Source organism: Phytohabitans sp. LZ39 (assembly GCF_059359075.1).
In genome coordinates this window covers 169,936-227,606 of sequence record NZ_JCADBM010000017.1, presented here as the reverse complement: position 1 = coordinate 227,606, position 57,671 = coordinate 169,936, and the positions used below count along the sequence as shown (strand labels likewise).

Annotated in this window: 50 protein-coding genes (2 of these 50 only partly in view); 30 read left to right on the top strand and 20 right to left on the bottom strand. The window is 71.8% G+C overall.

Going from position 1 to position 57,671, the window contains the following annotated elements; translation table 11 throughout:
- Positions 1-8, top strand: the 3' portion of a protein-coding gene (locus AC5L36_RS29910) for an anti-sigma factor RsbA family regulatory protein (protein WP_441214966.1). Its footprint begins 913 nt before the window's first position; only the last 8 of its 921 coding nucleotides appear in the window; its start codon lies off the left edge, out of view; its stop codon occupies positions 6-8.
- On the opposite strand, the gene AC5L36_RS29905 is transcribed toward AC5L36_RS29910, so the two are convergent.
- On the bottom strand, positions 1-1,311 hold the full coding sequence (locus tag AC5L36_RS29905) for a glycosyltransferase (protein ID WP_441214967.1): 1,311 nt from the start codon (positions 1,309-1,311) through the stop codon (positions 1-3). The genes AC5L36_RS29910 and AC5L36_RS29905 overlap by 8 nt on opposite strands.
- Before the next feature lie 234 nt (positions 1,312-1,545).
- Here AC5L36_RS29905 and AC5L36_RS29900 point away from each other — a divergent pair, with 234 nt between their 5' ends.
- Together AC5L36_RS29900 and AC5L36_RS29895 are read left to right on the top strand one after the other, a co-directional pair.
- Positions 1,546-2,256, top strand: coding sequence for a lytic polysaccharide monooxygenase (locus AC5L36_RS29900; protein ID WP_441214968.1), 711 nt, complete (start codon positions 1,546-1,548; stop codon positions 2,254-2,256).
- 66 nt (positions 2,257-2,322) lie between these two features.
- Positions 2,323-2,913 (top strand): DUF305 domain-containing protein, encoded by a 591-nt coding sequence (locus AC5L36_RS29895; protein ID WP_441214969.1) that lies wholly within the window; start codon positions 2,323-2,325, stop codon positions 2,911-2,913.
- A gap of 3 nt (positions 2,914-2,916) precedes the next feature.
- Here AC5L36_RS29895 and AC5L36_RS29890 read toward each other — a convergent pair whose 3' ends face one another.
- From AC5L36_RS29890 to AC5L36_RS29875, 4 genes are all read right to left on the bottom strand, one after another.
- A complete protein-coding gene (locus AC5L36_RS29890; protein ID WP_441214970.1) occupies positions 2,917-4,104 on the bottom strand; it encodes a hypothetical protein in 1,188 nt (395 codons plus the stop codon).
- A 1-nt stretch (position 4,105) separates the two neighbouring features.
- Complete coding sequence (locus AC5L36_RS29885) at positions 4,106-5,632, bottom strand: alkaline phosphatase D family protein (RefSeq protein WP_441214971.1); 1,527 nt, start codon at positions 5,630-5,632, stop codon at positions 4,106-4,108.
- A gap of 71 nt (positions 5,633-5,703) precedes the next feature.
- Positions 5,704-6,174 carry a GNAT family N-acetyltransferase gene (locus AC5L36_RS29880; protein ID WP_441214972.1) on the bottom strand — a complete coding sequence of 157 codons (471 nt, stop codon included), beginning with the start codon at positions 6,172-6,174 and terminating at the stop codon, positions 5,704-5,706.
- Between the two features lie 855 nt (positions 6,175-7,029).
- Entirely contained in the window at positions 7,030-8,679 is a 1,650-nt protein-coding gene (locus AC5L36_RS29875; protein WP_441214973.1) for a peptide ABC transporter substrate-binding protein, read from the bottom strand.
- Between the two features lie 177 nt (positions 8,680-8,856).
- Between AC5L36_RS29875 and AC5L36_RS29870 the strand changes: the two genes are divergently transcribed.
- Both AC5L36_RS29870 and AC5L36_RS29865 read left to right on the top strand, forming a co-directional pair.
- Positions 8,857-9,732, top strand: coding sequence for an aminoglycoside phosphotransferase family protein (locus tag AC5L36_RS29870; RefSeq protein WP_441214974.1), 876 nt, complete (start codon positions 8,857-8,859; stop codon positions 9,730-9,732).
- 133 nt (positions 9,733-9,865) lie between these two features.
- Positions 9,866-11,329, top strand: a complete 1,464-nt coding sequence (locus AC5L36_RS29865; RefSeq protein ID WP_441214975.1) for a glycosyl hydrolase family 79 C-terminal domain-containing protein — start codon at positions 9,866-9,868, stop codon at positions 11,327-11,329.
- 222 nt (positions 11,330-11,551) lie between these two features.
- Here the strand turns inward: AC5L36_RS29865 and AC5L36_RS29860 are convergent, their stop codons facing one another.
- From AC5L36_RS29860 to AC5L36_RS29835, 6 genes are all read right to left on the bottom strand, one after another.
- Positions 11,552-12,484, bottom strand: coding sequence for a hypothetical protein (locus tag AC5L36_RS29860; RefSeq protein WP_441214976.1), 933 nt, complete (start codon positions 12,482-12,484; stop codon positions 11,552-11,554).
- On the bottom strand, positions 12,477-12,977 hold the full coding sequence (locus tag AC5L36_RS29855; RefSeq protein WP_441214977.1) for a SigE family RNA polymerase sigma factor: 501 nt from the start codon (positions 12,975-12,977) through the stop codon (positions 12,477-12,479). Before AC5L36_RS29855 ends, AC5L36_RS29860 begins: the two co-directional genes overlap by 8 nt.
- Positions 12,978-13,040: 63 nt before the next feature.
- Positions 13,041-13,817 (bottom strand): DUF3152 domain-containing protein, encoded by a 777-nt coding sequence (locus AC5L36_RS29850; protein WP_441214978.1) that lies wholly within the window; start codon positions 13,815-13,817, stop codon positions 13,041-13,043.
- A 33-nt stretch (positions 13,818-13,850) separates the two neighbouring features.
- The gene (locus AC5L36_RS29845) at positions 13,851-14,513 is read right to left on the bottom strand and encodes an alpha/beta fold hydrolase (protein ID WP_441214979.1); all 663 of its coding nucleotides are present in this window, start codon (positions 14,511-14,513) and stop codon (positions 13,851-13,853) included.
- 15 nt (positions 14,514-14,528) lie between these two features.
- Positions 14,529-15,524, bottom strand: a complete 996-nt coding sequence (locus tag AC5L36_RS29840) for a ribonucleotide-diphosphate reductase subunit beta (RefSeq protein ID WP_441215402.1) — start codon at positions 15,522-15,524, stop codon at positions 14,529-14,531.
- Positions 15,524-17,812 (bottom strand): ribonucleoside-diphosphate reductase subunit alpha, encoded by a 2,289-nt coding sequence (locus tag AC5L36_RS29835; protein ID WP_441215403.1) that lies wholly within the window; start codon positions 17,810-17,812, stop codon positions 15,524-15,526. The genes AC5L36_RS29840 and AC5L36_RS29835 overlap by 1 nt, the downstream gene beginning before the upstream one ends.
- 166 nt (positions 17,813-17,978) lie before the next feature.
- Here AC5L36_RS29835 and AC5L36_RS29830 point away from each other — a divergent pair, with 166 nt between their 5' ends.
- From AC5L36_RS29830 to AC5L36_RS29820, 3 genes are read left to right on the top strand one after another with little or no spacing between them, the layout of a single operon-like run.
- Positions 17,979-19,265 (top strand): carboxylesterase/lipase family protein, encoded by a 1,287-nt coding sequence (locus AC5L36_RS29830; protein ID WP_441214980.1) that lies wholly within the window; start codon positions 17,979-17,981, stop codon positions 19,263-19,265.
- A 9-nt stretch (positions 19,266-19,274) separates the two neighbouring features.
- The gene (locus AC5L36_RS29825) at positions 19,275-19,616 is read left to right on the top strand and encodes an NIPSNAP family protein (protein ID WP_441214981.1); all 342 of its coding nucleotides are present in this window, start codon (positions 19,275-19,277) and stop codon (positions 19,614-19,616) included.
- Positions 19,617-19,619: 3 nt separating this feature from the next.
- Positions 19,620-20,576, top strand: coding sequence for a GlxA family transcriptional regulator (locus tag AC5L36_RS29820; RefSeq protein WP_441214982.1), 957 nt, complete (start codon positions 19,620-19,622; stop codon positions 20,574-20,576).
- Positions 20,577-20,580: 4 nt separating this feature from the next.
- Here the strand turns inward: AC5L36_RS29820 and AC5L36_RS29815 are convergent, their stop codons facing one another.
- Complete coding sequence (locus tag AC5L36_RS29815; protein WP_441214983.1) at positions 20,581-21,207, bottom strand: NIPSNAP family protein; 627 nt, start codon at positions 21,205-21,207, stop codon at positions 20,581-20,583.
- Positions 21,204-21,776 (bottom strand): MBL fold metallo-hydrolase, encoded by a 573-nt coding sequence (locus tag AC5L36_RS29810; RefSeq protein ID WP_441214984.1) that lies wholly within the window; start codon positions 21,774-21,776, stop codon positions 21,204-21,206. Before AC5L36_RS29810 ends, AC5L36_RS29815 begins: the two co-directional genes overlap by 4 nt.
- Before the next feature lie 625 nt (positions 21,777-22,401).
- Between AC5L36_RS29810 and AC5L36_RS29805 the strand changes: the two genes are divergently transcribed.
- The 19 genes from AC5L36_RS29805 to AC5L36_RS29715 all read left to right on the top strand — a co-directional run bounded on the left by AC5L36_RS29805 (position 22,402) and on the right by AC5L36_RS29715 (position 49,328).
- Positions 22,402-22,575, top strand: coding sequence for a hypothetical protein (locus AC5L36_RS29805; RefSeq protein WP_441214985.1), 174 nt, complete (start codon positions 22,402-22,404; stop codon positions 22,573-22,575).
- Positions 22,576-22,912: 337 nt separating this feature from the next.
- Entirely contained in the window at positions 22,913-25,780 is a 2,868-nt protein-coding gene (locus tag AC5L36_RS29800) for a carbohydrate-binding protein (RefSeq protein ID WP_441214986.1), read from the top strand.
- A gap of 8 nt (positions 25,781-25,788) precedes the next feature.
- Entirely contained in the window at positions 25,789-27,894 is a 2,106-nt protein-coding gene (locus AC5L36_RS29795; protein WP_441214987.1) for a ThuA domain-containing protein, read from the top strand.
- A gap of 323 nt (positions 27,895-28,217) precedes the next feature.
- Positions 28,218-29,198, top strand: a complete 981-nt coding sequence (locus AC5L36_RS29790; protein WP_441214988.1) for a glutamate ABC transporter substrate-binding protein — start codon at positions 28,218-28,220, stop codon at positions 29,196-29,198.
- A 19-nt stretch (positions 29,199-29,217) separates the two neighbouring features.
- Positions 29,218-30,309 (top strand): nucleotide disphospho-sugar-binding domain-containing protein, encoded by a 1,092-nt coding sequence (locus tag AC5L36_RS29785; protein ID WP_441214989.1) that lies wholly within the window; start codon positions 29,218-29,220, stop codon positions 30,307-30,309.
- Positions 30,310-30,363: 54 nt separating this feature from the next.
- The gene (locus AC5L36_RS29780) at positions 30,364-31,845 is read left to right on the top strand and encodes a phytoene desaturase family protein (protein ID WP_441214990.1); all 1,482 of its coding nucleotides are present in this window, start codon (positions 30,364-30,366) and stop codon (positions 31,843-31,845) included.
- Complete coding sequence (locus AC5L36_RS29775) at positions 31,842-32,627, top strand: fatty acid desaturase (RefSeq protein WP_441214991.1); 786 nt, start codon at positions 31,842-31,844, stop codon at positions 32,625-32,627. Before AC5L36_RS29780 ends, AC5L36_RS29775 begins: the two co-directional genes overlap by 4 nt.
- An 8-nt stretch (positions 32,628-32,635) precedes the next feature.
- Positions 32,636-33,235 carry a TetR/AcrR family transcriptional regulator gene (locus AC5L36_RS29770; protein WP_441214992.1) on the top strand — a complete coding sequence of 200 codons (600 nt, stop codon included), beginning with the start codon at positions 32,636-32,638 and terminating at the stop codon, positions 33,233-33,235.
- A 189-nt stretch (positions 33,236-33,424) separates the two neighbouring features.
- On the top strand, positions 33,425-34,690 hold the full coding sequence (locus AC5L36_RS29765) for an ABC transporter substrate-binding protein (protein WP_441214993.1): 1,266 nt from the start codon (positions 33,425-33,427) through the stop codon (positions 34,688-34,690).
- The gene (locus tag AC5L36_RS29760) at positions 34,687-35,709 is read left to right on the top strand and encodes a carbohydrate ABC transporter permease (protein ID WP_441214994.1); all 1,023 of its coding nucleotides are present in this window, start codon (positions 34,687-34,689) and stop codon (positions 35,707-35,709) included. Before AC5L36_RS29765 ends, AC5L36_RS29760 begins: the two co-directional genes overlap by 4 nt.
- A complete protein-coding gene (locus AC5L36_RS29755) occupies positions 35,706-36,653 on the top strand; it encodes a carbohydrate ABC transporter permease (RefSeq protein WP_441214995.1) in 948 nt (315 codons plus the stop codon). The genes AC5L36_RS29760 and AC5L36_RS29755 overlap by 4 nt, the downstream gene beginning before the upstream one ends.
- 127 nt (positions 36,654-36,780) lie before the next feature.
- The gene (locus tag AC5L36_RS29750) at positions 36,781-37,947 is read left to right on the top strand and encodes a serine hydrolase domain-containing protein (RefSeq protein ID WP_441214996.1); all 1,167 of its coding nucleotides are present in this window, start codon (positions 36,781-36,783) and stop codon (positions 37,945-37,947) included.
- Positions 37,948-38,186: 239 nt separating this feature from the next.
- The gene (locus tag AC5L36_RS29745) at positions 38,187-44,006 is read left to right on the top strand and encodes a ThuA domain-containing protein (RefSeq protein ID WP_441214997.1); all 5,820 of its coding nucleotides are present in this window, start codon (positions 38,187-38,189) and stop codon (positions 44,004-44,006) included.
- A 58-nt stretch (positions 44,007-44,064) separates the two neighbouring features.
- Positions 44,065-44,724, top strand: a complete 660-nt coding sequence (locus tag AC5L36_RS29740) for a hypothetical protein (RefSeq protein WP_441214998.1) — start codon at positions 44,065-44,067, stop codon at positions 44,722-44,724.
- 1 nt (position 44,725) lies between these two features.
- Positions 44,726-45,262: a hypothetical protein gene (locus AC5L36_RS29735; protein WP_441214999.1), complete on the top strand. Its 537-nt coding sequence runs from the start codon at positions 44,726-44,728 to the stop codon at positions 45,260-45,262.
- A gap of 264 nt (positions 45,263-45,526) precedes the next feature.
- Positions 45,527-46,537: a LacI family DNA-binding transcriptional regulator gene (locus AC5L36_RS29730; protein ID WP_441215000.1), complete on the top strand. Its 1,011-nt coding sequence runs from the start codon at positions 45,527-45,529 to the stop codon at positions 46,535-46,537.
- 49 nt (positions 46,538-46,586) lie between these two features.
- Entirely contained in the window at positions 46,587-47,831 is a 1,245-nt protein-coding gene (locus AC5L36_RS29725) for an enolase C-terminal domain-like protein (RefSeq protein ID WP_441215001.1), read from the top strand.
- A 30-nt stretch (positions 47,832-47,861) separates the two neighbouring features.
- Complete coding sequence (locus tag AC5L36_RS29720) at positions 47,862-48,557, top strand: lysoplasmalogenase family protein (protein WP_441215002.1); 696 nt, start codon at positions 47,862-47,864, stop codon at positions 48,555-48,557.
- A gap of 9 nt (positions 48,558-48,566) precedes the next feature.
- Positions 48,567-49,328 carry a nucleoside/nucleotide kinase family protein gene (locus AC5L36_RS29715; RefSeq protein ID WP_441215003.1) on the top strand — a complete coding sequence of 254 codons (762 nt, stop codon included), beginning with the start codon at positions 48,567-48,569 and terminating at the stop codon, positions 49,326-49,328.
- A 917-nt stretch (positions 49,329-50,245) separates the two neighbouring features.
- Here AC5L36_RS29715 and AC5L36_RS29710 read toward each other — a convergent pair.
- Complete coding sequence (locus tag AC5L36_RS29710; protein ID WP_441215004.1) at positions 50,246-50,824, bottom strand: TetR/AcrR family transcriptional regulator; 579 nt, start codon at positions 50,822-50,824, stop codon at positions 50,246-50,248.
- Positions 50,825-50,913: 89 nt separating this feature from the next.
- On the opposite strand from AC5L36_RS29710, the gene AC5L36_RS29705 reads away from it, so the two are divergent.
- A complete protein-coding gene (locus AC5L36_RS29705) occupies positions 50,914-51,342 on the top strand; it encodes a nuclear transport factor 2 family protein (RefSeq protein WP_441215005.1) in 429 nt (142 codons plus the stop codon).
- Between the two features lie 294 nt (positions 51,343-51,636).
- On the opposite strand, the gene AC5L36_RS29700 is transcribed toward AC5L36_RS29705, so the two are convergent.
- Positions 51,637-52,716 carry an NAD(P)/FAD-dependent oxidoreductase gene (locus AC5L36_RS29700; RefSeq protein ID WP_441215007.1) on the bottom strand — a complete coding sequence of 360 codons (1,080 nt, stop codon included), beginning with the start codon at positions 52,714-52,716 and terminating at the stop codon, positions 51,637-51,639.
- A gap of 88 nt (positions 52,717-52,804) precedes the next feature.
- On the opposite strand from AC5L36_RS29700, the gene AC5L36_RS29695 reads away from it, so the two are divergent.
- On the top strand, positions 52,805-53,164 hold the full coding sequence (locus AC5L36_RS29695) for a winged helix-turn-helix transcriptional regulator (protein WP_441215008.1): 360 nt from the start codon (positions 52,805-52,807) through the stop codon (positions 53,162-53,164).
- Here AC5L36_RS29695 and AC5L36_RS29690 read toward each other — a convergent pair.
- From AC5L36_RS29690 to AC5L36_RS29680, 3 genes are read right to left on the bottom strand one after another with little or no spacing between them, the layout of a single operon-like run.
- Positions 53,097-54,089 (bottom strand): helix-turn-helix transcriptional regulator, encoded by a 993-nt coding sequence (locus tag AC5L36_RS29690; RefSeq protein ID WP_441215010.1) that lies wholly within the window; start codon positions 54,087-54,089, stop codon positions 53,097-53,099. The genes AC5L36_RS29695 and AC5L36_RS29690 overlap by 68 nt on opposite strands.
- A complete protein-coding gene (locus tag AC5L36_RS29685) occupies positions 54,089-54,628 on the bottom strand; it encodes a YdeI/OmpD-associated family protein (protein ID WP_441215011.1) in 540 nt (179 codons plus the stop codon). Before AC5L36_RS29685 ends, AC5L36_RS29690 begins: the two co-directional genes overlap by 1 nt.
- Positions 54,612-55,016 carry a VOC family protein gene (locus AC5L36_RS29680; RefSeq protein WP_441215012.1) on the bottom strand — a complete coding sequence of 135 codons (405 nt, stop codon included), beginning with the start codon at positions 55,014-55,016 and terminating at the stop codon, positions 54,612-54,614. The genes AC5L36_RS29685 and AC5L36_RS29680 overlap by 17 nt, the downstream gene beginning before the upstream one ends.
- Positions 55,017-55,083: 67 nt before the next feature.
- On the opposite strand from AC5L36_RS29680, the gene AC5L36_RS29675 reads away from it, so the two are divergent.
- On the top strand, positions 55,084-55,578 hold the full coding sequence (locus AC5L36_RS29675) for a DsbA family protein (RefSeq protein ID WP_441215014.1): 495 nt from the start codon (positions 55,084-55,086) through the stop codon (positions 55,576-55,578).
- A 615-nt stretch (positions 55,579-56,193) separates the two neighbouring features.
- Here AC5L36_RS29675 and nhaA read toward each other — a convergent pair.
- Positions 56,194-57,513: a Na+/H+ antiporter NhaA gene (gene nhaA / locus AC5L36_RS29670; protein WP_494909298.1), complete on the bottom strand. Its 1,320-nt coding sequence runs from the start codon at positions 57,511-57,513 to the stop codon at positions 56,194-56,196.
- A gap of 74 nt (positions 57,514-57,587) precedes the next feature.
- Positions 57,588-57,671, bottom strand: the end of a protein-coding gene (locus AC5L36_RS29665) for a DUF5709 domain-containing protein (protein WP_441215405.1). 381 nt of this gene lie beyond the right edge of the window; only the last 84 of its 465 coding nucleotides appear in the window; its start codon lies beyond the right edge, outside the window — the gene reads right to left on this strand; the stop codon is at positions 57,588-57,590.

Below are 57,671 nucleotides of genomic sequence, written 5' to 3'. Positions count from 1 at the left end.
TCACCTGATGGTGAGGACGGTCGCCTCCTCGTGCACGGTGGTGGCGACGTCGAAGCGGGCCTCCAGCATCCGCGCGGCGTAGTCGACGTCGTCGACGAACGGCACCGGCAGCAGCGACGCCGCGTCGGGCGCGTCATGGGCGGCGACGAGCACCACCCGGTCGGCCTTGCGCAGCGCCTTGGTCACCATCAGGCTGAGGTCGTCGGGCATCAGGAAGCGCCACAGGTCGATGTGGACGAACTGGCTGAACTGCCCGGTGCGAAAGTCTTGCAGCATCAGGCCGAGCCGGTGCCAGTTGGTGTCGCCGATCGGCGCGTCCTGGTCGAACGTGTGCGAGCCCGGCCCGAGCGGCAGCCCGGACACGCCGTAGCCGGCGATCAGCGTGCGGTCGCCGAGCCCCGCGCGGACCTCGGCGGGCAGCACGGCCGGGCGCCCCAGTCCGGCGCGCCGGCAGGTGTCGACGGCGTCGGAGTAGAGCCGCACCTTGCCCATCACCTGGCCCAGCGTGGCCGGGCTGTGCATGGCCTCGAAGTCGTAGCGCGGGTGCTTGCGGGCGATGTACCGCAGGTTGTCGAGCGTGCCGAGCAGCTCGCCGGTCGGGCGGTAGTGCGGCATGTGGTACGCCATCGCGGCGGGCTCGCGGACGAAGAGGTCGGGCGGGCAGCCGTGGTGGTGGAAGACGCGGTAGAACAGCTCGCTGTCTTCCAGCCCCCACTTGACGATCGCCTCGTCGAAGCCGCCGACCGCGTCGAACGTGGCCTTGTCGACCGACGCGTTGTGGGTGAACCCGAGCAGCCACGGCGCGCGGGCGAAGTCGGCCAGGTGCTGCGGGTGGGCGGTGTGCCCGTCGCGCGGGTCGCCCCGGTAGGCGTCGAGCATCTCGGGCGTGGGTGACTCACCCCGGGTCAGCGCGCCGGCGGCGGCCCAGTCGATGTCGTACCGCTTGCCGAGCAGCACGCCGGGCCGGCCCTCGCGCGCGGCGTGGAACGCGGCGTGCCGCTCGAGCAGCGCCGGGTGGGCCACCGAGTCGGCGTCGACGAACAGCAGCACGTCCGCGCGCGCCCGGGCGGCACCGGCGTTGCGGGCGGCCGAGCGGCCACGGTTGCGCTCCGCCACCACGCACGTGACGTCGAGCCGGTCGGCGTACTTGTCGACGGCGGGCGCGAGCGGCACCGGCGAGCCGTCGTCGCTGACGATCACCTCGAAGTCCGCGGCCGGCATGGTCTGCCGCGCCAGCCCGCCCAGCGTCAGGTCGAGCAGGGGAGCGTTGTTGTACGCCGGGACGACCACACTCAACCGGAACCGACTCACATCGAGGAGGCTAGGTGAGGCGGCTCTAGGATCGGTCGGAATCCGGTGTGATCCAGCTGATCGCCGCGCCGCGTGCTCCCTGCCCCTCCACCGTGGGGTCGCCCTCCGCTCGGGCGAGGGCTCCGCATAGCACACGCATCGAAATATTTGGTTAAGGCTATTTACTGTTAGCTTTGTTTACCGTATGTTGATGCGCATCAACCCGAGCGGATCCCCCTAAACAAGGAGGATTTAATGCGAAGACGCATCACCCTCCCCCTGCTCACGCTCGCCGCCGTCATCGGCTCGCTCCTCGTGGCGGTCACGCCGGCGCAGGCGCACGGCTACGTCTCCTCGCCGCCCAGCCGGCAGGCGATGTGTGCCCAGGGCCGGGTCGCCGACTGCGGCGACATCGTCTACGAGCCGCAGAGCGTGGAGGCGCCCAAGGGCTCGATGCAGTGCAACGGCGGTGGTTCCCGGTTCGCGGTGCTCAACGAAAACCGCAACTGGCCGACCACCTCCGTCGGACAGAACGTGACGTTCAGCTGGGTGCTCACCGCCCGGCACGCCACCAGCACCTGGGAGTACTTCGTCGGCGGTTCGCGGATCGCCGTGTTCGACGACGGTGGACGCCAACCCGCGGCGAACGTCTCGCACAGCGTCAGCCTGGGCGGGCGCAGCGGCCGGATCACCGTGCTGGCCCGGTGGAACATCGCCGACACCGCGATGGCCTTCTACGCCTGCGTCGACCTCCAGGTCGGCGGCGGCGGTGGCAACCCGCCCCCGACGACGCAGCCGCCCGCCCCCGCGTGCGGCACGGCGTGGAGCGCGAGCGCGGTCTACACCGCGGGAGCTGTGGTCTCCCACAACGGTCGCCGCTGGCAGGCCCAGTGGTGGACGCAGGGCGAAACCCCCGGCACGACCGGCCAGTGGGGCGTCTGGCGCGACCAGGGCGCCTGCGGCTGACCTCTATCGAGGGTCCGCGCCGCCCCGGGCGCGGCGCGGACCCGTCACACGGCGGGAGGCGGAAGCATGCGACGAGCGCTCGTCCTGGTGACAGTCTTCGCGGTCGGGGCGTGCGGTGCGGAGCCCCGAAACCAGGCGCCGACACCGCCTCCCGCCACCACGGCGGTGACCCTGCCGGCCACTGTGGACGGTGCCTACAACGGGACCGACCTGATGTTCCTCCAGATGATGCTGGCGCACCACGAGCCGGCGGCCGCGCTGCTCGAGTTGGGGCGAAGCAGGGCGACCCGGGCGGACGTGCGCGGGTTGGCCGGTGACCTGGCCACCGCGCAGGCCGCCGAGACCCGCGCCGTCACCGATTGGCTGGAGGCGTGGGGCAAGCCGCTCACCTCCGACGCCCACCCGGACGCGCACGCCGCGCACGGCGGCCTGCCCGCCCTCGGCGACAAGGAGATCGCCGAGCTGGGGCGCCTGGGCGGCGCCGAGTTCGACACCGCGTTTCTGAACATGCTGATCGGGCACCAGCACGGCGCCGTCGAGCTCGCCCGCATGGAGGCGACCGGTGGGCAGAACCCGCAGGTGAAGGCGCTGGCCGCCCGCACCGACGAGACGGTGCGGGCGCAGATCCAGCAGCTGCTCAGGATGGTGGCGGGGTGAGGTTCACCAGTTCGAGTTCGTCACGCCCGTGCCCAGGATGATCTGGTCGAACTGGTTTCCGTCGTTGTCGTCGGTGTACGCGATGCTCACCTCGGACCACGGCGACACCGCGATCGCGACCTGCTCCTGCCGCCCCGCGGTGGCCTGGCTGAGCATCTGCGCGCCGAGCCGCCCGTCGCCGGTGCCGTCCGGGTTGCGGCCGGCGACCCACACCTGCGGGTCGGCGCCGGCGACCGTCCACGCCAGCGCCACGTTGCCCTGGTCGTCGATGCCGATGCCGGGCGCCACCCCGGCCGACGCCACCGCCAGGTCGGTGTGGCGGGGGCTGCCGGCCGCGGTGAACGACCGCGCCCACACACCACCGGATTCCCACGCGACCGCGAAGTCGCCCGCGTAGCCGGCCGCCACCGCGGGCCGCTGCTGCTGGCCGGCCGTCTGGGCGTTCGCCAGCCGCCGGGACAGGGTGACGGCGCCGTTGGCCCGGGCCAGCCGGACCAGGCCGATGTCGCCGCCGTTGCCCCACACCACGAGCGCCTCGCCCGAGGGGAGCGCCGCCACGTCCGGCCGCCGGTGGTCGCCCGTGGTCTGGCTGGCGACCACCTCGTACGCCTTCGTGGTCGCCGCGGTGTAGCCGGCCGCCCGTACCGTCGCGGGGTTCGTGCCCTGGATGTCCTCCCACGCCACCGTGAACGCGACCGCGCTCGTGCTGCCCGGCACGCCGTCCGGGTCGACCGACACCTTGGGGAAGACCTGCTGGCCGTCGGTGCTGGCGTTGGCGCGGCCGGAGGCGAGCACCGTGCCGGTGGGTGATACCACGCGGTAGGGGACGTTGTAGTAGCCGTTGCCGTCCGGGTCGTCCGCCCACACCACGACCGCGTTGCCCCGGTCGTCGAGGCCGACGTCGGGCGTGACGTGCTTCCACGCGACGCCGCTCGTGCCGCCGGCGGAGAGCTTCAGCTCGTACACCGGAGCGCCGTCCTTGAAGAGCCGCAGGAAAATCTCGGAGTGCGCGTCGTCGGCGGGCGCGGTGGTGTCGCGGTCGTCCTCCCAGACCACGGCCACGTGGCCGTTGCGGTTGGCCGCGATCGCCGGCACGTCCTGGTCGCCGGTGGCGGTGCTGTTGGCGGTCGACCACGTCACGGCTTCCACGCCGAGCATCAGGATGGCCGTCGCCGTCGAAACAAGCGACATGTCACACCGCCTGGAGGCCGGGCTGGCCGTCGAGGATGACGAACGAGCGCAACGTGGACACCGCCGCGCCGTGCTCGGTCACGCTCGCCACCGTGCGGAAGTCGGCCCGCACCTGGGTCTGCGAGATGGTCGTGCGCGTGTACCCGCGGCGGTCCGAGTGGAAGCGCAGGTGCGGGTTGGTCGCCGCGTTGGGGATCGTCGTGGTGCCGCTGCCGTCGCCGCCCGACGTGATCGACGTGCAGACGAGCTCGGTGCCGATCGTCGCCGAGCTGGGGTTGGCGTAGTCGGCCTTGAGGTCGTTGGCCCACGCCCGGTGCACGTCACCGGTCAGCACCAGCGGGTTGCGCACCGCGCGCTGCACCCAGCCCTGCTGGATCCGTGTGCGGGAAGCCCGGTAGCCGTCCCACGCGTCCATGTTGGACGCTCCGGCCGCGTCGTACTGCCGGGCGAAGAACACCTGCTGCCCCAGGACGTCCCAGGTGCCGGAGTGCTGCGCCAGCCCGTCCAGCAGCCAGGTCTCCTGCGCCGAGCCGGTGAGCGAGCGGGAGGCGAGGTCGGCGTCGGCGCACACCTTCCACCCGTCGCCGCACGCCTGGTCCGAGCGGAACTGCCGGGTGTCGAGCATGTGGAACGTCGCCAACCGTCCCCAGTGGACCCGCCGGTAGAGCGCGATGCTGTTGCCGCTGGGCGCGGCCGAGGGGCGCAGCGGCATGTTCTCGTAGTAGGCGCGGTAGGCCGCGGTGCGCCGGGCCGTCCACTGTGCGGCGGTGAGCGCCGGGCTGCTGTCCGCGCGCGTGTTGGTGGCGTAGTTGTTTTCCACCTCGTGGTCGTCGGGCACCACGAGCCACGGCGCGGCCGCGTGCGCCGCCTGGAGGTCGGGGTCCGACTTGTACTGCGCGTACCGCCGCCGGTAGTCGGCCAGCGACACGATCTCGGCGCCCACGTGCTCGCGCACCGAGCCGGCCGTGGTCGCGTCCTCGTAGAGGTAGTCGCCGAGGTGCAGCACGAGGCCGGGGGAGTCCTCGGCCAGCCGCCGGTACGCGGTGTAGTAACCCGACTCGTAGTGCGCGCAGGACGCGAACGCCATCACCAGGTCACGCCCGAACGTGCCGGCCACCGGCGCGGTGCGGGTGCGCCCGACCGGCGAAATGTGCCCCTGCGCGCGGAACCGGTAGAAGTAGTCGGCGTCCGGCGCCAGCCCGCCGGCCACCACGTGCACGGAGTGGGCGTCGGCGTAGCGCGCGGTCACCACGCCTGCCGCGACGAGCGTCGTGAAGCGGTCGGTCGTCGACACCTGCCAGTCGACGACCACGTCGGAGGTGGGCATGCCGCCCTGCCCGTCGGCGTTGAGCGGGGCGGGTGCCAGCCGGGTCCAAAGCACGACGCTGTCAGGTGCCGGCTCACCTGACGCGACGCCCAGCCGAAATGGGTACGGAACGGCCGCGGCCACGGATCGGGTCGGGAGAGCGGCCGCACTGGCGACCGCGATGCCACTGAGGACGAAGGTACGGCGGGAGAGCTTCCTCATCCTCTGACTTTGATCGTCATGGATAAACGAGGCAAGCCCTAGGCGATGAAGATTTCCGCCGCGACCGGTGTCTAAACGGCTTTCACGTAACGCTGGCAGGGCACCGGAATCGGCCCGTCCTCGCCGGCCGCGGGGTAGTCGAAGGCCCCCTCGTCGACCCAGCCGCACCGCTCGTAGAAGCGCCGCGCACGGGCGTTACCGGTGGCGACGGCGAGCCAGGCACGCGCGTGCCCACCCGACGCGACGAGCCGCTCCGCCGCGGCGAGCAGGTCACCGGCGACACCGCTGCCCCGGTGCCGGCGCGAGACGTACACCTGCTCGACCTCGTCGCCGACCACCATCACGAACCCGGCCACCTCGCCGTCGCGCACCGCCACGGTGGTGTCGTCCACCCGCTGCGCCGCCCGCGAGCCGAACGACTCCTCGGTGCGGATCGCGACGAGCGCGTCAGGCACGTGGCCGAGGTGACCGTCCTGCCAACCCTCGTACCAGATCTCGGCCACAGCGGCCGCATCGCCCATCTCCGCCGCTCGAATGATCACCCACCGAGTCTAGAGACCTTTCGGAGTCAGGGGCCCCTCGAGACAGGTTTCCCGGGTTCGCGTCAGCTGCGGACCGCCGCTCCCGCCGGAGACCGCTGCGGCCGGCGGCTCGCCAGGGCTCGCCGAAACCCCCGGCCTCCGCTGCCAGGCCCGCGGTCCACGATCCACCGATGAGGGCGCACCTACCAGGCCCGGGGCCGTGAGGCCCGGCGCAGCCGCCGGGGTGAGCGCGACCAGCGGTTACGCGCGTGGTGGCGCTCCGGCAGATTTTCCCCCGTCCGTGTCAGCTGGAGACCGTATGCTCCCGCGGGGACCGCTCCCGGCCGGCGGCTCGCGGGGCGAGCCGAGATCCCCGGCCGTCCACTGCCGGGTCCGCGGGACAAGCCCCGAAGGGGGCTTCGCGGGGCCTATCTCCGCCGTCCTGACGCGGCGTTACCAGCTCATGGGTCGGGACTTCGAGATCTAGGAGAGTTGGGGTTGAAATAGCGCCTTAACTCTCCGAGATCTGGGATCTCGCGCCGCTCACCTCGCCGCGGCGGTTACCGGCGGCGACGAAACCGCTGTTGCTTTCCCAGAGCGCCGATCCGGGAGCAGGCATTGTGGACAAACAGCGACCGTCGCGCGGCCCGACGGGGTGAGCGCGGCCAGCGGCGGACGGGTGAGGCCGCGGGAGCGGCGGTCTGGACCACGACGGACGTCGCGGTAGCTCAAATCTTTGTCCTAAAGGAAACTTAGCGCCGGCCACCTCGACTCCGATAGATGCAGTTTCCCATTCAGGGCTGCCCCCTTGGGGGCGTGGGCAGGGCCGCGCGGGGAGTCCGCGCGGCCCCATCCCCCCGGTGTGGTTTCAGGTCGCTACTTGAGCTCTACCGACGAGAGGTCGATGACGCCGACCCAGTCGGTCTTGATGGGCTTCAGGCGCTTGGAGATGCCGGACTGCTGGGACACCGTGACGATCGGCATCGACGGCACCTCGGCGTCCACGATCTTGATGGCCTCGGTGAACTTGGCGTGCGCCGCGTCCGGGGTCGAGGCCTTCGTGCCCTCGGCGTAGAGGCGGTCGACGTCCGCGTTTTCGTAGAGGCCGTCGTTGGAGGCTGCGCCCTTGATGTACAAGGGGCCGACCCAGTTTTCGGCGTCCGCGTAGTCGGCCTGCCATGCCGCCCGGTACGGTCCGTCCATCTTGTGGGCGTTGACCTGCTGGCGGAACGCGTCGAACGTGGTGATGCCAAGGGCCACCGCGTCGATGCCGAGGGTGTTCTTGACGCTCTGCGCCACCGCCTCCATCCAACCCTTGTGGCTGGAGTCGGAGTTGTAGCGGAACACCAGCTGGCCCTGGAAGCCGCCGGCCTTCTGGAGCAGCGCCACGGCCTCGTCCTTGTCGTACTCGCACGCGGTGCAGGCGAACCCCTCGGCGCCCGGGGTGCCCGGCGGGGCCCAGCTGGTGGCCGGCTTGCGCGTGTTGAAGAAGACCTTCTCGGAGATCTCCTGCCGGTTGATCGCCAGCGAGATCGCCCGGCGCAGGTCCGGGTTCTTGAACCGCTCGTCGTAGATGGGGAACGCGATCCTCTGCTGCACGGGGACCGCGACCTCGATCGCCCGGTCGCCGAGGTCGCCCTTCCAGGCCTCGTCGGCGAGGTTTTCGACCGGTACCTGCTGGAGGAAGTCGAGGTTTTCGGAGAGCAGGTCGGCGTAGGCGGCGGTGATCTGCTGGTAGAACTTGACCGTCACCTCCTTGACCTTCACCTTGTCGCCCACCGTGTAGTCGTCGAAGCGGGCCAGCTTGAGCTCGACGTCGTCGGTCCAGCTGACGAACTTGACCGGCCCGTTGCCGATCGGCTGGCGCCCGAACGCGTCCGGGCCCTGCTGGAAGAAGGCGTCGGGCATCGGGGAGTACGCGGCGAAGCCCAGCTTGGTCTTGAAGATGGAGAACGGCGCCTGGAGCTTGATGGTGAACGTGTAGTCGTCCACCACCTTCAGGCCGGACATCGTCTGCGCGGTCGGCTTGGGTGCCTCCCGCGGCCCCGCGCCGTCCGGGTCGGGCGGGTTGACCGCGGTGAAGCCCTCGATGTCGCCGAAGAAGCTCGCCTGCTGCTGCCCGTTGGTGGCGAGGGCGGTGAAGTTCCACGCGTCGACGAAGTTCTTCGCCTTCACCTCGGTGCCGTCGTGGAACTTCGTGCCCTTCTTGATCCGCACGGTGTAGTTCTGCGAGTCGGCCGTCTCGATCGACTCCGCCACCGCGTTCTGCGGGTCGCCGCCGCCCGGCGGGTAGGTGACGAGGCCGGTCCACAGGTGGTCGACGATGTTGCCGCCGCCGGTCTCGCTGGTGTTGCCGGGCACGAGGCCGACCTCGGGCTGCGTGCCGTTGATGGTGATGGACGCGTTGGCGGTCGCGCCCGTGTCTCCGGTATCCTCACTGCCACCGCCGCAGCCCGCCGCGACGAGTGAGAGCGTCGCGATGGCAGCGGGCATGACGATGCGCATCGACCGATGCATCTTGTGCATCTTGCCGACTCCCTTCCTGATTTAGCCCGCGTTGTATCGCGCCGCGCGGGGGTATCGGCGCGGCGAGCGGGCGTTATGGGGTCTGTCAAAAGCAGGTGGTCCTGCCGTCTTCCTGAGGAACGCCCGAGCCCGCCCGACTGGTTGTCGCGGGTTTCCGCAGAAGGGAATGATGTGTGCGTGGATACACCGGCGGCTGAGGTCGATATCGACGCAAGTCTCGTCACCCGGCTCGTCCGGGCGCAGCACCCGGACCTCGACGGTCCACTGTGGCTCGTCGCGAACGGGTGGGACAACGCCATCTACCGCCTCGGCGACGACCTCTGCGTGCGGCTGCCGCGCCGGGCCCTCGCCGTCGACCTGATCCGCAACGAGCAGCGCTGGCTGCCGGCCCTCGCCGCGCGGGCCGGCGGGGTCGTCCCCGCCCCGGTGCGCGCCGGCGTGCCCGGCGAGGGCTACCCGTGGCCGTGGTCGATCTGCCCGTGGTTCGAGGGGCGCCCGGCCGCGGACGTGTCACCGGCCGAGCGCGGGCCGGCGGCGACCGACCTGGCCGAGTTCCTGGCCCGGTTGCACGCCCCGGCGCCCGCCGACGCGCCGCACAACCCGTGGCGCGGTGTGCCGCTCACCGCCCGCGACACGGCGGTACGCGAGCGCCTCGCCGGCACGCCCGACCTGCTCGCCCTCTGGGAGCGGCTCGTCTCCGCGCCGGTCTGGGGCGGGCCGCGGTACTGGTTGCACGGCGACCTGCACCCGGGCAACCTCGTGCTGGCGCCCTCCGGGCCGGCGCGGCTGGCCGCGGTCATCGACTTCGGCGACCTCACCGGCGGCGACCCGGCGAGCGACCTGTCCACCGCGTGGCTGACCTTCGACGCCGCCGGCCGGGCCGCCTTCCGGGCCCGATACGACGCGCTCACCGGCACCGACGCGGACACCTGGGTACGCGCGCGCGGCTGGGCGCTCAACCTGGCCACCGCCATCGGTGCGTTTTCGGACGACAGCCCGCGCCTTGCCGCGATCAGCGCCCACGCTCTCGCGGAGGTGCGGCGCGAGCCCTAGCCGCCAGTGCGACCGGCCCGCTCGTCAATTGACCAAGCCCTATCGATGTACATAGCATCGACATCGAACTAAGTCGTGAAGGAAGTGCGCGCGGGGCGGCGCCGGACTCCCGGGACCAAGGGGAGGAGCCTGTATGGGTCCCGTCCGTCGCGCGACGATCACCGCGGTCGCGCTCACCACCGTCATCGCCGGCGCCGCGCCGGCCGCCGCCGAACCACCGGCCGCCACACCGGTGACCGTCACCGTTGACACCGCGCACCCGTCCGGCCGGCTGCCGGCGGACTTCGTCGGGCTCTCGTTCGAGATGCGCGAGCTCGGCATCGGCAACATCGACCCCGCCAAGGGCAACCTGGCCGCGCTGCTGCGCACGCTGGGCCCCAGCAACGTCCGCTTCTCCGGCAACACCCTCGACCGCGACACGCTGTGGCTGCCGCGCGGCCAGCAGCCGCCCGACCCGCTGCCCGAGTGGGTCAAGCACATGGTCACGCCGGCCGACATCGAGCGGCTCGACCGCTTCCTGCGCGCCACCGGCTGGCGGGCCGAGGTCGGCATCAACGTGGGCCGGTGGGATCCGGTCGCGGCCGCCGACCAGGCGCGCGAGATGTTCCGGATCCTGCGCCACCGGCTCGTCGCGGTCGAGTGCGGCAACGAGCCCGACCAGTGGGCGATGCGCGGATACCGGTCGGCCGGCTACGCGTACGCCGACTACAGGGCCGACTGGGAGGCGTGTGCCGCGGCCGCCGGCAACCAGCGGATCGCCGGCCCGGACACCGCCTCGCCGAGCTCGTCGTGGGCCACCACTCTGGCCCGCGAGGAGCGCGGCAACGGGCTGACGATGCTCATGATCCACCAGTACAGCATGGATCCGACCGGCACGATCGCCCGGCTGCTGTCGCCGCAGACCAACGCCGCGCAGCGCTCGGCCGTCTCCACCAACCTCGCCGCCGCCAAGGAAAACGGCCTGCCGATCCGCGTCGACGAGACCAATTCGGCGTGGGGCGGCGGCATCGACGGGGTCAGCAACACGCACGCCTCGGCGCTGTGGGCGCTCGACTACAGCCTCCAGATGGCGCAGCTCGGACTCGACGGCGTCAACTTCCACGGCGGCCTCGGCGTGTGCGGCAAACCCATCTGGAACGGCCGGTGGCAGCTCTACACGCCGATGTGCGCGGCGGACACGGCGGGCGAGGCGGCCCAGCGATACCGGGCGATGCCCATCTTCTACGGGCTGTGGCTGGCCCGGCGGATGGGTCCGGGCCGCTTCCTGCCCGTGGCCCTCGCCACCGACCGCAACGTCAACGCGTACGCCGTCCGCGGCGACGACGGGCGGCTGCGGATCGCGATGATCCAGAAGGAGGACCCGTCGACCGGCCCGGTCCGCCTCGACCTCGCCGTGGGCCGGGGCGGCGGCACCGCGCAGGTGCTCCGCCTCACCGGCAGCGGGCTCGCGGCGGCGGACACCACCGTGCAGGGCGGGGTGGTCGACGACAGCGGCCGGCTGGCGCCGGGCCGGGCCGAACGGGTCCGCGTCCGTGACGGCCGCCTCGGCGTCGACCTGCCGGCGGGCAGCGCGGTGCTGATCACGGTCGACTGCTAGGCCGTGCTGGGTCGCCTCGCCGCCGTGGGAGGCGAGGCGACCCAAGGGGGCGGTCTGCATTGGTTGGCAGAAGATCAGAAGATTGTCCCGGGTCCGCGTCAGCGGAGGACCGCCGCTCCCGCCGGAGACCGCGCAGGCCGGCGGCTCGCGGAGCGAGCCGAAATCCCCGGCCTCCGCTGCCGGCTCCGCGGGACAAGCCCCGAGGATGGCGCACAAACTTCGCTAGCCGCGGCCGACCAGCGCGTCGGGGGTCGGGTGGATCCCGGCCGCGAACGCGACGAGCTCCGCCTCCGCTAGCCCGATCTCGGACTGGACGACGAGTGTGCGGCCGTCACCGAGGTCGACCGAGAGGGCAGACGCGGTGACCCAGCCGGCCCGCGTCCCGACCGCGATCGGGCGGCCGCTCGGCGTCACCTCAGCGGTGTCCGACAGCAAAACGGTGAGGTTGCCGGCGAAGCCGTGGCTCGGCGGGTTGCCCTCCGGGCGGAACGACACGGCGGCGAGGTTTACCACGTCGGGCACGATGCCGGGCGGCACCGTCTCGAACGTGAACGGCCACCGCACCGGCACCGCACCCGGCGCGAGTCCGGCGGCGTAGCCGGTCAGGTCGTCGCGGGACAGGTGCGGGTCGGCCGCCACCCGCAGCCACCGTCCGTCCGCCTCCTGCCAGGTGAGCGTGGAGCCGTCGGGCCCGACCTCCAGCGCCGCCTTCCGCTCGCGCACCGCCGCGCCGTACGACTTCGGCGCGGACGGGGCGGGCCGCTCGCGGGTGACCGAGACGGTGAGCCAGCGTTCCGGGTCGCCGCCGCGGTACCGCAGGCCGGGCTCGCCGGCGGAGAGTTCCGCGATCGGCTCGCCGTAGCTCGGCAGCGGCACCGTCGGCGTGAACGGGAACGGCGGCGCGGCGGCCACCGCCGCCGGGGCGGATGCCGCGACGACGTCCACAGTGGATCCTGACTCGGGCGACCACAGCCGCGTCGCGGCCGGCACCGCCAGCAGCACCGCCGCGGCCGCCACCGCGGCACCCGCCGCCTGCACGCGGAGCCGGGCTTGGCGGGCCCGGCCGCGGACCGCGTGGGCGAGGCCGGCGGGCTCGCCGACCGCGGCGGCCCGGTCGGTGAGCGTCACGCGGACGAGGTGCTCGATGTCATCCACTGCGAGCCTCCGTGGTGAGGTCCTCGGACAGCCGCGCCCGCAGCGCGCCGAGCGCGCGGAAGGCGTGCACGCGCACGGTCGACGGGGCGCAGCCGACGAGGTCCGCGATCTCCGGGTCGGGCAGGTCGAGGTAGTACCGCAGCACCAGCACCGCCCGCTGCACCCGGGGCAACGTGCCGAGCAGCTCCCACATCTCGTCGCGCACCGCCACCTGCTCGGCCATCAGACGCGGGTCGGCGTGCTCCGGCACCTCCGCCACGACCGCCTCGGTGCTGGCGCGGCGGCGGCGCCACGACAGGTACTGGTGCAGGATCGCCCGGCGCACGTACGCCTCCGGCGGCTCGGTGCGCGCGATCCGGCCCCACCGGCGGTACATCTTGGCCAGCACCTCCTGGAGGATGTCCTCCGCCAGGTGCCGGTCGCCGCACATGAGGTAGCCGAACCGCAGCAGCGCCGGGCCGCGTGCGGTCACGAATTCGTCGAACGAGATCATCGCCCTCCCCACGTGTACACGTGTTCGGGCGCCCGATCCGTTTCAATCCGCAGGTCAGCGTGATCATGGCGACTCCGGGATGGGGTCGTCGTACGAGCCGGCCGGCCCCTGGTAGAGCCGCCCGTCGCGCAGCGGCCACCCCCACGCGACGCAGCCGTGCAGGCCGAGCGTCTGCTGCTGCATCACCGGCGCGGGCCGGCCTCGGCCGGGGCACTTCTCGTGGCCGTGGCCGAGCCGGTGGCCCACCTCGTGGTTGACCAGGTACTCGCGGTAGTCGTCGAGGGGAGCGCCATACCGCGGTACGCCGTGCACCCACCGCGCCACGTTGATGATCACGCGCTCGCCGTTGCGGCACGAGGTGTACCCGTCGTCACCGGGGCAGTACTCGTCGCGGGTACGCGGGGTGGTGAGGTAGACGGTGAAGTCGTACGGCGAGCCGTTGCCGACCCGCTGGAGCCGCCAACGCCCGTCGCCGGTCCAGCTTCGCGGGTCGGCGAGCGTGCGGGTCACCTCGGCCGCGAAGGCGTCCGGCGTGATGTTCTCGATGCCCCGCTCGACCGCCACGCGATACCGCATCAGCTGGCCGGACCGCCCCGCCACACCTCCACCGCCCGCGGCGAAGCGGTAGGTACCCTCGCCCCGGTCCGGGTAGGCGATCTCGGGTGGTGGCGGCTTCTCCGTCGGGCTGGGCGTCGGGGACGGCGTGGCCGACGTCGGGGGCGGTGTGGCCGGTGCCGCGGAGGGGATCGCCCGCTCCGGCATCCCGGCGCGCAAGACCAGCGCCCCCGCCAGTACCGCCCCGCACGCCGCCACGACCACCGCGATCCGTACACCCCGCATACCTTGATCACGACGCGGGAGCGGCGGCGCGTTTCAGTCTTCGAAGAATCCGACGACCGCCTCCAGGAAGCGGTCAGGCTCGGCGACGTGCACGCGGTGGCCGGCCGGGATCGTGACGAGCCGCCCGCCGGGCAGCCGCGCGGCGAACTCGTACATCGTGCGGTGTGGCAGGTGGCTGGCCGGGCCGCCGGAGATGACCAAGGTGGGCACGGTGACCTCGTCGGCCCGTATCCACCACTCCGGATCGGGCGCGTTGAGCTGCTTGACGATGGCCGGCCGCACGTCGAAGTCGTACGACAGCGGACCCTCCGGCCGCGCCGGCACGGGCAGCGCCAGCGGCACCGGCGGCGGCGTCTCCTCCAGCACCAGCCGGCTCACCCGCTCCGCGTGGTCGAGGGTGAGCAGGTAGGCGACGAAACCGCCCATCGAGTGCCCGACGAACGAGGCCCGCGCCAGCCCGAGCTCGTCCATCAGCGCGAGCACGTCGTCACGCATCAGCTCCAGCGTGTACTCGCCGGGCCACTCGCTCTTGCCGTGACCGCGCAGGTCGGGCGCGTGCACGTGCCACACCTCGCCCAGGGCGGCACCGACACCCTCCCAGGTGGAGGAGTCGCTGCCACCGCCGTGCAGGAGGATGACCGGGTCGCTCCCGGGTTGGCTGTCGGGCGAGCCCCAGCTTCGGTGGTGCAACAGCACGCGCCCCAACCTAGCTCAGAAGTCGTCGTCGAAGCCGACAGTTCCGGTCACGCCGACCTGGTATGCGGAGACGCGGCGCTCGAAGAAGTTCGACAGCTCCTGCACGTCCTGGAGTTCCATGAAGGCGAACGGGTTGGTCGAGCCGTACCTCGGCGGGAGGCCGAGCTGGGCGAGCCGCCGGTCGGCGACGTGTTCGAGGTAGGCGCGCATGTCCGTCGACGACAGGCCCGGCACACCCTGCCCGAGCAGGTCTTCGGCGAACCGCGCCTCGCACTCCACCGCCTCGGCGAGCATGTCCGTCACCTGTGCGGCCATCCTGTCGTCGAAGAGGTCCGGCTCCTCGCGGCGCACGGTCTCCACGACGTCGAACGCGAACGCCATGTGCATCGACTCGTCGCGGAACACCCAGTTGGTGCCGGAGGCGAGGCCGTGCAACAGCCCGCGCGAGCGCAGGAAGTACACGTACGCGAAGGCGCCGTAGAAGAACAGCCCTTCGATGCACGCGGCGAAGCAGACGAGGTTGAGCAGGAACGCCCGGCGCTCGTCCCGTGTGGACAGTCGCCGGAGGTCGAAGACGGAGTCGATCCAGCGGAAGCAGAACTCGGCCTTGCGCCGGATCGATGGGATGTTCTCGACCGCGGCGAACGCCTCGTTCCGCTCGGTCTCGTCGGGCACGTAGGTGTCGAGCAGGTTGAGGTAGAACTGCACGTGCACCGCCTCTTCGAAGAGCTGGCGGGAGAGGTACAGGCGCCCCTCGGGCGAGTTGACGTGCTGGTAGAGGTTGAGCACGAGGTTGTTGGCCACGATCGTGTCTCCGGTGGCGAAGAACGCGACGAGCCGGCTCACCAGGTGGCGCTCGGCGGAGGAGAGCTTGGCCAGATCGGACAGATCACTGTGGAGGTCGATCTCCTCGACCGTCCACGTGTTCTTGATGGCGTCGCGAAAGCGGTCGAAGAAACGCGGGTAGCGCATCGGCCGCAGCGTCAGGTCCATTCCGGGGTCGAGCAACATCACTGGCACGCCTCACAGGATTCGGGGTTTTCGAGGTCGCAGGCCTCGGCCTTGACGGAGACCGTGGCGAGCTGGATGCGGGTGGCCGGCCGGGAGCGCAGGTAGTACGTCGTCTTGAGGCCGGACTTCCAGGCGTACAGGTACATCGAGGAGAGCTTGCCGATCGTCGGCGCCGCCATGAAGAGGTTGAGCGACTGCGACTGGTCCACATAGGGCGCTCGCGCGGCGGCGACGTCGATGAGCGCCCGCTGCGGCAGCTCCCACGCCGTGCGGAAGAGCACCCGCACGTCCTCCGGCAGGGCCGCGACGCCCTGCACCGAGCCGTCCGCCCGCTTGATCTCGGCGCGGATCGGCTCCGTCCACAGTCCACGGTCCTTCAGCTCGCGTACCAGATAGGTGTTGATCTGAAGGAACTCCCCGGACAGCGTCTCCCGCTTGAACACGTTCGACACCTGCGGCTCGACGCACTCGTAGCAGCCGGCGATCGACGCGATGGTCGCGGTCGGCGCGATCGCGACGAGCAGCGAGTTGCGCAAGCCGTGCGCGGCGACCCGCTCCCGCAGCGCCGCCCACCGCGCCGTCTGGGTCGGCTCGACGCCCCACAGGTCGGGCTGGAGGTCGCCGCCGGCGGCGCGGGTCTGCGGGTAGGCCGGATGCGGTCCCGCCTCCTCGGCCAGGCCGGCGGAGGTCTCCAGCGCGGTCAGGTAGATGTCTTCGGCGATCCGGGTGGAGAGCTCGCGCGCCTCGGGCGAGTCGAACGGCAGCCGCAGCGCGAAGAACACGTCCTGGAGCCCCATCACGCCCAGCCCGACCGGCCGCCACCGCGGGTTGGAGGCGGCCGCCTCGGCGCTCGGGTAGTAGTTGATGTCGATCACCCGGTCGAGGAAGACCACCGCCGTGCGCACGGTCGCCCGCAGCCGCTCCCAGTCGATCCCGCCGCCGGTCAGGTGGGCCGCCAGGTTGACCGAGCCGAGGTTGCACACCGCGGTCTCGCCGTCGCTGGACACCTCGACGATCTCGGTGCAGAGATTGGAGAGGTGCACCACGTTGCTGGGCGCACCGGTCTGGTTGGACAGCCGGTTGGACGCGTCCTTGAACGTCATCCACCCGTTGCCGGTCTGCGCCAGTGTGCGCATCATCCGGCCGTACAGGTCGCGGGCCTTGACCGTCCTGACGGCCTTCTTCTCCGCGACGCGGTACGCCTCGTCGAACTCCTCGCCCCACAGGTCCGGCAGGTCCGGCGCGTCGCTCGGATCGACCAGCGACCAGTCACCGTCCGCCTCGACCCGGCGCATGAACTCGTCCGGGATCCAGTTGGCCAGGTTGAGGTTGTGGGTGCGCCGCGCGTCCTCGCCGGTGTTGTCGCGCAGCTGGAGGAAGTCTTCGATGTCGGGGTGCCACGGCTCCAGGTAGACGCAGGCCGCGCCCTTGCGGCGGCCGCCCTGGTTGACCGCCGCCACGCTCGCGTCGAGCGTGCGCAGAAACGGCACGATGCCGTTCGACAGGCCGTTGGTGCCGCGGATCAGCGCACCCCGGCCGCGGACCCGGGTCCACGAGATGCCGATCCCGCCGGCGAACTTCGACAGCTTCGCCACCTGCGCGTACCGCTCGTAGATCGAGTCCAGCTCGTCGCGCGGCGAGTCGACCAGGAAGCACGACGACATCTGCGTGTGCGCGGTGCCGGAGTTGAACAGCGTCGGCGAGCTGGGCAGGTACGCCAGCGACGACATCAGTCGGTAGAACCCGATGGCCTCCGCCGGGGTGCGGGACAGGCCGCACGCCACCCGCAGCAGCCAGTACTGCGGCGTCTCGATGACCAGGCGGGTCCGCGGGTGGCGCAGCAGGTACCGGTCGGCGACCGTGCGCAGGCCGAAGTACTCGAACCGGCGGTCGCCCTCCGCGTCGACCGCGTCGTCGAGCTTGCGCGCGTTGGCGGCCACGAACGCGGCCGTCCCGTCGCCGATCAGCCCTTCCGCGTGCCCCAGCCGGATCGCCTGGCTGAAGCTCGCGATCCCTTGCCCCCGCACCTCCTTGTCGAGGTAGCCGCCGAGCAGCCGGGCGGCGAGGCGGGAGTACTGCGGCTCCTCGCCGATCAGCTCGGCCGCCGTCTGGATCGACAGCCGGTCCAGCTCGGCGGTGGTGGCGCCGTCGTACAGGCCGCCGATCGTGCGGGTCGCCACCCGCATCGCGTCGACGTCCGGCAGCCCGCCCGCGTGGCGCCGCACCGCCCGGACGATCTTGTTGACGTCGACCGGCTCGGCCGCGCCGTCGCGCTTGCGGACCAGCATCTGGGCGCGCGGAAGCGCCTCGATGACCGTCACTCTCTTCCCCCTGTCTCCCTCGCGGCAGCGGTCCGGCCGCCGCGCGGTCAACACCATATGTAGTGGGTCGGCGAGAGTCACGCACTAGATATCGTGTGGCGTGTCGTGATCCGGGTCACGCTACGGTCATCGGATGGTCGATCCTTCCGTCAAGACCTCCGCCGGACTGGTCCGGGGGAGCGGCGGCACGTTCAAGGGCATCCCGTACGCGGCGGCGCCCGACGGCCCGCTCCGCTTCCGCGCGCCCGCACCGCCCGAGCCGTGGGACGGCGTGCGCGAGTGCGTCACGTTCGCCGCGCCGCAGCCCCAGCCGGCGCCGGCCCCCGGCGTGCCGTCGATCTGGCGGCCGTCGTCGCGGCCGCGCGACCCGCTGTCGCTCAACGTGTGGAGCCCCGACCTCGGCGCCGCCCGGTTGCCGGTCATGGTGTGGATACACGGCGGCCGCTGGAAGATCGGCTCGCCGGCCACCCCGCAGTACGACGCCACCACGCTCGCCGGCGCCGGCGTCGTCGTGGTCACGCTCGACTACCGGCTGGGCTTCGAGGGCTTCGGCCACCTGCCCGGCCATCCCGACAACCGCGGGCTGCGCGACCAGATCGCCGCGCTGGAGTGGGTGCGGCACAACATCGCGGCCTTCGGCGGCGACCCGGACAACGTCACGGTCTTCGGCCAGTCGGCCGGCGCGGCGTCCGCGGTCCTGGTGGCGGCGGCGTCCGGCCTCTGCCGCCGGGTGATCGCCCAGAGCATCCCCCGCGGCTACCACTCCATGGTGGAGGCCGAACGCGTGACGGCCGCTCTCACGGCCGCGGTGGGCGACCCGGCGGCGCTGTCGCCGGCGGCGCTCGTGGACGTGCCCGACGCGGTACTGGGCGGCCCCGGCGTCGGCTACTACGGCCCGGTGATCGACGGCGACGTGGTGGCCGGCCCGCCGTGGGAGGTCGTGCCGGCGTCGGTCGACCTCGTCTGCGGCTACACCCACGAGGAGTTTCGCGGCCTGGGCATCCCGATCCCGTCGCCGTTGGACATCCCGGCGGTCGCGGCTCGCCTGGGTGTGGACGCCGCCGGGTACCGCGCCGCGACGGACGCCGACGTCTTCGCCGAGATGGTGTCCGACGCCCTGATGCGCATCCCGACCACCCGGACGGCCGAGGCACACGCGACCGCCGGCGGCCGGACCTGGCTGTACGACTTCGCCTGGCAGGGCCCGATGGGCGCCGCGCACGGGGTGGACGTCCCGTTCACGTTCGGCAACGCGGACAGCCGCTACGCCGCCCGCCTGATCGGCTCCCCACCCCCGGCCGACTTCGCCGACCTCTCCGCCCGCCTCCGCACGTCATGGACGACCTTCGCCGCGACCGGCGACCCCGGCTGGCCCCGCTTCGACACCGCGGGCCGCCACACCCACGTCTGGGCGGCATAGGCTCGGTGGGTGGCGATCATCGAGATTCGTACCTACCGGCTCGTGCCGGGTACGCGTGACGACTTTCTCCGGGTGATGCGGGAGGTGGCGCTGCCGCTGCTCGGGGAGCACGGCATCAGCGTGGTCCGGTTCGGGCCCTCGCTCGTCGACGAGGAAGGCCACGAGGAGGCATACCTCGTGCGGCGCTTCGCGTCGGTCGAGGAGCGGGCCGCGTTGGAGGACGCGTTCTACGGCGGCGACGCGTGGCACAAGGGGCCGCGGGAAGACGTCGTGTCGCGCATCGAGACGTACCACACGATCGTGATCGACGTGCCTGACGCGGTGGCCGACCTGCTCTACCAGCCGCTCTGACCCGTGGGCGGCTTTCGGTCGATCACGGCCTTCGTTCCCGAAGAGGCCAGCACGCTCGGGCTGGGGCTCCTCTCGTCGGTCTTCGGCGACCGCCGGCACCTGGGGCTGCCGGGGTTCGACATCACGTTCTGCACCGACCGCCCGGGGAGCGTGACGACCGACGTCGGGCTGCGGCTGGCGGTCGAGCACGGCGTCGAGCGGCTGGCGGACGGCGACCTGGTGCTGTTGCTGCCGGGTGACTCGTTTCGGGGTGAGCCGTCAGCCGAGGTGCTCGCGGCGATCCGGGCCGCGTACGCGCGCGGCGCGATCGTCGCCAGCCACTGCGTGGGCTCGTGGATCCTCGCGGCGACCGGGCTGCTCGACGGGCTGCGCGCGACGACGCACTGGCGGTTGGCGGCGGAGTTCGCGGCGCGCTACCCGAAGGTGCGGGTCGAGCCCGGCGTGCTCTACGTCGACGAGGGGCGACTCGTCACCGGGGCCGGCGCGGGCGCCGGCACCGACCTCTACCTGCACCTTGTGCGCCGCGAGCACGGTGCCGCCGTGGCCAACGCGATCGCCCGCGACATCGTCGTGCCACCACATCGGGACGGCGGGCAGGCGCAGTACATCGAGGTGCCGGTCCCGGAGAGCGGCGACGACGCGCGGCTCGCGGCGGCGCTGGAGTGGGCGGCGGGTGAGCTGCACCGCACCGTGCCGGTCGAGGAACTCGCGGCGCGGGCGCTGATGAGCCCGCGCACGTTCGCGCGGCGCTTCAAGGCGGCGACCGGCACCACGCCGCACGCGTGGCTGCTGCGCCAGCGGCTGGCGCGGGCGGAGGCGCTGCTGGAGGAGACCTCACTGTCCATAGAGGAGGTGGCGCGGCGGGTCGGATACGCGAGCGCCACCGTCCTCAGAGAACAGTTCCTCAAGCACCGCGGCGTGCCACCCCGCGAGTACCGCCGCGCCTTCGCCGCGCGCTAGCTCTCTAACGGAGGAGGGAGCGGGCCGTCGGGCTAAGGCGGAGGCTCTCCAGCGGTTTGGCCAGCCAGCCCTCCAGCGCCGGCACCGCGGGCGGCGCCTCGTCGCGGGTGAACCAGACGAACACGTGCTCGCCGGTGCGCACGGGCAGCGCGGGGAAGGTGTTTTCCGCGTACTCGGTCTCGAAGGAGGCGATGACCGGCGTGATCGGTGCGACCTCGGCCGCGAAGAAGTCGCGGAAGTCCTGGGTCACCGGCTCCGGCAGGTACGCGATAGACGCGGTGAGCAGCGAGTCAGTCTCTTGTGGACGGCGCTCGGTGGGCAGCTCCCACACCGGGCCGGCGGGACGGAGCAGCAGCACGTTGTCTGAGTCGATCATCGTGGCGTTGGCCGCGTCGCGGTGGGCCTGCCAGACCGGGCCGCCGTAGAAGGCTTGCAGCGACGCGGCTCGCCGCGCCATGTCGGGGAAGCTGCGCACCCAGACGAAACGATCGGGCCGGTCCTCGTCGCGAAACTGCCCGTCGATCCGCATGCCGGTGGCCTCCTGGCCCTCGACGAACTCGCGGTCGAAGAGCTCGACGAGCACCTCGCGCTTGCCGGGCCACAGGGTGTACTGCCGCAGCTCGTAGATCATGTCCGTCCTGTCTGGAAAGCGGGTCCGTGCCCCGGCACGACGATGTCGACGGTACCGGCGACGCGACGCCGCCCCGCGTGCAGCGCCGCGAGATCGGTGGCGTGGCGGTCGCCGACCGAGTCGGCGGTGTTCCACAGGTGGGTGAAGGCGACCACCCCGTCGGCGGTGCCCACGAGCGTGGTGATGTCTTCCGGCGTGTGGCCGGGTGTGCGGATCAGCCGGATCGAGGGCGTGAGCTCGTACCCCTCCGCGTCCCGCCACTCCCACCGGTCACCGGAGTAGATCGCCCAGTGGTCGTGGAAGCGGGCGGCCGGAAACAGCGCCGCGTTGAGCGTGTGGTCGGGGTGGTGATGGCTGAACACGACGTCGGTCACCTCCTCGGGCGCCACGCCGAGGGCGCGAAGCGGGTCGAGAATCAGGCGGCGGTCGCGCACCATGCCCGGGTCGGTCACCACGAGCGTGTCGCCGTCGCGCACGAAGCCGACTGTGGCGGCCACCTCGCGCTCGCCGTACCCGGTGTGGAGGATCGCGTAGGTGGCCGTGGCGGCCCGTGGCCGGTCACCGGTCATCGGCCCAGCCTGCCCGCCGGACGCCGGCCCCGACAGTGGCAGGACTGACCACTATCACGGTAATTCTGCCACTGCGGCGATGATCGACAAACCGCGTTCTTCGAGGTGCTCCACTGCCGCCTTCAGGCCATTTTGTCGCCTTCTTGCAGGCCAGCGGGGCGCTCGACTGGAGCTAGAGACCTTTCGGGGTGGAAGTGTTCGGCTGGTCCCGCTCACCCCTTTTCGCCCGGCTCTCCTGGCGCGAGCTCGATCCACCCCCGCCGGTTGCGCAGGCGCGACCAACGGCGGACGGGTGAGGCCGCGGGAAACGCACCCCAAGAAAACGCTCCGCTGCGCTCCACGTTTCCCCGGGGCCCCGCGCAGCGGTCTGGACCACGACGGAGGTCGCGGCAGCTCGAATCTCTGTCTAACTAAATAGGGGGTCGAAGCCACCCCGACCCCGACAGGTCTCTAGGTATACCTAGACGTACCTATGCGGTCCGCGGCGGCCGTCTAAGGCATCCCGGGGCCGGCGTAAGGCTCCGGGGCCGCCAAGATAGGTAAGCGCTCCCGATGTGGTCGCTCCCTTACCGGCCGAAGATTGACTCATCAGCGGATACGGGGAACCACAAAGGGAGACAGAACAATGTTGATGCATCCGGACCTCATCCTGGCCCAGGCGAACGACCGCCAGCGCGAGCTGATCGCCGAGGCCGACCGCGAGCGACTGCTCGCCGTCGCCCGGCTGGCCCGCCGCGGCCGCCGAGCCCGTCACAAGGCGCCGGTCCGTGGGCAGCCGAGGGTAATGCCAGCCCGGTGAAGATCGGGGGTGAACGCGAGCCGCGCCTGAGGGCGCGGCTCGCGTCGTCGTGCCGTCCGGGGGACTTTTTGCCGTGCGAGCGAAAGTACGGTACGGGGCGCTGGAAAGTATGGACACATCTAGCTAGACGAATTAATGTGACGGCCACGACACAGCTGTTTCGCCGAGGTAGCCGACGGCGCGGTTAGCTCACCAGCGCGGTCATCCAGCCCGGGTGTCCGCGCCGAGCATCTCACCGGCACGAGCCCCCACGCTCGGGTCGGCCCACCGCCCACGGCATCTGGCGCGACGGCGCGCGCCCTTGCCTGGCAAAGGTCAGGAGAGGGAACCCACCGCCATGTCCATCCTGGACTTTCGGCGCCGCCCCGCGCCGCCGATCCCGCGCGCCCTGAGGCACCGCCGGGCACGCACCGCCAGCACCGCTCTACTCCTCGTCGCGGCGGGTACGACGATCGTCACCGCCACACCCGCGCAGGCGCATCCCATCAACGCGGCCGACTTCCAGCGGGTGACGCTGGCCAGCGGCGTCGGCGAGGTGGGCGAGCCGATGACGCTCGCCGTACTGCCTGACCGCTCAGTCATCCACACCGCCCGCAACGGCACCGTGCGCCGCACCGACGCGGCCGGCAACACCACCGTGATCGGCACCATCCCGGTCTACTCGCACGACGAGGAAGGCCTGCAAGGTGTCGGCGTCGACCCCGGCTTCGCCACCAACCGGTTCATCTACCTGTACTACGCGCCGCCGCTGTCCACACCGGCCGGTGACGCGCCCGCGACCGGCACCGCCGCCACGTGGGCGACCTGGCAGGGGGTCAACCGGCTGTCGCGGTTCACGCTCAACAGCAACAACACCATCAACATGGCCAGCCAGGTGAACGTGCTGGACGTGCCGGCCGACCGGGGCATGTGCTGCCACGTGGGCGGCGACATCGACTTCGACGCGGCGGGCAACCTCTACTTGTCCACCGGGGACGACAGCAACCCGTTCGACTCGGCGGGCTACGCGCCGCTGGACGAGCGGACCGAGCGCAACCCGGTCTTCGACGCGCAGCGTTCCGCGGGCAACACCAACGACCTGCGCGGCAAGCTCCTGCGCATCAAGGTGAACGCCAACGGCACGTACTCGATCCCGGCCGGCAACCTCTTCGCGCCCGGCACGCCCAACACCCGGCCCGAGATCTACGCGATGGGCTTCCGCAACCCGTTCCGGATCGGGGTGGACAAGGCGACCGGCGTGGTCTACGTCGGCGACTACGGCCCGGACGCCGGCACGACCAGCGCGACGCGCGGGCCGAGCGGGCAGGTGGAGTTCAACCGGGTCGCCTCGGCGGGCAACTACGGCTGGCCGTACTGCACCGGCTCCAACAGCAGCACCGAGACGTACAACGAGTGGAACTTCGCGACCAACGCGACCGGGCCCAAGTTCAACTGCACGGGCGGCCCGACCAACAACTCGTTCCGCAACACCGGCCAGGGCACGCTCCCGGCCGCCCGCCCGGCCTGGATCCGGTACGCGGGCGACGCCGGCTCGCCGCCCGAGTTCGGTGGCGGCTCGGAGTCGCCGATGGCCGGCCCGGTCTACCGGTACGACGCGGCGAACCCCTCCACGACGAAGTTCCCGGCCGGGTTCGACGGGCAGTTCTTCGCCGGCGAGTTCGGGCGGCGCTGGATCAAACCGATCCATGTGAGCGGGAGCGGGGCGATCGAGGGGATCGAGACGTTCCCGTGGACCGGTACCCAGGTGATGGACCTGGCGTTCGGCCCGGACGGCGCCCTCTACGTCCTGGACTACGGCACCGGCTGGTTCGGCGGCGACGCCAACTCGGCGCTGTACCGCTACGACTTCGTCGGCGTCGGTGGCAACCGCGCGCCGATCGCGAACGCGACCGCCAACCCCACGTCGGGCGCGGCGCCGCTGACCGTGCAGTTCTCGTCGGCGGGTTCGTCCGATCCGGACGGTAGCGCGATCACCTACTCGTGGGCGTTCGGCGACGGCACGACCTCGACGGCGGCCAACCCGAGCAAGACCTACAGCACGAACGGCACGTACACCGCGACGCTCACCGTCCGCGACCCGCAGGGCGCGACCGGCTCCGACAGCGTCACGATCAGCGTCGGCAACACCCCGCCCCGGGTGACGATCAGCGCGCCGGCCAACGGCCAGCTCTTCTCCTTCGGCGACACGGTGCCGTTCACCATCTCCGTGGCCGACACCGAGGACGGTGCGATCAGCTGCGCGCGGGTCAAGATGACGTACGTGCTCGGCCACGACAGCCACGGCCACCAGATCACGTCGCAGAACGGGTGCACCGGCTCGATCACGATCCCGGTCGACGGTGAGCACGACGACGCGGCCAACATCTTCGGCATATTCGACGCCGAGTACACCGACAACGGCGGGCTCACCACGCACACGCAGCACGTGCTCCAGCCGCGCAAGCGGCAGGCCGAGCACTTCAAGACGATGTCCGGCATCGGCACACACGCCAAGGCGACGGCCGAGGGCGGGTACACGGTCGGCAGCATCGACAACGGCGACTGGATCGCGTTCGACCCGTACCGTATCGCCAACGCCACCTCGTTCACCGCGCGGGTTTCCTCCGCCGGCGCCGGGGGCACGTTGCAGGTGCGGGCCGGCTCGCCGACGGGCACGGTGCTCGGCTCCGCCACGGTGACACCCACGGGGAGCTGGGAGACCTTCACGACCGTCAACGGCACGATCAGCAACCCGCCGGCCGGGACCACCACGCTGTACCTGACGTTCGCCGGCGGGGCGGGCGCACTGTTCGATGTGGACTCGTTCACGTTCGTGACCGGCGGCACCGGTGGTGGCGGCCGGATCACCGGCCTGGGCGGCAAGTGCCTGGACGTGCGCGGCGGCGCCACCGCGGACGGCACCCAGATCCAGATCCTGACCTGTAACAACAGCGCCGCGCAGACGTGGACCCGCAGCGCGCAGACGCTGCGCGCGCTCGGCAAGTGCCTGGACGTCTCGGGCGCGGGCACGGCCGACGGCACGAAGATCCAGCTGTGGACCTGCAACGGGACCGGCGCGCAGAACTGGGTGCCGCAGGCCAACGGCACGCTCGTGAACGCGAACTCGAACAAGTGCCTCGACGTGCTCAACGGAAGCACGGCCGACAACACGGTGGTGCAGCTGAGAACGTGCACCGGCGCCGCCAACCAGCAGTGGACCCTTTAGGAGGGACGATGCGTAGAACCCCCATCGCGTTGGCGACCGTGGTCTTCGCGGTCCTCGCCTGCACCGCCCCGGCGACCCCCGTCGCGGCGAACCCGGCCGACGCACCCTACGACGTGCTGGTCTTCTCCAAGACGGCCGGCTTCCGGCACGACTCGATTCCACAAGGGATCCAGGCGATCCGCGACCTGGGGGCGGCCAACGCCTTCACGGTCACCGCGACCGAGGACGCCGCCGCGTTCACCACCGGCAACCTCGCGCAGTACGAGGCGGTGGTCTTCCTCTCCACCACCGGCGACGTGCTGAACGCCGCGCAGCAGACGGCGTTCGAGCAGTACATCGCCACCGGCAAGGGCTACGTCGGCGTGCACGCCGCCGCCGACACCGAGTACGACTGGCCGTTCTACGGCAACCTGGTGGGCGGCTACTTCGCCTCGCACCCGGCCATCCAGCAGGCCAACATCCGGGTGGAAAACCGCGGCCACGCGGCCACCGGGCACCTGCCGCAGACCTGGACCCGCACCGACGAGTGGTACAACTACCGCACCAACCCGCGTACCAGCGCGCGGGTGCTGGCCAACCTCGACGAGTCCTCGTACTCGGGCGGTGGCATGGGCGCCGACCACCCGATCACGTGGTGCAAGACGTTCGGCGGCGGGCGCTCGTTCTACACCGGGCTCGGGCACACGCAGGCCAGCTACGGCGAGGCCAACTTCCGGGCGCACCTGCTCGGCGGCATCCGGTACGCGGCCGGCCGCTCGAAGGCCGACTGTCGGCCGGAGACCGGCTACACCACGCTCTACAATGGATCGACGGCCGGCTGGTCGCAGGCCGGGCCGGGCAGCTTCACCAACTCCGACGCCACGCTCACCTCCGTCGGGGGCATGGGCCTTTTCTGGTACAGCCAGCGGCAGTACACCTCGTACTCGCTGAAGCTGGACTGGCGGGTCGCGGGCGACGACAACTCGGGCATCTTCGTCGGCTTCCCCGCCTCCACCGATCCCAACTCGGCGGTCAGCAACGGATACGAGATCCAGATCGACCCGACCGACGCGGCCGACCGTACCACCGGCGCGATCTACGGCTTCAAGTCGGCCGACCTCGCGGCCCGCGACGCGGCGCTCAACCGGGCGGGGGAGTGGAACACGTACGAGATCCTCGTCGAGGGCCAGCGGATCCAGGTCTTCCTCAACGGGGTGCGGATCAACGACTTCACCAACACCGACCCGGCCCGCAACCTGGACGGCTACATCGGCATACAGAACCACGGCACGGGTGACGACGTCTCGTTCCGCAACATCCGGATCAAAGACCTCGGCGGGCCTCCGGTCGGCGGTGACGTGACCGTGCAGGCCGAGTCGTTCAGCGCGCAGAGCGGCGTGCAGGCGGTCGGCAAGACCGGAGCCAACAACGGGCAGACGCTCGGCTTCATCGAGCCGGGCGACTGGGCCGCGTACAACAACGTGAACGTCGGCGGCGCCACCTCGCTGCGGGCGCGCGTGGTCTCCGGCGGACCGGGCGGCACGCTCCAGGTGCGCACCGGCTCGACCACCGGGCCGATCCTCGGCTCGGTCGCGGTGCCGAACACGGGCGGCTGGAACACGTTCGCCACCGTCAACACCACACTGTCCAATGTGCCGGCCGGCAACGCGAACGTGTACCTGACGTTCACCGGCAGCGGCAGCGGGCTCTTCGACGTCGACGACTTCACGTTCGTCAAGTCGAGCGGCCCCGTCCCGGGCGGCGCGATCGTCGGCCTCGGCGGCAAGTGCCTCGACGTGCGCGGCGGCGGTACTGCCGACGGCACCCAGATGCAGATCCTGACGTGCAACGGCGGCACGTCGCAGGCGTTCACCCGGACCGGGCAGACGCTGCGGGCGCTGGGCAAGTGCCTGGACGTCTCCGGTGCGGGCTCGGCCGACGGCACGAAGATCCAGCTGTGGACCTGCAACGGCACCGGCGCGCAGAACTGGGCACCGCAGGCGAACGGCACGCTCGTCAACACCAACTCCAACAAGTGTCTCGACATCGCCGGCGGCAGCACGACCGACGGCACCGTCGTGCACCTCTGGACCTGCGGGACCGCCGCCAGCCAGCGGTGGACGATCCCGAGCTGAGCTTTCCGCACCCACCACAGGGACGGCCGCCGCAGCGTCGCGGCGGCCGTCCCCCACTTCGTGGAGACCGGCGACGCCGCGAGCAACGGCGTGGGCCCGCCCTGACCTTCCGCACGCCACGCGCGCCCGCCGGCGCAGGACCACAGCGGATGCGAGCTACCGCGATGCCCGTCGTGGTCCAGACCGTTGCTCCCGCGGCCTCACCCTCCGCGCTTTGTCGCGCTCACCCCGGGCCGCCGGTCTCGGAAGGCGCCGGCCTCGCGCACACATACGGAGCGGTGATTTCGGGTCGTGGTTGCCGGGGCGTCTTAGGGTGTGGGCTTATGCGTGGTGGCTTTCGGGTGGTCACGACCGCCTTCCTGGCTCTGGTGCTGGTCGGTGCCTGCTCGTCCGACCCGCCCGAGCGGCCGCCGGGCGGTGCGCGGGCCGAGGCGCCGGTGCCGCAGGACGTCATCGACCCGGCTCCGCCGCCGAGCGCGGTGCCGCCCGAGCCGGCCTGCGACCCGCGTGCGAGTCTCCGCCCCGCCGGCGCGCTGCCCCCGTTCGGGCGGATGCCCGCTGGTTCCACGATGGACAAAATTTTGGCGCGTGGCCGGCTGATCGCGGGGGTCGACCAAAACAACTACCTCTTCGGGTTTCGCGACCCGACCACCAGGCGGCTTGAGGGCTTCGACATCGACCTTGTGCGCGAGGTGGCGAAGGCCATCTTCGGTGACCCGGAGCGCGTGCAGTACGTGGTGGTCACCCAGGCGCAGCGGCTCACCGCCGTCAACGGGCAGGTCGACCTGGTGGCCAACTCGATGACCATCACGTGCTCGCGGCGCGAGCAGGTCGAGTTCTCCACCAACTATCTCGACTCCGGGCAGCGGGTGCTCGTGCCGGAGACCTCCACCGCCAAGGGCATCCAGGATCTCGGCGGCAAGCGGGTGTGCGCGGCCGCCAACACCACCTCGATCCAGGCGATCATCGACGCGCCCGCCAAGCCGGTGCCGGTCGCCGCGGTCGACTGGACGGACTGCCTCGTGCTGCTCCAGCAGGGCCAGGTCGACGCCATCTCCACCACCGACAACGTGCTGGCCGGCCTCGCCGCGCAGGACCCGACCACGAAGATCGTGGGGCCGCGGTTCAGCGACGAGCCGCACGGGTTGGCGTTCGCCCGGGGCGCCACCGACTTCGTCCGCTTCGTCAACGGCGTCTTCGACCGCCTCCGCGCCGACGGCGGCTGGATGCGCATCTACGACAGGTGGCTGAAGCCCACGCTGGGCCCGGTGGCGGCACCGCCCCCGGCCCGATACCGCGGCTGACCGGGTCTAAGGTCGCCTGGTGCGCATTCTTTTCGTGTCAGCGCCGCTGATCGGGCACCTTTTTCCGATGGTGCCGCTCGCCGTCGCCCTGCGCGAGGCGGGCCACGAGGTGCGGGTGGCGGCCGGCGGCGACGCGGCCGCCGCGCGTCCAGCCGGTCTCGAGGTCGACGACGTCGTGCCGGGCTTCGACTTCAGCCGCATCGCCCGCCGCGTGCTGCTGCGCCACCCGCTGATCGGCCGGGCCGAGCTGGCCGGCAAGGCCGGCACGAGGGGCGTGGCGCTCCTCTTCGGCGCGGTCAACGACCAGCTGCTCGACGGTGCCGTGCGGCTGGCCCGCGAGTGGTCACCAGACCTCGTGGTGTACGAGCCGCTGGCCGCCGCCGGCGCGCACGCGGCAGCCGAAGTGGGCGTCCCCGCGGTGCTGCACGGCAACACACTCTTCGACGAGGCCGAGCTGGTCCGCGTCACCACCGCCGCGATGCGCCACCAGCGGCCGGACGGGCTGCCCGCCGACCGGCTGGTGCTGAGCGTGGCCCCGCCCAGCCTGGTCGGGCCGCGGGAGGTGCGGCCGATGCGCTTCGTGTCGTACGGCGGCGAGGGTGAGCTCCCCGAGCTGCTCCGCGAGCCGCCGGAGGACGGCCGCCCGCGCGTGCTCGTCACCCACAGCACGGTGCCCGGCCCGGGCGGTGGCGACCTGATCGGCGCGGCGATCGCGGCGGCGTCCGGTGTGGACGCCGAGGTGGTGCTGGTCCGCCCCGATGCCACGCGCGACCTCCCGCCGAATGTGCGGGCGGTCGGCTGGACCCCGTTCGCCGAGGCGCTGCCCACCTGCGCCGGTGTGGTCCACCACGGCGGGGCGGGCACGCTGCTGGCCGCGCTGGCCGCCGGCGTGCCCCAGATCGTGGTGCCCGGTCCGGGAGACCGCCGCCGCAACGCCGAGCTTGTCGCGGCTCGGGGTGCCGGGCTGGCGGTCCCGGTGCGCCAGATCGACGCCGACGTCCTCCGCCGGCTGCTCACCGACGCGAAGCTGGCGGCCGCGGCGGCCGAGGTCCGCGACGAGATGGCCGGCCTGCCCCACCCGGCCGACCTGGTGCCCGACCTGACCTCCTGAGAGCACCGGCGATGAGGTCTTTCGCCGCGATGGCGGGCGGCCTAGTCTGAACACATGTTCAGAACGGATGTTCAGGACTACGACGTGGCGGTGCTCGGGGGCGGGCTCGCGGGCATGGCGACCGCGCTGCGGCTCCAGGCGGCGGGGCGTTCGACGGTCGTGCTGGAGGCGCACGGGCACGCGGGCGGCTGTGCCGGTTACTACCGGCGGCGGGGGTTCTCCTTCGACGTGGGGGCGACCACCCTCGTCGACTTCGAGCCGGGCGGGGTGGGGGCCGAGCTGCTCGACGCCACCGGCATGCCGCCGGTGCCGGGGGAGGCGTTGCCGGGTTACCGGGTGTGGCTGCCGGACCGCACCGTCACCCTGCACCGCGACCACGACGCCTGGCACGCCGAGCGGCTGCGCGTGTTCGGCGGCAGCGACCGCCACCTGCGTTTCTGGGCTTTGCTCGACCACCTGGCGAGCACCTTCTGGCGGGCGAGCCGGGCAGGCGTGCGGCTGCCGGTGCGTACCCCCGCCGACGCCTGGCGTGACCTGCGGGCGGTCGGCCTGCGCGGGCTGCCGGCCGGGCGGCACCTCAACGCCACGATGGGCGGGGCCCTGCGTCGCCACGGGCTGCGCGGCGACGTGCCGCTCGTGGCGCTGCTCTCGATGCTCGTCGAGGACACCGTGCACGGCACGGTCGACCGGGCGCCGCTCATCAACGCCGCACTCGGCATCACCATCCGGGGGGCCGGGCTGACCCGGGCGCACGGGGGGATGCGCGGTTTCTGGCGCCGGCTCGTCGCGCACTACCGTGGCATCGGCGGCCACCTGCGCACCGCGCACCGGGTCGCCCGGGTGACCGGCGCCGCCGGGGCCTTCCACGTGCACACCCAGCGCGGCACGGTGAGAGCGAGGCACGTGGTCAGCGCGCTGCCGGCGGCCACCACGGCGGCGCTCGACCCGAGCGTCGGGCGGCGGCTGGCGCCATACCTGGAGCGCGACGCCACAGCGCTCGGCGGGGCGGTCATGGTGTGCCTCGGCGTGCCCGAGTCCGAAGTGGACGGCCAGGCACTGACCCACCACCAGATCCTCGCCGGCTACGACGAGCCGCTCGGCGACGGCAACAACATGTTCGTGTCGGTCTCCGCTCCGGGCGACCTCGACAGCGCGCCGGCCGGCCACCGTGCGGTGATGCTGTCGACGCACACCGCGCTGCCGGCCTGGGAGGGGCTGGACGACGCCGAGCACGCGGCGCGCGCCAAGTGGGTCGGCGACCGGCTGGTCGATCTGGCGCGGCGGGCCTACCCGCGGCTGGGTGAGCGGCCCGTCGTCTACGAGGTGGGCACCCCGCGGGCCTACGAGCGCTTCGCCTTCCGGCCGGGCGGTGCGGTGGGCGGCGTGCGGCAGACCACGCGCAACAGCAACCAGCGCGCGGTGCCGCACGACATCGGGGTGCCCGGCTTCTGGCTCGTCGGCGACTCGACCTGGCCGGGGCTGGGCACCGTCGCATGTGTACTCGGGAGCCGGATCGTGACGGAGAAGATGACATGAAGCCCTCGCTCACACAGCTCGGCACCGATCTTCTGACGACCAGTGGGAGACAGCGTCGGATCGCGCTCTCCCGCCCGTTCATCGGGATGGTGGTCTTCGGGGTCGCGGCCTGGATGGGGTGGTGGTGGCTGACCCCCGTGGTGATGTTCGGGATCTTCGTGGCCGTCGTGACGGTGACCCACGACGTGGTGCACCGCGCGATCGGGCTGGGCCCGCGGGCGAGCGAGTGGGCGCTCCTGGCGCTGGGGTTGGTGCTGCTGGAGAGCGGGCACGCCTACCGCGTCACCCACCTCCAGCACCACCGCCTCTTCCCGCACGAGGACGACCCGGAGGGGTATCCGGCCAACCTCACCGCGCTCGGCGCGCTCGCCTACGGGCCGGTCTTCCTCGCCCGTCTCTGGTGGTGGGCGTGGCGGCGTTCGCCGGGCGACCGCGGGTGGCTCGCGGTGGAGGGCGCGGCGCCGTTCGTCGCGGTCGCCGCCGGCCTCGCGCTCCTACCCGCCACGCCGGCCGTCCTCGGGTACGCCGTGATGGCGATCGTGGGCAGCTGGGTCTACCCGCTGCTCACTGTCCACCTGCCGCATCGCCACTACGGCGACGACCCGCTCGACCAGACGCGCACGCTGCGCGGGCGGGTGATCCCGGCGATCTTCCTGGAGTTGACCTACCACCTCGAGCACCACCTCTACCCGCAGGTGCCGAGCCACCACCTGGCCCGGCTGTCGCGGCGGCTCGACCCGTTTCTCACCCGCTCCGGCGTCGTGCCGCGCCGGGTGATCTGATCGGAGACATGCCGCCGAAGACGCAGACCCGGGAGCGCGTGCTCAGCGCCGCCGTGAAGACGCTGGCCGAGCAGGGCTTCGCCGCCACCACCGCGCGGGCGATCGCGACCACCGGGGGGTTCGCGCCGGGCGTCATCTACTACCACTTCGACGACCTGGAGGACCTGCTCGTCGCGGCCATGCGGTACACGAGCGAGCAGCGGATCGCCCGGTACACGGAGCGGACCGCGGCCGTCGGCGGCTTCGCCGAGCTGGTCGAGACGTTGCGCGAGCTGTACACGGAGGACGCCGACACCGGCCACATCGCGGCTGTGCAGGAAATGGTCGCCGGTGCCAAGGGCTCGCCGAAGCTGGCCGCGCAGACGCTCGTGGAGGTGAATCGGTGGGAGGAGCTGGCCGCGGCGGTGCTCGGCCGGTTCGCAGCGGGCACCCCGATCGCGGCGCTGCTCCCGCTCCGCGAGCTGGCGACCGCGGCGGTCGCGTACTACATGGGCATCGAGACGCTCAGTCACCTCGACGGCGACCGTCACCGGCCGGAGGCGGTGTTCGCGGCGGCCAGTCGGGTAGCGGCGATGGCGGACACGTTCCGTAACCTTTCCGGTAGCTGAGCCAACGTTGACACCGCACAAAACGGAAGCGTTCAAGAACGGGAGCGCTTCCAAACACACCCCCTGTCCTGCGTCGATTACGAAACGTGACAGTGCCTCTACGGACGATGCGGACACTGACTGATCGGGCGAATAGCGCTTAGTGATCAAGGCGTACCTTATGTCGCACGCAAGGGAGGCTTAAGCAAAATGTGGCAAGGACGGATCGGGGTCCTGGCGCTGGTCGTCGTCGCCTTCCTCGCGGGCATCCCGATGTGCGCGGCCGGTGGTGGCGGCGGAGACAACCAACTAGAGGTCTACTCCTGGTGGACCGGGCCCGGTGAGGAAGAGGGTCTGGACGCGATGGCGCGGGAGTTCGAGGCGAAGAACGCGGGCGTCACGTTCGTCAACGCGGCCGTCTCCGGAGGCGCCGGCTCCAACGCGAAGGCGATCCTGGCCAGCCGCCTGCTCGCCAACGACCCGCCGGACTCGTACCAGCGGCACGCCGGGCTGGAGCTCGAAGACGACGTGCGGTCCGGCAAGGTGCGGGACCTGACCGCGCTGTACGACCGCGAGGGGTGGCGCGACGTGCTGCCCAAGGGCCTGCTCGACAACCTCACGATCGACGGCCGGATCTACGCGGTGCCGGTGAACATCCACCGCGCCAACCTGATGTGGTACACGCCGGCGACGCTCGACAAGCTGGGGCTGGCCGGGCCGCCGAAGACCTGGAGCGAGTTCCTCGAGCAGGCCGAGAAGATCAAGCAGGCCGGCCTCACGGCACTCGCGATCGGCCCACAGTGGACACAGAAGCACCTCTTCGAGACCGTGCTCCTCGGCGAGCTGGGCGCGGACCGGTACCAGCAGCTGTTCGGCGGCTCGCTGCGCTGGAGCACGCCGGAGGTCGGGGCGGCGCTCGCCACATACCAGAAGGTGCTCTCCTACTCCGACCTGCGCTCCGCGTCGGGTGACTGGCAGCCGCAGATCGACCGCGTTGTGCAGGGCACCGCGGTGTACGCGGTCATGGGCGACTGGGCCTCCGGCTACCTGGAAGGGCCCAAGAAGCAGCGGTGGCAGCAGGGGTACGCGGCGGTCGCCTCGCCCGGCAGCGACGGCGTCTACTCGTTCCTCTCCGACGCGTTCACGCTGCCCACCGGCGCCCGCAACCCCGAGCTGGCGGAAAAGTGGCTGATCGAGTGCGGCTCCACGGAGGGGCAAAACCTCTTCAACCCCAAGAAGGGATCGATCCCCGCGCGGATCGACGCCGACGCCAAGCTCTATCCCGGCTACCTCGGGTGGGCGCTGGGGCAGTGGCGCGACAAGCGCACCCGGATCGTCGGCTCGCTCGCCCACGGCGTGGTGGCCAACAACGCGTACAACGCCGAGATCGACTCCGCCCTCGGCCTCTTCAACCAGACCGGCGACCTGCCCAAGCTGGCGTCCACGTTGGACAGCACCTACGAGGCGACCCGATGAGCGCTCCCGAAGGCCCGCACGGCGTCGAGCTGATCGGCACGGCCCAGGCGCACCGTCCGCGCCACGCGCAGGCCGGCGTGGAGCGCGACTGGCTGCACCAGCCGCCGGCGCCGGTGAGCCGCCCCTCGCGCATGCGCCGCGTGCCGGGCTGGCTCGCCGGGCTCGGCCTCATGGCGCCGTCGCTGATCCTCGTCGGCATCTTCGTCTACGGCTTCATCGGCTGGAACGTGCGCGTCTCGTTCACCAGCTGGCAGGGGCTCACACCGGTCTACGACTTCGTCGGGCTCGACAACTACACAGCACTGTGGAACGACGCCCGCTGGCGCACCGACGCCCGCAACATCGTCGTCTTCACGACCGTGTTCGTGGTGGGCGCGCTCGCGCTCGGCTTCGTCATGGCGCTGTTGCTGGAGAAGGGCGCGCGGGGCGAGGCGTTCTACCGGGGCGTGTTCCTCTTCCCGATGGCGATCTCGTTCATCGCCACCGCGATCGTGTGGCGGTGGCTGCTCGACAACGGCAGCGGCGGCGACACCGCCGGGCTCAACAAGCTCTTCAGCGACCTCGGCCTGGGCTTCCTGCGCAGCGACTGGCACAAGTCCGACTCCTCCTGGGCGATCGCGGCGGTCGCCCTCCCCGCCGGCTGGGCGCTTTCCGGGTACGTGATGGCGCTCTTCCTCGCCGGCATGCGCGCGATACCCCACACCTTCCGCGAGTCGGCCCGGATCGACGGCGCGAGCGAGTGGCAGGTCCTCTGGTACGTGATGCGGCCGGCGCTGCGCCCGGTCACGTTCAGCGCGGTGCTCATCCTGATCCACATCTCGCTGAAGACGTTCGACCTGCTCTACGCGCTCGACCAGGGCAACCTGAAGATCGACACCCCATCGCTGTACATGTGGTTCACCACGTTCGACGGCGGCTTCTACGACCGGGGCGCCACCATCGCGACCGTGCTGCTGATCGGCGTGGTGCTGATCATCGGCCCCTACATCCGCCACTGGCTGCGAACGGAGCGGCGATGACCGTACGTGGCACCGCCGGCATCCCGGCCCCGGCCCGCACCTCGATCCCGCGCCCGGTGCACCAGCCCGCCCCCACCGAGCCCGGCGCGGCTCTTCGCTCGCGGCGCAACGCCAGCTGGCTCACCGTCCTCCGGTACGTGGGGCTGTGGCTGCTCGTCGGCTTCTTCCTCATGCCGGTGTACGTGCTGCTGGTCACCGCCTTCAAGGACCCGTCCGACGTCACGGTGACCGGCATCTTCTCGCTGCCGAGCAGCCTGTCGCTGGACAACTTCACCGACGTGTGGCCGAAGCTCTCCACCAGCTTCCGCAACAGCCTGAGCCTTTCCATCCCGGCCAGCCTGATCTCGTCGCTGCTCGGCTGCGCCAACGGCTTCGTGCTCGCCAAGGTGCGCTTCCGCTATGCCAACGTTGTCTTCCCGCTGATCCTTTTCGGTATCTTCGTGCCGTACCAGGCGATCGTCATCCCGCTCGCCCAGACCATGACCGACCTCGGCCTGCGCGGCGGCGCCGACCGCACCGGCGGCCTGGCCGGCCTCACACTCATCCACATCATCTACGGCCTGCCGATCACGACGCTGATCTTCCGCAACTACTTCGTCGGCCTACCCGACTCCCTGATGGAGTCGGCCCGCCTGGACGGCGCCGGCGTCTGGCAGACCTTCCTCGACGTGGCGGTGCCCCTGGCGCGCCCGGCGTTCGCGGTGTCCATCATCTGGCAGTTCACCGCGTCCTGGAACGACTTCATGTTCGGCGCGATGATGACCACCCGCGAGTCGTGGCCGATCACGGTCGCCCTCAACAACGTCGCGGGTGGACAGTCGATCCCGTTCGGCCAGGCGATGGCCGGCGCGCTGCTGGCCAGCATCCCGACGCTGGCGATCTACCTCCTACTCGGCCGCTTCTTCCTGCGCGGCGTCCTGGCCGGCACTCTCCGCGACGGCTGACCTCGGGCGGCCTACCGGTAGTGGGCGCCCCGTAGGGGGTGGTGTCGGGGCGAACACGGATGTTCGTACATAGACCAGCTTCGTAGGGTGCACATAGGACATGTGAGCCCAACGGAGGAGGAGATCTATGCGCATCCATCCGGGCAGGGCGGCGGTCGGGGTCGCCCTGGCCGCTGTCCTGGTCGTCGTGCCGGCCACCGGTGCCGCCGCGGGGGTGGCGCCGGCGGGTGGCGACCGGCGGTTGCTGGAGCAGGCCGCCGACGACCTGACCGGCCTGGGGGTCACCGGCGTGCAGGGCATCGCCGCCGACGGGCGCCGCACGAGCACGGCGCGCTCCGGTGTGGCCGACATCCGCACCGGCGCGCCCGTGCCCCACGACGGCTACTTTCGCATGGGGAGCAACACCAAGACGTTCGCCGCGGTGATTCTCCTCCAGCTTGTCGCCGAGCGGCGCCTGTCGCTGGAGGACAGTGTGGACCGGTGGCTGCCGGGCGTGGTCTCCGGCAACGGCAACGACGGGCGGCAGGTCACCGTGCGCCAGCTGCTCCAGCACACCAGCGGCATCTACAACTACACGAACGACCTCGCCGGGCTGAACTCGGCGGAGGAGTACCTGGAGCACAGGTTCGAGCACCTCGACCCGGAGGAGCTCGTGGCGATCGCGATGAAGCACGAGCCGGTCTTCGCACCGGGCACGAGCTGGGATTACTCCAACACCAACTACATCCTCGTCGGGATGATCATCGAGCGGCTCACCGGCAAGGCGTGGGCGTCGGTGGTGCGGGAGCGGATCACGCGGCCGCTCGGGCTGTCGCGCACGTACTCGCCGGGCGACGTGCCCACCCTGCCCAGGCCGCACGCCAAGGGTTACCAGCAGTTCGAGCCGGGCGGGCCGCTGCTCGACACCACGCTGCTCAACGTGAGCTGGGGCTGGGCCGCCGGTGACCTGGTCACGACGCCGAGCGACCTGGTGCGCTTCTGGCAGGCTCTCCAGAGCGGACGCCTGCTGGCGCCGCGCCAGATGGCCGAGATGCACCGCACCGTGCCGGCCGAGGCGTTCGAGGACGTCTGGCCGGGCGTCCGGTACGGCCTCGGCGTCATGTGGATACCCACGTCCTGCGGCGGCTACTGGAGCCACGGCGGCGACGTGCCCGGCACCAGCACGGTCGACGGCGTGACCGGCGACGGCCGCCGCGCGGTGGTGCTGGCCATCAGCACCCGGTTCGCGGGCGACGAGGAGGCTCTCGCGGTGTATCACCGGGCGGACCAGGCGGTGGCGGACATTCTTTGCTAATCACGAATAGGGGGACAGCCCGGCCGTGACGACGAGCGATTCGTCCGAACGGCCGGGCTGTGTTACCTGAACGTGACTTGCCATCGACGGTTCCCGTTGGCTTAATTCGTTTAGTCAGATGACAAATTGCGGTGGCGGCCTCGGCGGGCTGGCGCCGTGCCTTACCCCCCACGCGCATCGGTCTTCGGCGAGCCGATGCGAGATATCCCGCTGTCCTCATCCAGCGAAGGAGTTCCTTCGTGCCCGCAAATCGCCGAGCTCACCGTGCCAGACGTCCCCTCCTCCTCGCCGCCACGGCCCTCCTCGCCGCGGCATCCGCGCTGGTGGCCGGACCGGCACCGGTCCAGGCCGCCCCGATAGCGCAACAGGCCGCAGCGGCGGCCGAGCCCTTCTCGGTCCTCGTCTTCTCCAAGACGGCCGGCTTCCGCCACGACTCGATTCCCGCGGGCATCGCGGCGATCCAGCAGCTCGGCGCGGACAACGGCTTCACCGTCGACGCGACCGAGGACGCCGGCGCGTTCACCGACGCCAACCTCGACAAGTACGCGGCGGTGGTCTGGCTCTCGACCACCGGCGACGTGCTCAACGCGGACCAGCAGGCCGCGTTCGAGCGGTTCATCCGCGCCGGCGGCGGCTACGCCGGCATCCACGCCGCCTCGGACACCGAGTACCAGTGGGCCTGGTACGGCGACCTGGTCGGCGCGTACTTCGCGTCGCACCCGGCCAACCAGACCGCGACCATCAAGGTCGAGGACCCGGCGCACCCGTCGACCGCCTCGCTGCCGGCCAAGTGGTCCCGCTTCGACGAGTGGTACAACTTCCAGACCAACCCGCGGGCCGACGTGCACGTGCTGGCCAGCCTCGACGAGCGCAGCTACACGCCGGGCGCGGGCGCGATGGGCGCCGACCACCCGACCGCGTGGTGCCACGACTTCGACGGCGGCCGTTCCTGGTACACGGGCAGCGGCCACACCATCGAGTCGTACTCGGAGCCGAACTTCCTGGCGCACCTGCTCGGCGGCATCCAGACCGCGGCCGGCGCGGTCGACTCCGACTGCGCGGCCTCGCAGACCAGCAGCTTCGAGAAGGTGACGCTGGACAGCAACACCAGCAACCCGATGGAGCTGGACATCGCGCCGGACGGCCGGGTCTTCTACATCGAGCGCGACGGCCGCGTCCAGATCGTCAAGCCGGACACCCGCACCACGGTCACCGCGATCGACCTCGACGTCTTCACCGGCAACGAGGACGGCCTCATCGGCATCCGCCTCGACCCCAACTTCGCCACCAACGGCTGGGTGTACCTCTACTACGCGCCCAACGACGGCATCGCCCGCAACCGGGTGGCCCGCTTCACCGTGCAGGGCGACTCGATCGCGCTGAGCAGCCAGGTGACCATCATCGAGGTGACCACGCAGCGCAACACGTGCTGCCACGCGGGTGGCAGCATGGTGTTCGACGGCGCGGGCAACCTCTACCTGGCCACGGGTGACAACACCAACCCGTTCGAGTCGAACTCGTTCACCCCGATCGACGAGCGGCCGGGCCGGCAGGACTACGACGCCCAGCGCACCTCCGGCAACACCAACGACCTGCGCGGCAAGGTGATCCGGATCAAGCCGCAGGCAAGCGGCGGGTACACGATCCCGGCGGGCAACCTCTTCCCCGAGGGCACCGCGCAGACCCGGCCGGAGATCTACGCGATGGGCTTCCGCAACCCGTTCCGGATCGGCATCGACAAGCAGACCGACACGCTGTACGTGGCGGACTACGGCCCGGACGCCAACGCGGCCAACCCCGACCGCGGTCCCGAGGGCACGGTCGAGTGGAACGTGGTCACACCGGGCAACTACGGCTGGCCGTACTGCCACGGCGCGAACTACGCGTACAACGACTACACGTTCCCGTCCGGCCCGAGCGGCGCGAAGTTCGACTGCGCGGCGCCGGTCAACAACTCGCCCAACAACACCGGCCTGACCAACCTGCCGGCGGCCAAGGCGGCCACCGTCGACTACGACTACAGCGGCAACCCGCTCTTCCCGGAGATCGGGGGCGGCGGCGCGCCGATGGGCGGCCCGGTCTACCGGTACGACGCCGCGCTCACCTCCGACCGCAAGTGGCCGGCGTACTACGACGGCAAGGCGATGTTCGGCGAGTGGAACCAGAACAAGATGTACACGTTCCAGCTCGACGACGACGCCAAGTCCCTTGTGGACATCAACCAGATCCTGACCGGCATGACGTTCCTGCGGCCGATGGACTTCGAGTTCGGCCCGGACGGCGCGCTCTACATGATCGAGTGGGGCACCGGCTTCGGCGGCAACAACGACAACTCCGGCGTCTACCGGATCGACTACATCGCGGCCGACCGGGCCCCGATCGCGGTCGCCTCCGCCGAGCCCACGTCGGGCCAGCCGCCGCTGACCGTGCAGTTCTCCAGCGAGGGCTCGCGTGACCCGGACGGCGGCGCGCTCACCTACGCCTGGACGTTCGGCGACGGTGGCACCTCCGACCAGGCCAACCCGTCGCACCAGTACACGGCGGCCGGCAACTACACCGCCCAGCTGACCGTCACCAACCCCAAGGGCCGCACGGCCGTGGCCAACGTGCCGGTGACCGTCGGCAACACCACGCCGACCGTGACCATCGAGTTCCCGCCGCAGGGTGGGTTCTTCGACTGGGGCGACCAGATCAAGTACACGGTCAAGGTGACCGACCCCGAGGACGGCACGATCGACTGCTCGAAGGTGAACCTCCAGGTCTACCTGGGTCACGACGAGCACAACCACCCGATGCAGTCGTACACCGGCTGCGAGGGCACCGTGCAGACCGCGCTGGCGGCCTCACACGGTGCCGAGGCGAACGTGTTCACGATCCTCGAGGCCACGTACACCGACGGCGGCGGCTCCGGCGGATCCAAGCCGCTGACCGGCCGCTCGGTCGAGGTGCTCCAGCCGAAGCGCAAGCAGGCCGAGTACTTCGCGGCCACCGGCAAGGCGCCGGACGGCCTCGGCACCGGCGACCCCGGCGTGGTCCGTGAGACGACCAGTGACACGGCCGGTGGCTTCCAGAACATCGGGTTCATCGAGGACGGCGACTGGTGGTCGTTCTCGCCCACCAACCTCACCGGCATCGACACCCTGCGCTTCCGGGTCGCCTCCGGTGGCAACGGCGGCACGATCCAGGTGCGCACCGGCGCGGTCGACGGCCCGCTGCTGCTCACCGCCACCGTGCCGGCGACCGGCGGGTGGCAGATGTTCACCGACGTCTCGGTGGACCTGCCCGCGCCGCAGACCGCCAGCGGACCGCTCTACTTCGTGGCCCGCAACAACCCGGGTGACACGGGCGGCGGCGGCCTGTTCAACGTGAACTGGGTCGACTTCCTCGGCCGCGGCGTCACCGACAACGCGCCGCCGGTGGTGAGCGTCTCCGCGACACCGACGACGGGCACGCTGCCGCTCGCGGTGGCGTTCACCGGCACGGCTACCGACGCGGATGGAAACACGCCGCTGACGTACGCGTGGGACTTCGGTGACGGTGGCACCGCGAACACGCTCAACGCCACGCACACCTACAACGCGCCGGGCACGTTCACCGCCACGCTGACGGTGACCGACAGCAAGGGTGCCAAGGGGTACGCCACCGCGACCGTGAAGGTGAACGCGCCGAACACGTCCTGCTTCGGGGCACGCTCGGACGACTTCCTCGGCACCACGCTCGACAAGACGCGTTGGTCCACAGTGGTCCGGGAGAACCAGCTCTACTCCGTCCAGGGTGGATCGCTGGTCCTGCCCACCTCGGTGGGTGACCTCTACGGCGGGACCAACACCGCGGCCAACCTCGTGCTCCAGCCAGCGCCGAACGGTGCCTGGCAGGCCACCACGAAGGTGACGATCGCGGCGGCGGCCAACTACCAGCAGGCCGGTCTCCTCGTGTACGGCGACGACCAGAACTACGCCAAGGTCGACATGCTCTACAACGGCAGCCGCCGGGTCGAGTTCATCCGGGAGACGGCCGGCACGCCGCGCAACGAGGGTGCCGACAGCGCCGCCGCACCGGCCGGTTCGGACACGATCTACCTGCGGGTGACGAGTGACGGCACCAACCTGACCGCGGCGATGTCCGCCGACGGGCAGACCTTCACCCCGGTGGGCCGGGCGGCCGACCTGGCCGGCATCACCAACCCGAAGGTGGGCCTCTTCGCCCTCCAGGGCGGTGGGACCGCACCGGTGATCGACGCGACGTTCGACTGGTTCCAGATCTCGCCCGACGAGCCCGCCGGACCGGTGACCCCGTCCGACGAGTTCAACGGCACGAGCCTGGACAAGTGCCGCTGGGACGCGATCCTCCACGAGGACCCGGCCGCGTACCGGGTGCAGGGCGGGTCGCTGCACATCGACGTCCCGAATGGTGACATCTACACCACACCCAACACCGCACCGACGAACTTCATCCTCCAGGAGGCGCCGTCCGGCGACTGGACGATGGAGACGAAGGTGGACGGCAGCCTGCTGAACGAGCAGTACCAGCAGGGCGGCCTCATCGTGTACGGCGACGACGACAACTACCTGAAGTTCGACTTCGTCGTGGACAACTCGCCCGGGTCGGCGGTGTCGCGGCGGATCGAGCTTCGCAGTGAGATCGCCGCCGTGATCCAGAACCCGCAGCCCGGCCCCACCGGCCTGACGTCGGCCGTGTGGTACCTGCGGCTGGCCAAGGTGGGCAACGTCTACACCGCGTCGTACTCGGCGGACGGGCAGACCTGGACGGCGCTCGAGCCGCTGACCAACGCGGCTGTTGGCGCCACACCCAAGGTTGGCGTGTTCTCGCTCGGCGGGCCGCAGACCGCTCGCAAGACGGTCTCGTTCGACTACTTCCGGCTCAGCACCGAGCAGGAGGAAGAGGATGAGACCGCGCCGGTAACGGTGGCCACTGTGGACGGCACGGCGGTCGAGGGCTGGTACACCGGCCCCGCGACCGTCACGCTGGCCGCGACGGACAACGAGGGCGGCAGCGGGGTGGCCCGCACCGAGTACCAGCTCGACGGCGCCACGACCTGGACCGCGTACACCGAGCCGATCCTGGTCGCCGGGGACGGGACGCACGAGGTGCGCTTCCGCTCGGTCGACGAGGCCGGCAACGTGGAGGCGACCAAGTCGGTACCCGTGAAGATCGACGCGACCGCGCCGGTGACGACGGCGACGTTCGCGCCGCCGTCCGACGGCGGGTGGCACGCGGGGGCGATACCGGTGACACTCGCCTCGACCGACGCCGGTTCGGGTGTCCAGAAGATCGAGTGGTCGCTCGACGGTGGCCCGTGGACGCCGTACACGCAGCCGGTCGACGTGACCGGCAACGGCGAACACGAGCTGCTCTACCGCGCGACGGACAAGGCCGGCAACGTCGAGACGCTCAAGTCGGCGGTGCTGCGGATCGACGGCGACAAGCCGACGGTCCTGGTCTCCGGTATCGCCGACGGCCAGCTCTACGGCGACAGCCAGGACGTGCGGGTCACGTTCCAGGCGGTCGACCCGACCTCCGGCGTGCAGTCGCTGGTGGGCAAGCTGGACGGCAAGCCCTTCCAGTCCGGCACGCTCCAGGTCATGTACGACCTGACGCTCGGCCTCCACGAGCTGGTGGTGACCGCCACCGACAAGGCCGGCAACGAGACGACGGCGAACGTGCGGTTCTTCGTCACCACCTCGTTCCGGGACATGCAGAACCTGATCGACCGGTTCAAGTCGACCGGCCAGCTCTCCACCAAGGCACACCGCCAGCTGTCCAACAAGCTGGAGGCGGCCAGGGTCTCCGAGGCCACCGGCAACGACAAGCGGGCGATCCAGCAGCTCCAAGCGTTCATCGGGCTGGCGTCGGATACTACGTTGGTGACCGACCCGGACGTGCGGAGCGTGCTGGTACGCGACGCCAACGCCATGATCGTCCGCTTGGGCGGTCAGGCGTCGGCGGCCGGCAAGAAGGCCAACGGCGGCGTGTCGCTGGCCGGCACCGGCCGCCTCGACGGGGACGCGACCCGCGTGCCCGAGGGCGGCAAGCTCTAACCGATCGCGTGGGGCCGGCCACCGCACCGGCCGGCCCCACCTCTTCGGAAGGCTTCGGATGAGCAACAAGGTCAAAGCCCGCCCGGCGGCACGGGGCGTCCGGTCCGGCCCGTCGGCGGGGCGGCGCGTGGCGCCACTCCTGATCGCGTTCGCCCTCGGTGCGCTGCTGGCCGGGCCGATCGGGGCGGTCGCGGCCGGTGGTTCCTCCCCGGTGGACGACAAGGTCGCGTCCCTACAGGCCGAGGAGGCCAAGCGGGACGCGGCGCAGATCGTCGAGCTGACCGGCAAGGCGCGCGAGGTGCGGGAGGCGCTCGTGCCGGTGCTCGAAGGGATGGGCGCCGCGCTGCCGCCGTCGCGGGCGGCGACGAAGTCCGATGTGGAGCGTTGGCAGGCGGTCACCGGCAAGGCGGTGGAAGACTTCGCCAACCCGCCGTCCGGTGGCACCGGCGTCAACATCGCCCGCTCCGGCCTCGCGGCCGCGGTCCGCTCGCTGGACGCGGCGGTCGACACGTACGCGGCGGCGCTCGCCCAGCCGTCGCCCGCGCTCTTCGAGCTGGCCGGCCGCCAGCGCGAGATCGCGGTCGCCACCTGGTCCACGGCCGCCACCCAGCTCGACGTGCTCAACATCGACTCCGGCAACGGCCACGCCCACGTCTTCCTGCCGGCGGCGCCGGGGCAGGGGGCGCTGACCGCCGACGGCGCACCGGAAGGAAAGTGACATGCCCCAAAGGCTTCTGGGCAGGCTCCTGGCCGTACTCGCGGTCGTGCCCCTGCTCGCCCTGTGGCCCGCGGCGCCGGCGGCCGCGCACGGCGGCCCGCTGGTGCTCGACGTCGCCGGCGACGGCGCGACCGGTGTGACGGTCCGCGCGACGTACAAAAAGGACGGTCACCCGGTGGCGGACCAGGTGCTGCGGCTGGTGCTCAACGCCACCGGCGAGGGCGGCCGCAAGGTCGGCCCGGTGCAGCTCAACCCCGCCAACGAGGGTCAGGGCTTCTACACCAGCGGCCCGGTGCTGACGCCCGGCAGGTGGACGGTCGTGGTTGTCGCGCCGGAGCCCAACGCCGGCAAGGCGGAGGCGGCGATCGAGGCGCGGGTCGCGCAGACCGCGCCACCCCCGGCACCCGCCTCGGACACATCGGACGGCGGCGGCACGTGGCGTTGGTGGGTGGCCGGCGCGGCCCTGTTTCTGGGGACGGTGATCGCGCTCGCCGTGGTCGGTCGCCACCGCATGAAATCCCTGGCCGACCGCGCCTGACCGCGGTCGCCGCCGGCGCGCGGGTTTGGGCTTGTCCCGCGGGCCTGGCGGCCCGCGGGAGCATACGGTCCGCAGGTGACGCGGACCGGGGCAAATCTGGCTTCGAGAAATGGGTTTGGCCGGCGAGGTGACGGGCGTGCGCGCGGTGGCCAAGAGGCGCGGCGCGGAGGATCCGCGGGGTGGAGGGACGGAGTAGCATCCGCACAGCGGGCCGGCCGGGATGTGAGGCACCTGGGCGACGACCCGCCGGGAGAGGGGGCGCAGGTGGCGTCTCGCGGCGGCCGGCCACGGATCGGACAGGTCGCGGCGCTGGCCGGGGTCAGCGCGACCACCGTCTCGCACGCGCTCAACGGGCGGCGCCCGGTCTCCGAGGCGACCCGGCGGCGGGTGCTCGACGCGATCGAGGAGCTGGGTTACCGGCCCAACGTCGTCGCGCGCGGGCTGCGTGCCGGGCGGAGCCTGACCATCGGGCTGGTCATACCGGACATCACCAACCCGTTCTACCCGGTGCTCGCCCGCGGGTTGCAGGATGTGCTCGGGCCGGCCGGATACGACGAGATCGTGACCAACACCAACGGCGAGCGCGACCTCGAGCGCCATGCCCTCGACAAGATGATTTCGCGGCAGGTCGACGGCATCGCGTTCGCGGTGTTCCACACGCATGCGGACGACCTCCGTCCTGTTATCGACGCGGGCATCCCGGTCGTGCGGCTCGGCGGGCGCCAGGCGCTGCCCGGCGTCGATCTCGTGCACAGCGACGACGAGGGCAGTGCCGCGGAGGCGGCGCGCTACCTGTTGCGCGGTGGGTTCCGGCGGATCGCGTTCGTCTGCGGGCCGGCCGCCGAGGGGCCTGCGGCCGAGCGGGTGGCCGGCTACCGGGCCGCGCTCGCCGAGGCGGGCGTGGCGGTCGACCCGCGGCTGGTCGCGTACACCGAGTTCAGCCGGGCCGGTGGCGCGGAGGGCGTGGGGCGGCTGCTGGAGCTGCCCGAGCCGCCGGACGCGGTCATGTGCGCCAACGACATGATGGCGATCGGCGCGGTCGACGCCGCTCGCGAGCGCGGGCTGCGGGTGCCGGACGACCTCGCGGTGCTGGGCTTCGACGACATCGAGGCGGCCAGTCTCGTCACGCCGCAGCTCACCACGATGGCCAACCCGGCGCGGGAGATCGGCCGGGCGTGCGCGCGGCTGCTGCTGGAGCGGATCTCCGGCACCGTCACCGGTCCGTCCACCGAGGTGGTCATCCCGGCGCGGCTGGTGCGCCGGCAGTCGGCGTAGTAAGTTGCCGAGGTCTTAGCGTTTTGCGCGACGGTGGAGGTACTACCGCGTGAGTGACTACCTTCCGCCGTGGGCACCGCGCGACGGCCTGCGGATCACCGGAGTGCGCCCGATCGTCACCGCGCCGGACGTGACGCTCGTCGTCGTGCGCGTCGAGACCAACGAGCCCGGCCTGTACGGCCTGGGGTGCGCCACGTTCACCCAGCGCTTCGAGGCGGTGGCCGCGGCGGTCGAGCACCTCGCGCCGCTCGTCGTGGGCCGGCATCCGGGCGACATCGAAGACATCACGCGGATGGTGCACCTGTCCGGGTACTGGCGAAACGGTCCGGTGCTCAACAACGCGCTCTCCGGGCTCGACATGGCGCTGTGGGACATCCTCGGCAAGCGGCTCGGCGTGCCCGTCTACGAGCTGCTCGGCGGCCGGGTACGCGGCGCCGTGCCGCTCTACACGCACGCTTCCGGCGCCACGATCGACGAGACCATCGCGCAGGCGCGGTCGCTGGTCGACGCGGGCTACCGCCACATCCGGCTCCAGACCGGCGGTCCCGGCCTCGGCACGTACGGCGCACCCGGCACACCCGGCGGCTACCCACGCGCGCCCTACCCGGACGGCTGGGACGTGCAGCGATACCTGGCCGTCACGCCCGAGCTCTTCGCCCGCGCCCGCGCGGAGCTGGGTGCCGAGGTGTCGCTGCTGCACGACGTGCACAGCCGGCTCACGCCGAAGCAGGCGATCGCGCTGTGCCGCGCTCTGGAGCCCTACCGCCTGTTCTTCGTGGAGGATCCGGTGGCGCCCGAGCACTACGACCGGCTGCCCGAGGTGCGGGCCGCCTCGCCGGTGCCGATCGCGGCCGGCGAGCAGCTCGGCTCGGTCGCCGAGGCGGCCCGGCTGGTCACGAGCGGCGGGGTCGACCTGCTGCGCCTGCACGTCTCGGCCGTCGGCGGGCTGACCCCGGCCCGCAAGCTGACCGCGCTGTGCGAGCTGACCGGCACGCAGACCGCGTGGCACGGCCCGGCCGACGTGTCACCGATCGGGCAGGCGGCCAACCTCGCGCTCGACATGACCACGTCCGCGTTCGGCATCCAGGAGGGCCACGCGTACCCGGACGTGGTGCACGAGATTTTCCCGGGCACGCCGCGGGCCCGCGACGGGTACGTCGAGCCGCCGCACGCGCCGGGCTGGGGGATCGACATCGACGAGGAACAGGCGGCGAAGCACCCGCCGAAGCGGTACGGGCACGAGCGTTGGGCCACCCGCGTGCGGCGGCCCGACGGTGCGATCGAATCGCCGTGATCATGCGCGTGCGGCTGTCATAGTGTGGTGATGTCTCGTTCGTGGCAGGCGGCGGTGCTTTTCGCCGTGCTCGGCGCGGTCCACGTGGCCGGTGTGGCGGTGCACGGCGACCTGGTCGGCGACATCACCAAGCCCCTGCTGATGCCGGTGCTCGCGCTGTACGCGGTGGCCGCTCACCGCGAGCGCGGGGCACGCGTGTCCCGCCGGCTGCTGCTGTCGCTCGCACTCGCCTGGGCCGGTGACGTCACCCTCCAGTTCGGCGGCACTGTCGCGCTGATGGTCGGGATGGTCTTCTTCGCGCTGGCGTACGGCATCTACGCCGTCGAGTTCATCCGCACCGGCGCCTTCCGCCGCCGTCGCCGGTGGCTCCATCTCGCCGGGTACGGCGCCGCGGCCGCGGGCGCGCTGGTCTGGCTGTGGCCCGGCCTGAGCGAGCGGGGCGTGGCCCTGCCGATGGCCGGCTACGGCGCGCTGATGGCCCTGATGGCCGCGACGGCCACGTCGTGGGGCTGGCGCGCCGGCATCGGCGGCGGCCTGCTGCTCGCCTCCGACACGCTGATCGGCGTCGGCGTCGCCGAGACCGCCGACCTGCCCGGCCGCGGCGCGCTGGTGATGGCCACGTACCTGCTCGGCCAGGCACTCGTCGTCTCCGGCTGGACCGCCCGCGCGGCTCGGCCCGAGCCCACCACGCCGGTGTCCCGCCCCGCCGACCTGGTGCCCGCGTAACGTAGCCACGTGTTCGACGACCTGGTGGCCCGCGCGGTGGCGCTGGCCGAGGCCGCCCACGCCGGGGCCGGGGAGCTCGGATCCGGGGAGGACAGGGCGGGCCGGCAACGCGGGGAGCTCGGATCCGCGGAGCGCGGAGCGGGCCGGCCGCCTGGGCGGCTCGGCGAGCGCGTGATCCTGGGGATCGCCGGCTGTCCCGCCGCCGGCAAATCCACCCTCGCCGAGCTCCTGGTCGGCGGCCTGACCGCGGCCGGCGTGCCGGCGGCGCTGGTCCCGATGGACGGCTTCCACCTGGCCGACGTGGCGCTCGACCGCCTGGGCCGCCGCGGCCGCAAGGGCGCGATCGACACCTTCGACGGCGACGGCTACCTGGCGCTGCTCCGCCGCCTGCGCACCGACCGCCGGCGCACGGTGTGGGCGCCCGGATTCGCCCGCGACCTGGAGCAGCCGATCGCCGGCAGCATCGGCGTCGACCCGGAGGCGCGGATCGTCGTGACCGAGGGCAACTACCTGCTCGCCGACGTCGAGCCGTGGCCTTCGGTGCGCGCGGAGCTGACCGAGACGTGGTACGTCGAGCTGGACGAGCCGATCCGCCGGTCGCGCTTGGTCGCCCGGCACATCGAGTTCGGCAAGTCGCCCGAGGAGGCCGCCCGCTGGGTCTCCATAGTGGACGACCCCAACGCCAGGCTCATCGCCGCCTCCCGCTCCGCCGCCGACCTGGTGGTCGACATGTCCCTACTGGAGCTCCGCCCGGGGCGGGTTGGGCGCTGAGTCGCGGGCAGGCGTCGACCACTACCTCCGCTATCTTGACGCAGCATGACCAGCCCGGGTCGGGGCTTCGAGATCTAGAGACCTTTCGGGGTCGCCGCTCGTCGTGCGTTGCTTCGAGGCAGATTTGCCCGCGTCCGTGTCAGTGGCGGACCGTATGCTCCCGCGGGCACCGCTCCCGGCCGGCGGCTCGCAGCGCTCGCCGAAATCCCCGGCCGTCCACTGCCAGCTCCGCGAGACAAGCCCCGCCGGGGTCTTCGCGGGGCCTACCTGCGCCATCCTGACGCAGCGTCACCAGCTCATGGGTCGAGACTTCGAGATCTAGGAGGCTTAGGGTTGAAATAGCGCCCTAAGCCTCCTAGATCTCGGATCTCGCGCCGCTCACACCCGTCGTGGCGGTTACCCGCGGCGACGACAACCCCCGTTGCTTTCCCGGATCGCCGACCGGAACATACATTGTGGACAAACGTCGACCACCGCCTGGCGCGAGCTCCGTCACCCGCACCCTTTTTCCTGCCGGCCGGTTGCGCGCTGGGGTGAGCGCGACCAACGGCGGACGGGTGAGGCCGCGGGAGCAGCGGTCTGGACCACGACGGACGTCGCGGTAGCTCAAATCTCTTTCCAAATAACGGATTCAGTGGGCATAGCCACCCCGAATCTGAATCTCGAAGCTGGTCGCCGGAGCGGGGCCGCGGGGCTTGTCTCGCGGAGTCGGCAGTGGACGGCCGGGGTTTCGGCGAGCGCCGCGAGCCGCCGGCCGGGAGCGGTGCCCGCGGGAGCAAACGGTCCGCGGCTGACGCGGACGTGGGAAATCTGCCTCGAAGTGACGTCACGACGGACGGCGGCCGCGACGTCGAAAGGGTCTCTGGACGACCTGGTCGAAGATCCTCGGCCGGCGCGTGACCGCCGTGCGGCGCGGGTCAGCGGGGGAGTGGGGCCAGGCCGTCGTAGACGATGGCGAGCACGCGGGCGCGCACCTCGTCGTCGAGGGCGGCGTGCGCGGCGGCGCGCGAGGTGCCGACCAGCAGTGCGTACACCTCGGGGAGCTCGACGTCGTCGCGGACCGCGCCGGCTCGCTGGGCGCGGTCGAGCAGGGCGCCGACCGCGCGGCGCAGGCCCTGTGCGGCTTCGGACACCGACCCACGGTCGCCAGCGGCGTCCAGTAGGGCGTCGCCGATGGCGATCTTCGTGGCGGCGTCGGTCACCAGGTCGCCGAAGAAGTCGAAGAACGCGCGGCCCGGGTCGCCGGCGTCGAGCAGCGCGTCGGCCCGCTGGCGCAGGCGGGTGAACCGGCGCACGAGCACCGCCTCGAGCAGTGCCGCCTTGGTCGGGAAGTGGCGGAAGACGGTGGCGATGCCGACGCCGGCCAGCCGGGCGACCTCCTCCGTCGAGGCGGTCTCGCCGCCGGCGCCGAAGACGTCCTCGGCCACGTCGAGGATGCGGGTGCGGTTGACCTGGGCGTCGGCGCGCGGCGCCCGCCGTCGTGCCGGAACGTCCAATGCCCGCCTCCGTTGACTACCGAAGTCTGCACTCCGTATAGTCGGAGTATCGACTTCGGATAACTGTCGCGTCCACCTGCGAGGTTCTCATGACCAGCGATCTCAGTCCGCGTGAGGTGTTCCTCCGGCTCGTGCACGGTGTGTGTGAGGGGCGGTGGGCGGAGCTGCCCGATCTTTACGCCGAGCGCACCCACGTCACGCATCCCTTCCATCCGCTCGGTGCGCCGGCGCTGCGTGACCGCGAGGAGATCCGGGCGCACTTCGCCGCGGCTGGCTCCTCCGGGGTGTCGTTCGACCGCCGGCCGGCCAACATCACGATCCACGAGACGGCCGACCCGGAGGTGATCGTGGCCGAGTTCGAGTATCGGGGGGCGGTGGGCGTGCCGTGCGTGTTCGTCCTGCGCGTTCGTGACGGGGAGATCGTCGAGTCGCGCGACTACATCCACCATCTGGCGAGCGCCCGCGCCCGCGGCCAGCTCGCGCCCCTCCTCGCCACTCTCGCCTCCACACCGGCCTGACGACCATGGCGGCGGCCTGACCGGCCGTGGCGGCGGCCCGACGGCCGTGGCGGCGGCCCGACGGCCGTGGCGGCGGCCCGACGGCCGTGGCGGCGGCCCGACGGAGAGGCGGCCGTCCTGGTGGCCGCCGCGCCCACGGCGCCCGCGGTGGCCGGCCCGCCGCCGGCGCCCACCTGAACACCGCGACCCGCACCGTCGAGGCCGGCCCGGGACGGCACGCTGACCGCGTCCGTGGCGCTGGTGGAGAAGGGATGGGCGGGAGTGCCGTGGGCATGCAGCACCCCCGCACCTCGTTCAGGCGGCGAAGTTTTCCGTGTGCATCTCGACCAGCATCGCTCGGCCCTTGATGTTGGAGATCAGCTCCGGGCCGGCCACCCCGTCGACGCCGGGGAGCTGGCCGGCGCCGCCCTCCGGGCCGAGCGGCACCCCGATCATCGGCGGGTTGACCTGGTAACGGCCCAGCTCGCCGTCCCCGGTGATCAGCACCTTGAGGTTGGCGGCCAGGAAGTCGGCCTGGATGCCGGCCAGGCCCGCCATGTTGCGCTCGGCGTCGGAGATGTCGCCGACCGCGAAGACCCGCTCCTGGCCGTGTACCCGCAGCTGGTCGTCGACCCGCAGGTAGCCGGCCTCGTCGCGGGCCTCGGCGAGCGTGCCGCGCAGGTACCCGGTGGCAGGCACGACGCCGAAGCAGCGGAACCAGATGTCGGCAGCCAGCTCCTCGCCATCCTCGGTCGTCACCGAGACGGCGGCGGACGTCGCCGGCTCGGCCGGCGGCAGGGCGCGCAGCGGGCTGCCGAGCACCAGCTCCACACCGAGCTTGTCGAGTTGGCGGCGCAGCTCTTCGCGCAGCTCCTGGTCGAACGGCCCGGGCAGCACGTCCGCCGCGCGGTCCGCGACGGTCACCCGCTTGTCCGGGAACGTGCTCTTGATCTCGCCTGCCAGCTCCAGCCCGGCTGGACCGGCGCCGACGACGAGCACCCGCCCGGCGCCGCGCAGCGCCTCGTGGCTCGTCCGCATGCCGGCCCGCGCGGTGGCCGAGTCCGCGTCGCCCCACTTGGCCGGGGACGGGTAGTACGAGCCGGTGGCCAGGACCAGGTAGTCGGGTTCGAGTCGGGTGCCGGAGGCGAGGGTGACCCGGCGCCCGTCGACCTCGACGGCCCGGTCGCGCAGGAAGCGGCCGTGGCGCAGGAGCCGGTCGTACGGGAAGAAGATGCGGTCCAGCCACTCCGGCTCGACCAGCGCGCGCCAGGACGCGACGTTGTGCAGGAACGCGTCGGACGGGTCGACGAGCGTCACGTCAGCGACCTCGTCGAGGGCCTTGGCGACCTTGTAGCCGCCGTACCCGCCGCCGATGACAACCACGCTGGGGCTCATTGGGACTCCACTCGTCATCTCGGTGCTACACCGGTTGGCATAGCTGCTTCGAAAAAGCTAGCACCAGCGAAGTGGCTAGTATGGGCGGGTGGCAGTGAGATCCGCGCAACACGTCGACATCGCCGCCTGCGAGCGCGGCGACGCGGCGCTGGCCCGCGCCTTCACGCTGCTCGGCAAGCGCTGGACCGGCGTGGTGCTCGGCAGCCTCCGCCCCGGCCCGGCCGGCTTTCGCGAGCTGGCCCGCGCGATCGACGGGGTAAGCGACTCGGTGCTCTCCGACCGGCTCGCCGAGCTGACCGACAGCGGCCTGATCTCGCGCACGGTCGACCCGGGCCCGCCGGTGACGGTCTCCTACGCGCTCACCGCGCGCGGCGAGGCGCTCATGCCGGCCCTGCACCAGCTGGCCGAGTGGGCGGAGGAGCATCTGCCGCCGCCAGATAGCGCGTAGCCAGGTCACGCAGCACGTCGCGCAGCTCGGGCGGGTCGAGCACGGTGAAGCCGACGTCGAGCTTGGTCAGGTAGATCACGAGGTCGCGCAGCGAGTCGGTGCCGGTCTCCAGCACGCAGGCGCCGTCGCCGTCCGGGGTGAGCATGCCGCCGCCCGGCTCGATCCGCTCGTTCATCGTGGCGAGGGGCGCGTGTAGCCGGATCCGCGCCTGGTGCCGCCACGCCCGCGCGCCCACGCCGCGCAGCACGTGCGCGGCCGCGTCGCCGCCCGGCGGCTCGCGCGGGGCGAACCGCGGACCGGCCGGCGGCAGCGGCTGGATGCGGTCCGCGCGAAACGTCCGCCAGTCGTCGCGATCGAGGTCCCAGGCCAGCAGGTACCACCGGCGGCCGGTGTAGACGAGGCGGTGTGGCTCGACCTCGCGCACGGAGCCGGTACCCCCTCGGTCGGCGTAGTCGAAGCGGAGCCGCAGCTGGTCGCGGACCGCGCCCGCGACGGCGGTCAGCACCTCGGCGTCGACGGTCGGCCCGCCGCCGGCGGCCGACACCGTCGCGGCGCGCAACGCGTCGATCCGGCCGCGGAGGCGGGGTGGCAGCGTCTGCTCCAGCTTGGTGAGCGCGCTCAGCGACGTGTCCTCGATGCCGGTGACCGAGCCGGCGGCGGCGGCGCGCAGGCCGACCGCGACGGCCACCGCCTCGTCGTCGTCGAGCACCAGCGGCGGCAGCGCGCGGCCGGCGCCGAGCCGGTAACCGCCGGCCGTGCCGGTGCTCGAGTCGATCCGGTATCCGAGGATGCGCAGCCGCTCGACGTCGTTGCGGACGGTGCGGGTGGTGACGCCGAGCCGCTCCGCGAGGTCGGCGCCGGACCAGTCGCGGCGGGACTGGAGCAGTCCCATGAGGCGCAGCAGGCGTACCGAGGTTTCCAGCATCAGCCCTTGAGCCGCTCGACGGTCCGGGCCACGTTTTTCGCCCGGCCCTCCGGGGTGCGGGTCTTGAGGAGCTGAAGGATGATCCAGTACCGGTCGGAGCGGCTGAGGCGCGCGAAGGCGGCCGCCGCCACCGGGTCGCCGGCCAGCGCGGCGGCGAGGTCGGGCGGGATCTCGGCGGTGCGCTGCGACTCGTACGCCGCCTCCCACCGCCCGTCGGCCTTGGCCTTCTCCACCTCGGCGATGCCCGGTGGGCGCATCCGGCCGGCGGCGGTGAGCGCGGCGACCTTGGCGACGTTTACCTGGGACCAGGAGCTGCGCGGGCGGCGCGGGCAGTATCGCTGGAGGAACGACACCTCGTCGAGCGAGCGGCGCTGCCCGTCGATCCAGCCGTAGCAGAGGGCGACGTCGAGCGCGTCCGCGATGGCGATCAGCGGGAGCCCTTTCCCCTTCTTGCCGATGCGCAGCCAGGCCTCGGTGCTCGTCGCGTGCTGATCGGCGAGCCACGCCTCCCAGGCGGCGGCGTCAGGAAACTCGTGCATCGTGCACGTCGACGTAGTGGGGGTTGTACATGACGCCGAGCACGTTGCCGAACGGGTCGACGACCGACCCGGTGACGAAGCCGCTGTCGCCGCGCGGCGTGATCGGCTCGAACTCCCTCGCGCCGAGCGCGATCAGCCGCTCGACGGTGGCCGCGAGGTCGTCGACGTGCCAGTACATGATCGCGCCGCCGGGCTCGCCGGTGACTCCGGCCGGGGCGTAGCGCCGGTCGATGATCCCGAGCTCGGCCTGGTGGTCGCCGAGCCGGAACTCGACATATCCGGGCCGGTTGAAGTACGGGGCGACGCCGAGGAACTCGGTGTACCAGGTCGCCGCGGCGGCGAGGTCGTCGGCCCAGAAGTTGAGGGTGGCAAATCCGCGAAGGCTCATGACGCTCACGCTATCGGCCCTTGCGGAACCTCCAGTTCCTCAAGGCGGAAAAGATTAGGCTGGCGGCGTGACAGTCGATCTCGACCGGCACGTGTACGGCGCGGCCGAAGCGCCCACGACAATCATCGAGTACGGCGACTTCGAGTGCCCGTACTGCGGCGCGGCCAAGCCCGTCCTCCGCAAGCTGATCGACGGCTCGGGCGGCGCGGCGCGGCTGGTCTACCGGCACTTCCCGGTGTTCACCAAGCACCCGTTCGCGCTCACGGCGGCGCTGGCCGCGGAAGCCTCCGGCGACAAGTTCTGGCCGATGCACGACCTGCTCTTCGCCCACCAGGACCGGCTCACCGACGCCGACCTGGCGGTGTACGCGAAGACGGCCGGCGTCGAGGGCGAGGTGACCGGCGACGCGGCCCAGGCGCACCGCGAGGCGGTGGAGGCCGACTACAACGCCGGCATCGAGGCCGGCGTGCGCGGCACACCCACCCTCTTCGTCAACGGTCGGCTGTACCAGGGCCGGGTGGAGCTCAACGCCCTGCGCAGCGCGCTCGGCCTCCACCGTTAGTGCGGTGGCCACGACGTCCGCGTGATCCAGCCCTACCTCTGGTCCGCTGATCCCGCGGCTCACTCTCGGGTTATGCCTGGTGCCGACCAGGCGGCGGAAGATCGAAGCGGGGACTTCGTCGCGGTGAGTAACCGCCGCCGCCGTGCACGCGGCTCGAAGTTTCTTACCCGAGCCCGCTGACGCCGCGTCACAGACGGTGGCCGGCGAGGCCGGCCCACCCTGTGCGGGCAGGAGATCCATCATGGCCGTGATCGTCGGCCCACTCCCTTTCCACCGGTTGGCGATGCGGCGTCTTGATCGTTCGCCCGAAAACGACACGACACGCCGGGAAGAGTGCGGGTAATGGGCGAACGATCATCAGCGTTAGGTGCTGATTGTCGCGGCCGTCTGGGACGGCGCCCCGCGGCGTCGACCTGCTTCAGCCCGTGGGTCGATGGCCGTCGGGACGGCACGGGCGAGGCGCGCGAGTCGCCTGCCGGGGGTTTGGGCTTGGTGCGCGGAGCCGGCAGCGGAGGTCGGGGATCTCGCCGCCGGCCGGAGCGTGCGGCCCGTGGGAGCGTGCGGCCCGTGGGAGCGGACGGCCCCGCGGGTGACGCGGACCGGGGCAAAAGGGTCCTACGGTTGGGTGAGGGTCGGGTCTCGCCAGGGGCCGGTGGGGAGGGACGGTGGCCCGGTGTCCTCGTCGACGGTGCACAGCGGGAGCCGCTCGCCCAGGTACCGCAGCGCGAGCGAGCCCAGCGCCGCCGCGAGCAGTGACCCGGCCAGGATGCCGATCTTCGCCTGGTCGCGGAGCGTCTCGTCTTCGAAGGCCAGGTCGGTGATGAACAGCGAGATCGTGAAGCCGATGCCGGCCAGCAGCCCGCCGCCGATGAGGTGGCCGTACCGCACCCGGCCGGGCAGGTCGCCGAGGCGGGTGCGCAACGCGAGCGCGCTGCCGGCGCTGATGCCGACCGTCTTGCCGGCCAGCAGCGCCACGACGATGCCGATCGTGACCGGTGAGGTGGCCGCCTCGCGGAGCGTGTGCGTGTCGAGCCGGACGCCCGCGTTGGCCAGCCCGAAGACCGGCACCACCGCGTAGGCGCTGATCGGGTGCAACGCGTCCTGGAGGCGGTCGTTGGCCGGCACGGTCGCGCGGGTCGCCAGCACCGCGAGCCGGGCGCGGGCGGCGTCGGCGCGCTCGATCACCGCGCGGCCGTAGAAGCGCAGCCACTCGCGCTGCCGGGGGTCTACCGGCGTCGCCGGCACGAGCAGGCCGAGGAGCACGCCGGCGAGCGTGGGGTGCACGCCCGAGGCGTACACGGCGGCCCAGAGGCCGAGGCCGGCCACGACGTAGAGCCGCAGCTGCCAGACGCCCACCCACCGCAGCACGACAAGCAGCACCACGAAGAGCGCGGAAAGGCCGAGCGCGGTCATCGAGACGCCCTCGGAGTAGAAGACCGCCATGATCGTGATCGCGCCGATGTCGTCCGCGATCGCGAGCGTGAGCAGGAAGAGGCGGAGCTGGTCGGGGCAGCGCGGGCCGAAGAGGGCCAGGATGCCGACCACGAACGCGGTGTCGGTGGAGACCGGGATGCCCCAGCCGTGCACGGCCGGCCCGGACGGGTTGAACGCGACGAAGACGAGCGCGGGCAGGGCGATGCCGCCGATCGCGCCCAGCACGGGTACGAACACCGCGCGCGGGTTGCGCAGCTCGCCGACCGTGACCTCGCGGCTGATCTCCAGGCCGACCGCGAGGAAGAACAGCGACATCGCGCCGTCGTTGACCCAGTGCCGCAGGTCGAGCGCCAGTGAGGCGTCGCCGACGTGCACCGACGCCTCGGTGTGCCAGAACGACTCGTAGCCGCCGCCGGGCAGGTTGGCCCAGACCAGCGCCGCCACGGCCGCGACGAGCAGCAGCATCGCGCCGCCCGCCTCGGTGGCGAGGAAGCGTTGCAGCGGCTGGGAGACGTGCGGTACCGGGATGCTGACCCGCGGCCGGGGGCCGGGCCGTGGCGGCAGCGACGCCGTGGTCAGCGCAGCGGCCCGTCGCCGGGCCCGTCCGGGTCGTCGACCACGTGGACCGCGGCCTCCTCGGCGCTCGCGCCGCCGCCGTC

Bases quoted from the DNA above. Each gene is read 5' to 3' on its own strand.
- AC5L36_RS29890 (WP_441214970.1), bottom strand. From the start codon at position 4,104: ATGTCGCTTGTTTCGACGGCGACGGCCATCCTGATGCTCGGCGTGGAA.
- AC5L36_RS29775 (WP_441214991.1), top strand. From the start codon at position 31,842: ATGAAGCCCTCGCTCACACAGCTCGGCACCGATCTTCTGACGACCAGT.
- AC5L36_RS29765 (WP_441214993.1), top strand. From the start codon at position 33,425: ATGTGGCAAGGACGGATCGGGGTCCTGGCGCTGGTCGTCGTCGCCTTC.
- AC5L36_RS29835 (WP_441215403.1), bottom strand. From the start codon at position 17,812: ATGCTGGTCCGCAAGCGCGACGGCGCGGCCGAGCCGGTCGACGTCAAC.
- AC5L36_RS29900 (WP_441214968.1), top strand. From the start codon at position 1,546: ATGCGAAGACGCATCACCCTCCCCCTGCTCACGCTCGCCGCCGTCATC.
- AC5L36_RS29755 (WP_441214995.1), top strand. From the start codon at position 35,706: ATGACCGTACGTGGCACCGCCGGCATCCCGGCCCCGGCCCGCACCTCG.
- AC5L36_RS29800 (WP_441214986.1), top strand. From the start codon at position 22,913: ATGTCCATCCTGGACTTTCGGCGCCGCCCCGCGCCGCCGATCCCGCGC.
- AC5L36_RS29705 (WP_441215005.1), top strand. From the start codon at position 50,914: ATGACCAGCGATCTCAGTCCGCGTGAGGTGTTCCTCCGGCTCGTGCAC.
- AC5L36_RS29780 (WP_441214990.1), top strand. From the start codon at position 30,364: ATGTTCAGAACGGATGTTCAGGACTACGACGTGGCGGTGCTCGGGGGC.
- AC5L36_RS29685 (WP_441215011.1), bottom strand. From the start codon at position 54,628: ATGCACGAGTTTCCTGACGCCGCCGCCTGGGAGGCGTGGCTCGCCGAT.
- AC5L36_RS29895 (WP_441214969.1), top strand. From the start codon at position 2,323: ATGCGACGAGCGCTCGTCCTGGTGACAGTCTTCGCGGTCGGGGCGTGC.
- AC5L36_RS29760 (WP_441214994.1), top strand. From the start codon at position 34,687: ATGAGCGCTCCCGAAGGCCCGCACGGCGTCGAGCTGATCGGCACGGCC.
- AC5L36_RS29770 (WP_441214992.1), top strand. From the start codon at position 32,636: ATGCCGCCGAAGACGCAGACCCGGGAGCGCGTGCTCAGCGCCGCCGTG.
- AC5L36_RS29735 (WP_441214999.1), top strand. From the start codon at position 44,726: ATGCCCCAAAGGCTTCTGGGCAGGCTCCTGGCCGTACTCGCGGTCGTG.
- AC5L36_RS29830 (WP_441214980.1), top strand. From the start codon at position 17,979: ATGGTCGATCCTTCCGTCAAGACCTCCGCCGGACTGGTCCGGGGGAGC.
- AC5L36_RS29805 (WP_441214985.1), top strand. From the start codon at position 22,402: ATGTTGATGCATCCGGACCTCATCCTGGCCCAGGCGAACGACCGCCAG.
- AC5L36_RS29680 (WP_441215012.1), bottom strand. From the start codon at position 55,016: ATGAGCCTTCGCGGATTTGCCACCCTCAACTTCTGGGCCGACGACCTC.
- AC5L36_RS29690 (WP_441215010.1), bottom strand. From the start codon at position 54,089: ATGCTGGAAACCTCGGTACGCCTGCTGCGCCTCATGGGACTGCTCCAG.
- AC5L36_RS29700 (WP_441215007.1), bottom strand. From the start codon at position 52,716: ATGAGCCCCAGCGTGGTTGTCATCGGCGGCGGGTACGGCGGCTACAAG.
- AC5L36_RS29790 (WP_441214988.1), top strand. From the start codon at position 28,218: ATGCGTGGTGGCTTTCGGGTGGTCACGACCGCCTTCCTGGCTCTGGTG.
- AC5L36_RS29865 (WP_441214975.1), top strand. From the start codon at position 9,866: ATGGGTCCCGTCCGTCGCGCGACGATCACCGCGGTCGCGCTCACCACC.
- AC5L36_RS29740 (WP_441214998.1), top strand. From the start codon at position 44,065: ATGAGCAACAAGGTCAAAGCCCGCCCGGCGGCACGGGGCGTCCGGTCC.
- AC5L36_RS29810 (WP_441214984.1), bottom strand. From the start codon at position 21,776: ATGACCGGTGACCGGCCACGGGCCGCCACGGCCACCTACGCGATCCTC.
- AC5L36_RS29875 (WP_441214973.1), bottom strand. From the start codon at position 8,679: ATGCACAAGATGCATCGGTCGATGCGCATCGTCATGCCCGCTGCCATC.
- AC5L36_RS29720 (WP_441215002.1), top strand. From the start codon at position 47,862: ATGTCTCGTTCGTGGCAGGCGGCGGTGCTTTTCGCCGTGCTCGGCGCG.
- AC5L36_RS29855 (WP_441214977.1), bottom strand. From the start codon at position 12,977: ATGATCTCGTTCGACGAATTCGTGACCGCACGCGGCCCGGCGCTGCTG.
- AC5L36_RS29850 (WP_441214978.1), bottom strand. From the start codon at position 13,817: ATGCGGGGTGTACGGATCGCGGTGGTCGTGGCGGCGTGCGGGGCGGTA.
- AC5L36_RS29795 (WP_441214987.1), top strand. From the start codon at position 25,789: ATGCGTAGAACCCCCATCGCGTTGGCGACCGTGGTCTTCGCGGTCCTC.
- AC5L36_RS29750 (WP_441214996.1), top strand. From the start codon at position 36,781: ATGCGCATCCATCCGGGCAGGGCGGCGGTCGGGGTCGCCCTGGCCGCT.
- AC5L36_RS29815 (WP_441214983.1), bottom strand. From the start codon at position 21,207: ATGATCTACGAGCTGCGGCAGTACACCCTGTGGCCCGGCAAGCGCGAG.
- AC5L36_RS29840 (WP_441215402.1), bottom strand. From the start codon at position 15,524: ATGTTGCTCGACCCCGGAATGGACCTGACGCTGCGGCCGATGCGCTAC.
- AC5L36_RS29885 (WP_441214971.1), bottom strand. From the start codon at position 5,632: ATGAGGAAGCTCTCCCGCCGTACCTTCGTCCTCAGTGGCATCGCGGTC.